The 57,200-nt window shown below is 61.6% G+C and carries 54 protein-coding genes (2 of these 54 only partly in view); 34 read left to right on the top strand and 20 right to left on the bottom strand.

From position 1 onward, the window contains the following. Positions 1 to 65 carry the 3' end of a tryptophan synthase subunit beta like protein gene (locus HNO52_RS11865; protein WP_197565514.1) on the top strand. Its footprint begins 262 nt before the window's first position, so only the last 65 of its 327 coding nucleotides appear in the window; the start codon falls outside the window, past its left edge; it ends in the stop codon at positions 63 to 65. Between the two features lie 57 nt (positions 66 to 122). On the opposite strand, the gene HNO52_RS11860 is transcribed toward HNO52_RS11865, so the two are convergent. Together HNO52_RS11860 and HNO52_RS11855 are read right to left on the bottom strand one after the other, a co-directional pair. Next, the gene (locus HNO52_RS11860) at positions 123 to 2,039 is read right to left on the bottom strand and encodes an EAL domain-containing protein (RefSeq protein ID WP_197565513.1); all 1,917 of its coding nucleotides are present in this window, start codon (positions 2,037 to 2,039) and stop codon (positions 123 to 125) included. A 76-nt stretch (positions 2,040 to 2,115) separates the two neighbouring features. Next, positions 2,116 to 2,823: a transglutaminase-like cysteine peptidase gene (locus HNO52_RS11855; RefSeq protein ID WP_197565512.1), complete on the bottom strand. Its 708-nt coding sequence runs from the start codon at positions 2,821 to 2,823 to the stop codon at positions 2,116 to 2,118. A 275-nt stretch (positions 2,824 to 3,098) separates the two neighbouring features. Here HNO52_RS11855 and HNO52_RS11850 point away from each other — a divergent pair, with 275 nt between their 5' ends. The 4 genes from HNO52_RS11850 to HNO52_RS11835 are packed head-to-tail and all read left to right on the top strand — an operon-like array spanning position 3,099 to position 6,706. Next, on the top strand, positions 3,099 to 5,249 hold the full coding sequence (locus tag HNO52_RS11850; protein ID WP_197565511.1) for a type VI secretion system Vgr family protein: 2,151 nt from the start codon (positions 3,099 to 3,101) through the stop codon (positions 5,247 to 5,249). Then, a complete protein-coding gene (locus HNO52_RS11845; protein ID WP_197565510.1) occupies positions 5,246 to 6,106 on the top strand; it encodes a DUF4123 domain-containing protein in 861 nt (286 codons plus the stop codon). The genes HNO52_RS11850 and HNO52_RS11845 overlap by 4 nt, the downstream gene beginning before the upstream one ends. Beyond that, the gene (locus HNO52_RS11840) at positions 6,096 to 6,548 is read left to right on the top strand and encodes a DUF3304 domain-containing protein (protein ID WP_232090255.1); all 453 of its coding nucleotides are present in this window, start codon (positions 6,096 to 6,098) and stop codon (positions 6,546 to 6,548) included. The genes HNO52_RS11845 and HNO52_RS11840 overlap by 11 nt, the downstream gene beginning before the upstream one ends. Next, positions 6,545 to 6,706 (top strand): hypothetical protein, encoded by a 162-nt coding sequence (locus HNO52_RS11835; RefSeq protein WP_197565508.1) that lies wholly within the window; start codon positions 6,545 to 6,547, stop codon positions 6,704 to 6,706. The genes HNO52_RS11840 and HNO52_RS11835 overlap by 4 nt, the downstream gene beginning before the upstream one ends. Here HNO52_RS11835 and HNO52_RS11830 read toward each other — a convergent pair. Then, the gene (locus HNO52_RS11830; RefSeq protein ID WP_197565507.1) at positions 6,700 to 7,719 is read right to left on the bottom strand and encodes an IS30 family transposase; all 1,020 of its coding nucleotides are present in this window, start codon (positions 7,717 to 7,719) and stop codon (positions 6,700 to 6,702) included. The two genes, HNO52_RS11835 and HNO52_RS11830, sit on opposite strands and share 7 nt — an antisense overlap. Here HNO52_RS11830 and HNO52_RS11825 point away from each other — a divergent pair. Continuing rightward, entirely contained in the window at positions 7,718 to 9,508 is a 1,791-nt protein-coding gene (locus HNO52_RS11825) for a T6SS phospholipase effector Tle1-like catalytic domain-containing protein (protein WP_197565506.1), read from the top strand. The genes HNO52_RS11830 and HNO52_RS11825 overlap by 2 nt on opposite strands. Before the next feature lie 30 nt (positions 9,509 to 9,538). Here HNO52_RS11825 and HNO52_RS11820 read toward each other — a convergent pair whose 3' ends face one another. Genes HNO52_RS11820 through HNO52_RS11810 form a run of 3 tightly spaced genes read right to left on the bottom strand, consistent with a single transcriptional unit; the run spans position 9,539 to position 12,857 of the window. Then, entirely contained in the window at positions 9,539 to 10,714 is a 1,176-nt protein-coding gene (locus tag HNO52_RS11820) for a cation diffusion facilitator family transporter (RefSeq protein ID WP_197565505.1), read from the bottom strand. Further along, entirely contained in the window at positions 10,711 to 11,901 is a 1,191-nt protein-coding gene (locus HNO52_RS11815; protein ID WP_197565504.1) for a 1-acyl-sn-glycerol-3-phosphate acyltransferase, read from the bottom strand. Before HNO52_RS11815 ends, HNO52_RS11820 begins: the two co-directional genes overlap by 4 nt. 26 nt (positions 11,902 to 11,927) lie before the next feature. After that, a complete protein-coding gene (locus HNO52_RS11810) occupies positions 11,928 to 12,857 on the bottom strand; it encodes a recombination-associated protein RdgC (protein ID WP_197565503.1) in 930 nt (309 codons plus the stop codon). A gap of 181 nt (positions 12,858 to 13,038) precedes the next feature. Here HNO52_RS11810 and HNO52_RS11805 point away from each other — a divergent pair, with 181 nt between their 5' ends. From HNO52_RS11805 to rpsA, 7 genes are all read left to right on the top strand, one after another. Then, complete coding sequence (locus tag HNO52_RS11805) at positions 13,039 to 13,467, top strand: acyl-CoA thioesterase (protein WP_197565502.1); 429 nt, start codon at positions 13,039 to 13,041, stop codon at positions 13,465 to 13,467. 152 nt (positions 13,468 to 13,619) lie between these two features. Next, positions 13,620 to 16,352, top strand: coding sequence for a DNA gyrase subunit A (gene gyrA / locus HNO52_RS11800; RefSeq protein WP_197565501.1), 2,733 nt, complete (start codon positions 13,620 to 13,622; stop codon positions 16,350 to 16,352). 197 nt (positions 16,353 to 16,549) lie between these two features. Next, on the top strand, positions 16,550 to 17,635 hold the full coding sequence (gene serC / locus HNO52_RS11795; protein ID WP_197565500.1) for a 3-phosphoserine/phosphohydroxythreonine transaminase: 1,086 nt from the start codon (positions 16,550 to 16,552) through the stop codon (positions 17,633 to 17,635). Between the two features lie 3 nt (positions 17,636 to 17,638). Further along, positions 17,639 to 18,733: a prephenate dehydratase gene (pheA, locus tag HNO52_RS11790; protein ID WP_197565499.1), complete on the top strand. Its 1,095-nt coding sequence runs from the start codon at positions 17,639 to 17,641 to the stop codon at positions 18,731 to 18,733. 23 nt (positions 18,734 to 18,756) lie between these two features. Next, positions 18,757 to 21,024, top strand: a complete 2,268-nt coding sequence (locus HNO52_RS11785) for a bifunctional prephenate dehydrogenase/3-phosphoshikimate 1-carboxyvinyltransferase (RefSeq protein ID WP_232090248.1) — start codon at positions 18,757 to 18,759, stop codon at positions 21,022 to 21,024. Then, positions 21,021 to 21,707 carry a (d)CMP kinase gene (gene cmk, locus HNO52_RS11780; RefSeq protein ID WP_197565498.1) on the top strand — a complete coding sequence of 229 codons (687 nt, stop codon included), beginning with the start codon at positions 21,021 to 21,023 and terminating at the stop codon, positions 21,705 to 21,707. The genes HNO52_RS11785 and cmk overlap by 4 nt, the downstream gene beginning before the upstream one ends. 179 nt (positions 21,708 to 21,886) lie before the next feature. Then, positions 21,887 to 23,563, top strand: coding sequence for a 30S ribosomal protein S1 (gene rpsA, locus HNO52_RS11775; protein WP_197565497.1), 1,677 nt, complete (start codon positions 21,887 to 21,889; stop codon positions 23,561 to 23,563). Between the two features lie 223 nt (positions 23,564 to 23,786). On the opposite strand, the gene rimO is transcribed toward rpsA, so the two are convergent. Continuing rightward, on the bottom strand, positions 23,787 to 25,148 hold the full coding sequence (gene rimO, locus HNO52_RS11770; RefSeq protein ID WP_197565496.1) for a 30S ribosomal protein S12 methylthiotransferase RimO: 1,362 nt from the start codon (positions 25,146 to 25,148) through the stop codon (positions 23,787 to 23,789). A 174-nt stretch (positions 25,149 to 25,322) separates the two neighbouring features. Here rimO and HNO52_RS11765 point away from each other — a divergent pair, with 174 nt between their 5' ends. Next, positions 25,323 to 25,733 (top strand): SRPBCC family protein, encoded by a 411-nt coding sequence (locus HNO52_RS11765; RefSeq protein WP_197565495.1) that lies wholly within the window; start codon positions 25,323 to 25,325, stop codon positions 25,731 to 25,733. 121 nt (positions 25,734 to 25,854) lie between these two features. After that, a complete protein-coding gene (locus HNO52_RS11760; protein ID WP_197565494.1) occupies positions 25,855 to 26,043 on the top strand; it encodes a hypothetical protein in 189 nt (62 codons plus the stop codon). Positions 26,044 to 26,090: 47 nt separating this feature from the next. On the opposite strand, the gene HNO52_RS11755 is transcribed toward HNO52_RS11760, so the two are convergent. Then, positions 26,091 to 26,879, bottom strand: a complete 789-nt coding sequence (locus HNO52_RS11755; RefSeq protein ID WP_197565493.1) for a universal stress protein — start codon at positions 26,877 to 26,879, stop codon at positions 26,091 to 26,093. After that, on the bottom strand, positions 26,869 to 29,325 hold the full coding sequence (locus HNO52_RS11750; RefSeq protein ID WP_232090806.1) for a Lon protease family protein: 2,457 nt from the start codon (positions 29,323 to 29,325) through the stop codon (positions 26,869 to 26,871). The genes HNO52_RS11755 and HNO52_RS11750 overlap by 11 nt, the downstream gene beginning before the upstream one ends. 139 nt (positions 29,326 to 29,464) lie before the next feature. Here HNO52_RS11750 and HNO52_RS11745 point away from each other — a divergent pair, with 139 nt between their 5' ends. The 3 genes from HNO52_RS11745 to HNO52_RS11735 all read left to right on the top strand — a co-directional run bounded on the left by HNO52_RS11745 (position 29,465) and on the right by HNO52_RS11735 (position 32,276). Continuing rightward, positions 29,465 to 30,064, top strand: a complete 600-nt coding sequence (locus HNO52_RS11745; RefSeq protein WP_197565492.1) for a 2-hydroxychromene-2-carboxylate isomerase — start codon at positions 29,465 to 29,467, stop codon at positions 30,062 to 30,064. Between the two features lie 76 nt (positions 30,065 to 30,140). Further along, on the top strand, positions 30,141 to 30,899 hold the full coding sequence (locus HNO52_RS11740) for a tellurite resistance TerB family protein (RefSeq protein WP_197565491.1): 759 nt from the start codon (positions 30,141 to 30,143) through the stop codon (positions 30,897 to 30,899). A 6-nt stretch (positions 30,900 to 30,905) separates the two neighbouring features. Continuing rightward, positions 30,906 to 32,276, top strand: coding sequence for an MFS transporter (locus HNO52_RS11735; protein WP_197565490.1), 1,371 nt, complete (start codon positions 30,906 to 30,908; stop codon positions 32,274 to 32,276). A 25-nt stretch (positions 32,277 to 32,301) separates the two neighbouring features. On the opposite strand, the gene HNO52_RS11730 is transcribed toward HNO52_RS11735, so the two are convergent. The 6 genes from HNO52_RS11730 to pilB all read right to left on the bottom strand — a co-directional run bounded on the left by HNO52_RS11730 (position 32,302) and on the right by pilB (position 38,133). Continuing rightward, the gene (locus tag HNO52_RS11730) at positions 32,302 to 33,165 is read right to left on the bottom strand and encodes a DNA replication terminus site-binding protein (RefSeq protein ID WP_442907176.1); all 864 of its coding nucleotides are present in this window, start codon (positions 33,163 to 33,165) and stop codon (positions 32,302 to 32,304) included. 2 nt (positions 33,166 to 33,167) lie between these two features. Then, a complete protein-coding gene (gene yacG, locus HNO52_RS11725) occupies positions 33,168 to 33,395 on the bottom strand; it encodes a DNA gyrase inhibitor YacG (protein ID WP_197565489.1) in 228 nt (75 codons plus the stop codon). 59 nt (positions 33,396 to 33,454) lie between these two features. Further along, the gene (coaE, locus tag HNO52_RS11720; RefSeq protein WP_197565488.1) at positions 33,455 to 34,060 is read right to left on the bottom strand and encodes a dephospho-CoA kinase; all 606 of its coding nucleotides are present in this window, start codon (positions 34,058 to 34,060) and stop codon (positions 33,455 to 33,457) included. A 64-nt stretch (positions 34,061 to 34,124) separates the two neighbouring features. Beyond that, entirely contained in the window at positions 34,125 to 34,976 is an 852-nt protein-coding gene (locus HNO52_RS11715; protein WP_197565487.1) for a prepilin peptidase, read from the bottom strand. Between the two features lie 9 nt (positions 34,977 to 34,985). Beyond that, complete coding sequence (locus tag HNO52_RS11710; protein ID WP_197565486.1) at positions 34,986 to 36,218, bottom strand: type II secretion system F family protein; 1,233 nt, start codon at positions 36,216 to 36,218, stop codon at positions 34,986 to 34,988. Between the two features lie 115 nt (positions 36,219 to 36,333). Further along, on the bottom strand, positions 36,334 to 38,133 hold the full coding sequence (gene pilB, locus HNO52_RS11705; protein ID WP_197565485.1) for a type IV-A pilus assembly ATPase PilB: 1,800 nt from the start codon (positions 38,131 to 38,133) through the stop codon (positions 36,334 to 36,336). Positions 38,134 to 38,555: 422 nt separating this feature from the next. On the opposite strand from pilB, the gene HNO52_RS21475 reads away from it, so the two are divergent. The 3 genes from HNO52_RS21475 to HNO52_RS11690 all read left to right on the top strand — a co-directional run bounded on the left by HNO52_RS21475 (position 38,556) and on the right by HNO52_RS11690 (position 42,446). Next, a complete protein-coding gene (locus HNO52_RS21475; RefSeq protein ID WP_442907049.1) occupies positions 38,556 to 38,933 on the top strand; it encodes a pilin in 378 nt (125 codons plus the stop codon). A 182-nt stretch (positions 38,934 to 39,115) separates the two neighbouring features. Next, on the top strand, positions 39,116 to 40,537 hold the full coding sequence (locus HNO52_RS11695) for an O-antigen ligase family protein (protein WP_197565484.1): 1,422 nt from the start codon (positions 39,116 to 39,118) through the stop codon (positions 40,535 to 40,537). Between the two features lie 118 nt (positions 40,538 to 40,655). Then, entirely contained in the window at positions 40,656 to 42,446 is a 1,791-nt protein-coding gene (locus HNO52_RS11690) for a DUF7305 domain-containing protein (protein WP_197565483.1), read from the top strand. A 225-nt stretch (positions 42,447 to 42,671) separates the two neighbouring features. Here the strand turns inward: HNO52_RS11690 and HNO52_RS11685 are convergent, their stop codons facing one another. The 3 genes from HNO52_RS11685 to HNO52_RS11675 form a co-directional block, all read right to left on the bottom strand. Then, positions 42,672 to 43,541, bottom strand: a complete 870-nt coding sequence (locus tag HNO52_RS11685) for a glycine betaine ABC transporter substrate-binding protein (protein WP_197565482.1) — start codon at positions 43,539 to 43,541, stop codon at positions 42,672 to 42,674. Positions 43,542 to 43,625: 84 nt separating this feature from the next. After that, positions 43,626 to 44,462: an ABC transporter permease gene (locus HNO52_RS11680; RefSeq protein ID WP_197569205.1), complete on the bottom strand. Its 837-nt coding sequence runs from the start codon at positions 44,460 to 44,462 to the stop codon at positions 43,626 to 43,628. 5 nt (positions 44,463 to 44,467) lie between these two features. Continuing rightward, on the bottom strand, positions 44,468 to 45,679 hold the full coding sequence (locus HNO52_RS11675) for a quaternary amine ABC transporter ATP-binding protein (RefSeq protein WP_197565481.1): 1,212 nt from the start codon (positions 45,677 to 45,679) through the stop codon (positions 44,468 to 44,470). Between HNO52_RS11675 and HNO52_RS21470 the strand changes: the two genes are divergently transcribed. From HNO52_RS21470 to HNO52_RS11655, 4 genes are all read left to right on the top strand, one after another. Then, positions 45,581 to 46,189, top strand: coding sequence for an HPP family protein (locus tag HNO52_RS21470; protein ID WP_442907048.1), 609 nt, complete (start codon positions 45,581 to 45,583; stop codon positions 46,187 to 46,189). The two genes, HNO52_RS11675 and HNO52_RS21470, sit on opposite strands and share 99 nt — an antisense overlap. A gap of 192 nt (positions 46,190 to 46,381) precedes the next feature. After that, complete coding sequence (locus HNO52_RS11665) at positions 46,382 to 46,750, top strand: hypothetical protein (protein WP_197565479.1); 369 nt, start codon at positions 46,382 to 46,384, stop codon at positions 46,748 to 46,750. A gap of 18 nt (positions 46,751 to 46,768) precedes the next feature. Continuing rightward, positions 46,769 to 48,103 (top strand): T6SS phospholipase effector Tle1-like catalytic domain-containing protein, encoded by a 1,335-nt coding sequence (locus HNO52_RS11660; protein WP_232090246.1) that lies wholly within the window; start codon positions 46,769 to 46,771, stop codon positions 48,101 to 48,103. Then, a complete protein-coding gene (locus HNO52_RS11655) occupies positions 48,096 to 48,701 on the top strand; it encodes a DUF2931 family protein (RefSeq protein WP_197565478.1) in 606 nt (201 codons plus the stop codon). Before HNO52_RS11660 ends, HNO52_RS11655 begins: the two co-directional genes overlap by 8 nt. A 60-nt stretch (positions 48,702 to 48,761) precedes the next feature. Here HNO52_RS11655 and HNO52_RS11650 read toward each other — a convergent pair whose 3' ends face one another. Further along, positions 48,762 to 49,466: a Crp/Fnr family transcriptional regulator gene (locus HNO52_RS11650; RefSeq protein ID WP_197565477.1), complete on the bottom strand. Its 705-nt coding sequence runs from the start codon at positions 49,464 to 49,466 to the stop codon at positions 48,762 to 48,764. A 493-nt stretch (positions 49,467 to 49,959) separates the two neighbouring features. Here HNO52_RS11650 and HNO52_RS11645 point away from each other — a divergent pair, with 493 nt between their 5' ends. Further along, a complete protein-coding gene (locus HNO52_RS11645) occupies positions 49,960 to 50,340 on the top strand; it encodes a histone-like nucleoid-structuring protein, MvaT/MvaU family (RefSeq protein ID WP_197565476.1) in 381 nt (126 codons plus the stop codon). Between the two features lie 95 nt (positions 50,341 to 50,435). Here HNO52_RS11645 and HNO52_RS11640 read toward each other — a convergent pair whose 3' ends face one another. After that, on the bottom strand, positions 50,436 to 51,302 hold the full coding sequence (locus tag HNO52_RS11640; protein ID WP_232090244.1) for a helix-turn-helix transcriptional regulator: 867 nt from the start codon (positions 51,300 to 51,302) through the stop codon (positions 50,436 to 50,438). A 294-nt stretch (positions 51,303 to 51,596) separates the two neighbouring features. On the opposite strand from HNO52_RS11640, the gene HNO52_RS11635 reads away from it, so the two are divergent. The 8 genes from HNO52_RS11635 to HNO52_RS11600 form a co-directional block, all read left to right on the top strand. Then, on the top strand, positions 51,597 to 51,893 hold the full coding sequence (locus tag HNO52_RS11635; protein WP_232090242.1) for a hypothetical protein: 297 nt from the start codon (positions 51,597 to 51,599) through the stop codon (positions 51,891 to 51,893). A 7-nt stretch (positions 51,894 to 51,900) separates the two neighbouring features. Then, complete coding sequence (locus tag HNO52_RS11630; protein WP_197565475.1) at positions 51,901 to 52,401, top strand: hypothetical protein; 501 nt, start codon at positions 51,901 to 51,903, stop codon at positions 52,399 to 52,401. 510 nt (positions 52,402 to 52,911) lie between these two features. Further along, positions 52,912 to 53,919, top strand: a complete 1,008-nt coding sequence (locus HNO52_RS11625; RefSeq protein WP_197565474.1) for an NAD-dependent epimerase — start codon at positions 52,912 to 52,914, stop codon at positions 53,917 to 53,919. Positions 53,920 to 53,948: 29 nt separating this feature from the next. Next, positions 53,949 to 54,173 (top strand): DUF433 domain-containing protein, encoded by a 225-nt coding sequence (locus tag HNO52_RS11620; RefSeq protein WP_197565473.1) that lies wholly within the window; start codon positions 53,949 to 53,951, stop codon positions 54,171 to 54,173. A gap of 48 nt (positions 54,174 to 54,221) precedes the next feature. Continuing rightward, positions 54,222 to 54,521: a DUF5615 family PIN-like protein gene (locus HNO52_RS21465; RefSeq protein ID WP_197569201.1), complete on the top strand. Its 300-nt coding sequence runs from the start codon at positions 54,222 to 54,224 to the stop codon at positions 54,519 to 54,521. Between the two features lie 16 nt (positions 54,522 to 54,537). Next, positions 54,538 to 55,992, top strand: coding sequence for an MBL fold metallo-hydrolase (locus tag HNO52_RS11610; RefSeq protein WP_232090239.1), 1,455 nt, complete (start codon positions 54,538 to 54,540; stop codon positions 55,990 to 55,992). Positions 55,993 to 56,054: 62 nt separating this feature from the next. Beyond that, positions 56,055 to 56,861, top strand: a complete 807-nt coding sequence (locus HNO52_RS11605) for a Wzz/FepE/Etk N-terminal domain-containing protein (RefSeq protein ID WP_197565472.1) — start codon at positions 56,055 to 56,057, stop codon at positions 56,859 to 56,861. Positions 56,862 to 56,893: 32 nt separating this feature from the next. Continuing rightward, positions 56,894 to 57,200 carry the start of a UDP-glucose dehydrogenase family protein gene (locus HNO52_RS11600; RefSeq protein WP_197565471.1) on the top strand. The gene runs 1,016 nt beyond the window's last position, so only the first 307 of its 1,323 coding nucleotides appear in the window; it begins with the start codon at positions 56,894 to 56,896; its stop codon lies off the right edge, out of view.

Raw genomic sequence — 57,200 nt, 5'->3', positions numbered from 1 at the left:
AGTCGTTGCGCAAGCGCAGGAACAGCGTGGGCCTGATGTCGGAGGAGGATAACGACACTATCTGATGCCATGAACGAAAACGGCCAACGCAATGCTGGCCGTTTTTGTAACAAGGGATATTTTCAACCGCCGTTAACGCTCTGTTCACGGATCCCTGGGCCCGTCACCCCATCCAGCCCCAGCTCGAAGAGAGTATCAGCGGCTCCCTGGTTTTCCACGCCTTCCGCAATAGCCATGATGCCGAGAGAGTGGGCCAGCGTGGCCATACCTCGCAGCAAGCTCTGCTGATCGCTACGGCTCTCGATTTCCTGGCTCAAGGCGCCATCGATCTTCATGAAGCTCAGGCCCAGGTCCTGCAACCCTTCGATCTTGCCGAATTGGGTGCCGACATGTTCCAGGCCAACCCGACAGCCTAACCCCAGCAGGGCATGGCATAGCGTCTTCAGCGGTTGCGGTTGCTGCAAGGCTACGGACTGCGGCAGCTCGAACCACAGCTTGTCTGCAATGCTCTGGCGCGCCCGTACACGAGAGAGCAGCTCGCCGACGAAGTGGCCATCATTGAGCGAATCGGGCGAGAGGTTGATCGCCACCGCTTTGCCGCTAGTCTCCACGTCCGAAATTGCAGCCGAAATCGCAGCCAGATCGAGCGAGGGTGCCATGGCCAGGCGCGATACCCAGGGCAGGAACACGCCCGCTGGGCGCCATTCCCCCTTCAGCCGCAGGCGCGAGGGCACCTCGTGGTGGATCAGTTGGCCCTGTGCATCGAGTACAGGATAGTGGGCCAGGAATACACCTTGATCGAGGGCTTCCGTCAGTGCCTCGCGCCACTCGTCATGGTTCGTGAAGAGCACGCTGCTGGCAGGCTGGTCGACGATCTCTTGACTGTTTCCGCCGCGGGCCTCGGCGGCGGCCAGCGCACCGTCGAGGCTGGCCAATAGTTGGGTGCGGCTCTCGCCCTGATGGTATTGGCACAGGGCGGAGGGCAGCGACACGGTAGCACCGAACTCCTCGCCCAGGCTGCGCAGGCGCTCCGCCAGGTCGTTGCCGAGTGCTTCAAGATCGTGATGACGTGGTAAGGTCAGGGCGAAATCGCTGCCGTTGAGGCGTCCCACCGTGCCGTATCCGTATAGGTTAGCCAACTGATCCAGGCGTCGAGCGACCCGAATCAGTAGCGTATCGGTTGCCCCATGCCCCAGCTGCTGGTTGAGTTCGGCAAGGCGCGCGACACGTACCATGGCCAAGGTGCCGCTGGCGTCGTCCTTCTCGCTCTTTAAATGCGCCTGCAACTGATCCAGGAAAGGCGCTCGGGTGAGCGTATCCGTTACCGGGTCGTGTTGCATGCGCCGCCGTAGCTGGTCGAGCTTGTCGCTCTCTTCACCCAGCATGCGGCGTACAGCTTCCGAGAGTTGGTTCATGGCCTGCACCACTTCCCGCAGTTCACGCGTACGCGGCTCGTTGGCCACCATGAAGCGGCGCTGGCCGATGGCCTGGGCCTGGCTGACCACGTTGCGCAGCGGGCGGCGAATGGTGCTCACGATCCAGCCCGCCAGCAGCAAGCTAACGACGCCGGCAAGGGCGAACCAGCCGGCCAGCTCCAGGCTACTGCGCCACAGTGAGCGGTAGGCAAAGCTGCGCTGGCTTTCCAGTTCCAGGGTACCGTACTGCTGCCAGCCATTCTGTACCACCGCATGGCCCGCTGGGACATCGAAACGTACCAGCTCGACGAACCAGGCAGGTACGTCGTCGACATATTCGCCGGCGGTGCGCTGCTCGATTATCTCTCCCTCGGCGTCGCGCAACTCGATGCGCTGGTAGTGGCCGGTATCGAACTGGGCGGCCAGCAGCAGCTCCAGAATGACGGGGTCCTTCTCCATCTGGCTCATCGACAAGGCCAAGGCATTAGCGTTGTCATTGTTCTTGATCTCTATCTCCTGCTCGATGTAATGACGGCTGCTCGTCACGCCGATGAGCAGGCTGCCAACGAAAGCCAGCAGCAGCAGTGTCGTGATGGTAAGCCAGAGCTGCTTGATCAATGACATGTCTTCGTTCCCCCCGGGAATGAACGCCCTGATTTGTTCCGTTGCGTCGATCGGTTCTTGTCGTGTGGCCTTGTCATCACATGAATCCCTGCTGCTGCATACGTTCGATCACATTTCGCCAGCGTGACAGGCGTGCCACCGGATCGGCCCGCGACTGGCTGGAACCGCCGGCCCACAGGCCCTGGCTGTTGAAGCTGAATACCGGGTCGAGATCGGTACGCTGGGTGGCAGGAGTGATCGAAGGAACGAGGTTGTCGAGTATCTGAGGCACCGCCGTTGGCGTCTCGTAGTAACCCAGCACCATATGGGCTTGCACGATCTGGCTGCGGCCGATGCGGGCACGAACGTAGATCATGCGCAGGCGAGAACCGGGCACGCCGAGTTCCTTGAGCGTCACGTACTTGGCGATCGAGTAGTCCTCGCAGTCGCCCTGGCGCTTGCCCATGGTCTCCAGCGGGGTGGCCCAGTAGTCCTCGTCGCCCCAGATCTGAACGTCCTCGAGCCAGCGCACCCGGCGATTGAAGAAGTCATTGACCTCGCGCAGCTGCAAGTCGAGGTCGACACCTTGCAGCCGGTCGAGCAGCGTGAACCACTCCTCGAGAATGGTGAGGCCCGAACTGCCATACAGGCGCTGCATTCTGTCACGCAGGCGGGCGCGATCGATCCGGGCCTCGAGTGCCGTTGGGGTGATGCCCAACCCGGCGGCCAGCAATAGCCCCCCCAGGCCGGCCAGAAATCGGCGGCGACCGGGCTTGAAGCCATGTGGGGGAGGGCGATGCGTCATCGTGCGCGCCAAAGCATGTTAGCGAATGTAAGCTGTTAGGCGAGTATAGAGGAGTGATAACGCCAACACGATAGGCATGGCTTTCTTACAGCGCCTCAAGTGGCCTGTCTCAGCAAGAAGTATGTGTCGCTACAGTCGAGTTTTGTAAGATATTGCCGACATCTTGCGTCAGCCAAAAACGCTTTGTGCCCTGTTCGTCTTGTTCCAGCGCTTCGCTTGCGTAACCTTGCGTATTTCTCCAGCGCATTCAGCAGGTGACTTGAAGGAACATGCCCATGGCCGACGCAACTGGATTGCAATTCACCCTCGAGCTCGCCGGAGCCGGAGCGGCCGACTTGGCGGTGGTCGACTTCTCCCTGGAGGAGGCGCTCTCCGCGCCCTTCACCCTCACGGTGCGTTTCGCCAGCCGCGACGGCAGTCTCTCCGCCAGCACGCTGCTCGACCGCCCGGTGACCCTGACCGTCTGGCAGGACGGCGAGGTGCTGCGCCGGGTCAACGCCATCGTCAGCGAGTTCGGTCGCGGCGACCGCGGCCACCGGCGCACCATGTACTCGCTGGTCGCCCGCCCGGCGCTCTGGCGTCTCGGCCTGCGCCACAACTCGCGCATCTTCCAGCAGGTCTCGCCGCTCACCGTGCTCAACACCCTATGCGACGAACGCAGCCTCACCGACGTCGCCTTCGCCGCCACCCGCGAACCGGCCGAGCGGGAGTACCTGACCCAGTACCGTGAGAGTGACCTCGACTTCATCCAGCGCCTGGCCGCCGAAGAGGGACTGTTCTACTTTCACGAGTTTTTCGAGATAGGCTTCGAGACGGGCGGCGAGACACCCAGCGCCGCCCACCGCCTGGTGTTCGCCGACGCGCCCCAGGCGCTGGCCCACCTGGGCGAGCGTACCTACCACGGCCGGGCCGGCGGCACCCCGCCCAAGCGCCACGTGCGCAAGCTCCAGCAGCTCGCCCGGGTCGCCCCGGCCTCGGTCACGCTCAAGGACTACTCGTTCAAGAACCCCGCCTATGCGCAGCTTCACGAACACGCCGCGGAGGGCCTGGAAGCGCATGCGCAAAGAGACGACTACGAACATTACGACTACCCCGGCCGCTACAAGGCCGACGCCTCCGGCGAGGCCTTCACCCGCATTCGCCTCGAGCACCTGCGCAACGACGCCCTGACCTGTAGCGCCGAAAGCGACCTGCCCGAGCTCGCCCCGGGCACGCGCTTCACCCTCACCGACCACGATCTCGACGAGCTCAACCGCGACTGGCAAGTCATCAAGGTCACCCACAACGGCAGCCAGCCCCAGGCCCTTGAGGAAGATGGTGTCACCCAGGGTGACGCGGCGGGGTTGGGGCAAATGACCAAGTTCGACAACACCCTGGTCCTCACCCCCGCCGACCGCGCCTGGCGCCCCGAGCCCAACCCCAAGCCCCGTGTCGACGGCCCGCAGATCGCCTTCGTCGTCGGCCCCGAAGGCGAAGAGATCTACTGCGACGAACACGGCCGGGTCAAGGTGCAGTTCCCCTGGGACCGCTACGCCGAGCCCAATACCGCCGGGGCTGAAGGCGAAGCCGCTGGAAGAGCGCCCAGTGCCTGGGTGCGCGTCAGCCAGGGCTGGGCCGGCGGTGGCTACGGCAGTATCGCCATCCCGCGGATCGGGCATGAGGTGGTGGTCAGCTACCTGGAGGGCGACCCCGATCAGCCGCTGATCACCGGGCGCACCTACCACGCCGTCAACACCTCGCCCTACGAACTGCCGGCGCACAAGACCCGCACCGTCATCCGCACCCAGAGTCACCAGGGCGAAGGGTTCAATGAACTTCGCTTCGAAGACCAGGCCGACGAAGAGCAAATCTGGCTCCACGCCCAGAAGGACCTGGAACTGCTCACCAACAACGACCGCACCGAAGAGATCGGCAACGACAGCTTCCTCAGCGTGCATCACGACCGCATCGGCGAGATCGACGGCGACGAACACCACACCGTGCGCGGCAACCGGCACGAGCAGACCGACGGCAACCAGCACCTCACGGTGCAGGGTACGCTGCACGTCAAGGCCGGCCAGGCCTGGCTCAGCGAGAGTGGCCGCGAACTGCACATCAAGGCCGGCCACAAGGTCGTTCTCGAAGCCGGCAGCGAGCTGACGCTGAACGCCGGTGGCAGCTTCCTCAAGCTCGACGCCAGCGGCGTGACCCTCGTCGGGCCCACGGTGAAGGTCAACGCCGGCGGCAGTCCCGGCTCGGGCACCGGACAGGCGACTGAGGTGCCATTGCTGCCGGGGAGGGCGGTGCCGGAGGGGCACGACCAGATTGAAGCCATTACGCACGACCCATTGCGTACCACTCGCCTGAGAGTACCGGAGGTGTGCGAAGAGTGCTGGCAAAAGGCCATCGCGGAGGGCCAATACGCCGTGCCGGAGAACAGTCCATGAACGGTGACCTGATACCCGATGCATGGCGGGAGGCCGCTCTGCCCAGCGGGATAAGGCGCTACGCTGTGATCGAAATGGCCACTCTCGTTCCGGCGGCACGTACCGAGTTGTTCGATAGTTTCGGTAGCGATAGCCCCTTCTGGGCGTTGATCGATGACGACACCCAACCCCATCTCAAGCGAGAAGGACCCTGGTTACTCGAAGTCAGCGATGCGTGCCTCAGTTCGTGGCAGCACCTCGACTCGCTCTCTTGTGCACTTCATGCCTGGATCGAGAGCAGACTCGAAGGGCAGCTTCTGGCAGCTCAACTGGCTCATGCCATGGTGGTCGAGAATCAGTCAGGTAACCGTTCCCTGCTGCGTTTCTATATGGCGGAGCTGATCGAGCGGCTGCACGCCGAGGCGCCGGAAGAGTGCCGTGAGGCGCTGTTCGGTGGCATCGAGCGCTGGTGGTATCGAGCCAATGGAAACGAATGGGTAGCTTTGCCGGGTTTAGAACAACGCAAGCCTTCAGGAAACTGGCATTTGAAAGTCGACGACGACCTATGGGCAGCGTTGCATGGTGATACGGAAGTCATGGGGCTTACGGCTGTGCTGGTCGAAAGCGCTCCTGACCTGTTCCTGCATGTTTGCAACTGCGAGCGTCCCCGCCTGGTAGCAAGGGCTCTGGAGGGTGCCGATAGGCGGGGGCTGTTGCGTGGCTCGGATCGGCGCACCTACGTCTACCTTCAATTGAGCCAGGGGGAAGAAGCCTGGCAATCGGAAGAAATGCAGGTCTTGTTGCAGCAAGCTTCCTTGGGTGAAAAGACGCTGTTGGAACTGCTCGAAGCCAAGTATGGAGAAGCCGATGCTCGCTAATTGGGCCATGAATCGATTTTTTCGCCTGATTCCGATATGGATGCAGGTCGTTATGGTTGGTTTGGTAGTGCTTGCCTTGGCCTGGCAAGCACTTTTTCAGAAATCAGCCAGTGGAAGGCTGGCTGGGTATAACCATACGGACCGGCCCATTTTTAGCTACTGGGTGAACGGTAACTGGGGAGGTAATGGCGGTACTACCTGTTGTTGGTCATTCAAAGGCGATAGTGCTGAGGTGAGTTGGATACTCAGCATGACCGGAGAGCAGCAACGTCAAGGCATAGTAGAAGAACGTCATAGTATTAATTTGCCCATGCCAGAGCATACCCGAGGTGACCAGTATCTGCATGTACATTTCCTGCCGGGTAACAAGGTTGATCTCGTCTGGAGTTCAGAGATCAGATCTCCAAAGCTTGATCAGTATCGTGAGGAGTTTGGTAAGTGATCAATCAACACGACCTCTCATGCATCCAGGCTATTAATTTGCGGGTTAGTGATGGAGCAGCTTTGGTTCAAGGGGTAGATTGCCGAAAGAAACTAGAGATTGGTTTTTTCTTCGATGGAATAGAGGGCGGTCTCAAGTTCCAAGCGCAACACTATTGAAGGGTGCCCGGTCCAGCGACCGATTTCTTGAGCACCTCGGAATAGACTTCCAGAGGCGTTCGCCAGTCCAATGTCTTGCGCGGTCGTGTGTTCAAGGAATCCGCAATGGCATCGAGCTCTTCCTGGCTATAGACCGACAGGTCCGTGCCCTTCGGCAGGTACTGCCGCAACAAACCGTTGGTATTTTCGTTAGAGCCTCGTTGCCACGGGCTATGGGGATCGGCGAAATAGATGGCCGTCCCGGTCCGTTGTGTGATCTCGGCATGCTGCATCATCTCCCTGCCCTGGTCGTAGGTCATGGAGAGCCGCAAGGCGCGTGGGACCTCGTTCAGCTTGTCGCTGAACCCGATGGCAGCGGCGGTGGCCGTCGTGCCGTCCAGTTTGGCCAGTATCACCAGGCGCGTGGTGCGCTCCACCAGCGTGCCGACAGCGGATCGGTTGTTGGCTCCCATGATCAGGTCACCTTCCCAGTGGCCGGGCATCAGGCGGTCTTCGATCTCGGGCGGCCGCATATGAATGCTAACCAGGTCCGGGATCTGGCCACGCCGGTCTTTACCCCGGCTGCGCGGCCGACGCTTGCCGTTGCCCTGCCGCAAGCAGGCGATGAGCTCTTTCTTGAGAGAGCCTCGGGGCATCACATAGAGCGCGTTGTAGATGGTCTCGTGGGAGACCTGGCGGCGATTATCATCAGGAAACATGAGTGACAGTGTGCTGGCGATCTGCTGCGGTGACCAGTACTGGCGCAGCAGATAGGCGACTAAATCGAATAGCTCGCTGCCGGGATGCAGCTTTGGTTGCTGACGTGGCCGGTGACGCGCCAACCGAGCTCTATAGCCTGCCAGGCTGGCATCGTAGCCTCTGCTGGCATCGACCGTATGGCGAGCAAGCTCCCGTGACACGGTACTTGGCGCGCGCCCCAAGTGAGCGGCGATGGCCCGGATCGAGTGGGTGGTTCGCATCATCATGATGGCGGCTCGGTCTTCAGCAGTGAGGTGGCGATAGCAATGAGGCATGGCAACACGATACCTGATGGGTCAGGTGTTGCACTTCGTCATTGAGACCGCCGAGCGAAACCTTGAACAGGATATAATAAAAAGCAGAACCAGCAACATCGGAAGAATGTTTTTGGCTCACTTCTGGCGTGAAGATGACGAGCTGAGCATTGCTTTCAGGAAACACTACTATTCGGGTCTCGGTACCCCTTTCGAAGCCAGTCTCTCGGAGAGCCTAGTAGGCGCGGCCCACCGCATTCCCAGCGAAGGGGAAGCAACTCGGGATGGCCAGTTGCGTAGTAGTGTGACCGAGGCAGCCAAGGATGCCGCATCGGGAAACCATAACGGTCGCTGGTGGGAAGTGTTCGGCAATTCATTCAAGAAAGACATCACCCAACCTTGGAACTGGCTCAAGCAGGCACGCAATTCCGTTGTGCGCACCGGGGCGGAGGCCTTCGCACCCATTCGTGACAGTTCCCTGGCCGCCAATCTGCTGATGAGCGGATCCCATACCCGTCAATCCGCAGCGATACAAGACTTTAAAAGCAGCGTGAGTGATGTGCAGCGAAGCAGTCAGCTACCGCTTTCACGGATTCGGGTATCCGTCTTTGGCTTCGACTTCGGTGCCGCCTTGGCCAAGGCCTTTGTGCGCGAATTGCTGGACGACGTATGCGAGCGCGATGGAGAGGCCTATCGCTATGAGGGCGCCGAAGTCACGGTAGGCTTCGTTGGGCTTCTCGACTGTGTGGACCGTACCCACGCAGAGATGGGGCCGCTCGACTGGTTTCATCCGCTCATGCCGGTGCTCGACGATGGCGGCGCCCTGCATTCGGGTTGCCAGTGTGCCCTGCATTTGATTGCCGCTCATGAGCGACGTTTCTATCGTCGCTGCCGCCCCTTGGGTGGACATAACGCCAACTGGCGCGAAGAGCTCTGCCCAGGCATCAGCGAAGACATCGGCGGCGGTCTGGTTTCCGATGAGCAGAAGAACAGTGCCGAGCTATCTCGGGCTACATTACACCGCATGTATCGCCAGGCAACGCGAGCAGGAGTTCCCTTTCCCTCGTTAGAAAGACTGCGTGAAAAGGATGCCATGACAGCGCAGCTTTTCGAGCTGAACGACCGGATAGAAGGCTACTCGTTGATGGCGATGGCCCTCCATTACCGGCGGGAGACATCGGGCCACCGAAGCCCGACAGTGGAGAGCTTTCGCTTCCATACGCTGATTTACCTGGCCTGGTTGGCTCTGCGCTATCGCGATTATCGCGAAGCCTTGGCCATACTTGAGAATCGAGAGGATGCGCTACCCAACCGTTATTACAACCACACGCTGGGGGCGGTGACTTCTTCTCTCACCATGGATTCAGACCAATGGGAACGGGAAGAAGCAGAGCGGGCCGACATCGATGCGGGGCTCGCCGACTTGAAGGCAAAATGGGGATGGCTGGAGCAGGTCGACAGCGAAGCTCAGCACATACGCAGTCGTTTCAACTCGCCCGACAGCAACACGCGGCGGCATGCCCGAGCCGTGCTGCGCGAAAACCTCGTCCTGGCAGAAAACTGGCATCGATGGACTCGTGAAGAGTCCCCTCCTGAACTCCTCGAGCCCATCGATTTGTTATTCGCCTACGGGTTGCATGACAAGCAGCCGGAAGAAATGGCCTATCGCAACCGCCAACCCAACCAGAGCAGCGGCGGGTATCGGTTCATGACTTATCGGGACATCGACCGACCGGAAGAAGGGGACTCAGCCAATGAAATAGCTGAAATGCATCCTCGCGAAAGAGTCCCCGCCTGGACTGCGCGTTAAGAGCTCATAGGTCATGACAACGCCACTGACCTACCCCTTACCCGGCCCTTGCCATACTCGCAGTCTGCCCACCCAGGCCAGCTCCTGGGCGGCCTCGCGCAATTCACGGGCGGCGTCTTCCAGGCTCTGCTGGGGTGGTAACTCGTGTACGTAGACCGAGATATCGATCTGTTCCGCGAGATAGTGCAGGTCGAGGGCAACACGGTCCTGCCACACGGGGCAATCCTGCCAGGCCTCGTCGAGCATGTTCTCCACGTCCTGACGCAGGGGCAGGCCGGGGCGCAGGCTGTGTTCGATCTGCTCGGAGTCGTCTTCCGGGTCGATATGGAAGGTCACGTCGGCCAGTTCAGGGTAGGCGTTGCGTAGCTGCCGGCTCACCGCATTGCCGATCTCGTGGGCCTCGGAAACGGTCAGGCGCGGCGGCACCACGATATGCAGGTCGAGCACCACATGGCTGCCCACCGAGCGGGTACGCAGGTCGTGAACGCTGTCCACGCCGGGTACCGCTTCCGCGATGACCTTCATCTGCTCCTGGTCGCTTTCCGGCAGGGCGGTATCGATCAATTCCCGGCCAGATTCCCACAACAGCCGCCAGCCCACTTGGCCGACCATGACGCCGACGATGATGGCTGCCACGGCATCGACCCAGCCTGCGCCGAACTGGGCGGCCACCAGGCCGACCAGCACCACGCCGGTAGAGAGCGCATCCGAGCGTGAATGCCAGGCATTGGCTTCGAGCAGGCGCGAGCGAACGCGCTTCGCCACGGCGAGGGTGAAGCGGAAGATCCACTCCTTGGCGATCAAGGAAATGACGGCCACCCCGATGGCCCAAAGCCCCGGTTCGGGAATCGGCTCGCCTGCCATCAGCCGGGTGAGGCTGGCCCAGGCAATGCCACCGGCGACGAAGATCAACACGCTGCCCAGCCACAGGGTGGCCAACGTCTCGATCCGGCCGTGGCCATAGGGATGGTCGCTGTCCGGCGCCTGGCGGCCGAAGTGGGTTGCCGCCAGCACGAAGGCATCCGTCACCAGGTCGGAGAAGGAGTGAATGCCGTCCGCGATCAGGGCGGCGGAGCCAACCAGCATGCCGGTGACGAGCTTGAGCAGGCCGACCGCAAGGTCGATCACCGCACCAACCAGAGTGACCCGGTGTGCCTCACGCGCCTGGGCGCCGCGGTCGGGTGGCTGGTGAGTGAGCGTATTCACGGCGCTGTCAGGTCACGGCCAGCGAGCCGTGCCGCCTTGTTGCGAACGGGGTTGGCATACTGGGTCAGCCACCAGTCGCGCAGCTCTGCAGGCACATCGTTCAGGCGCGCCTGGAAGCGTGCCCGGTCGACGTCGCTGACCTCGCTCATGTCCAGCAGCTCGGGGGCATCGCCCAACGCTTCCAAAGCCAGGTAGTGACTGGGGAAGAGGTGGTATCCACCGACCACCTGGCGGTCGATCTCGGCGGCCACCGCTTCCGGGGTGTCGAAGCCGGTACCGAGTGGCTCGCCAAAGCGCAGTTCCACGCGCCCCTTGTGGCCGGTGATGCCTGCCACGATGGAGCTAATGTCCTCGAATTCGCTCTTCTCGTAGCTGCCCTGGCTGTGAATGGCGTGTAGTTCGCGCGCTTTCTGCAGGTCGCAGGGGTCGTACTCGTAGCTGATCGACACCGGAACCATGCGCAGCTCGGCGATGGCATCGCCGATGGGGGCGCTACGATCCTCCTGGCGCCTGGCCATGGTCAGCATCTTGATGATGGCCGTATCGGTACGGTCGATGCCGTCCTTGGCGCGTCCCTCGCGCTGAGCCATCCAGATCGAGTGATTGTCCTCGGTGATCGAATGGCGAATATAGCTCGAGAGGTTCTGATAGGCTGCCAGCATGGCGCGCTTGCCGCGCAGGGCACGCGGCACGATGAAGCTCTTGTTGAGCCGCATCAGGTCGGTCACGTAGGGCTTCTTGAGCAGGTTGTCGCCGATGGCGATGCGCACCGTATCGCGCCCGGCCTGGTGCAGGGCGTAATTGACGAAGGCCGGATCCAGCGAGATGTCACGATGGTTGCCGATGAACAGGTAGGCAGTATCCGGGTTCAGGTGCTCGAGTCCCTCGACGCGAAAATCGTCGGTGGAGGTGCGGATCATGCGCTCCATGTAATACGCCACGCGCATCTGAAAATCGCGCACGCTGTTTACGTCGCGGGTCTCGCGGCGAATCGCGTAGGAGGCCAGGGCGCGCGCCAACCAAGGCAGCGTGCGGCTCAGGCGCGGCAGCCGGTAGCGGGTCAGGGCATCGAGCAGCTCACGGTTTGCGGCCAGTTTAGCCAGTACCGCTGCTGCCTCGTCGTCCCGGTAGGGGCGGATATCGGCCCAGGGATCCGTTGAAGTCGTGCCTGTCGCGGTGTCGGTCATCTGTGTGTCTTGGTTGCCAGGTTGAATCATTCACTTTCCTGCGGGGCGGCATTGGCCTCGCCGCCCAGCCAAGTGATCAGTTGTTCCACCTCTTCGGCCAGGGCCTGGGCCATCAGCATGAAGTCGGCTTCGAGACGCACGATGGCATCGCCATCGTCCTCGATCTCACCCGCTTCGTCGATCAGGGCGTCACTGAACCGCAGGGATTTGAGCGTCAGGTCATCGTGCAGCACATAGGCGAGCCGTCCCTCGACCTCGACCCCCAGGCGGCTGGCCTGCCTACCGGCAGAGAGCAGCTGTTGGATCTCGTCGCTGTCCAGATCCACCTGGCGCGCGCGCAGTACGCCGTCGTCGCCCTTGGCCTTGAGCTCAACCTGATCGCCGAGCTGCAGCGAGGCAGGGCGAGAGTCTTCTTCGGCAAGCCACTGCGTCATGGCACGCATCGGCAGGGTCTGGGTCGCCAGCGGCGTGACTTTCAAGCTGCCAAGCGTCTCACGCAGCAGATCCAGCGCCTCTTCGGCGCGCTTGCGCGAGCTGGTGTTGACCGCGATCAGGTTGCGCCGCGTATCCCACCACAGGTCGACCTTCTGGCTGCGGATGAAGGCGCGCGGCAACAACTCCTCGTAGATCTGTTCCTTGAGTTCCTGCTTCTCCTGGCGGCGCAGCTTGCGGCCCTCGCGGGCCTCGATGTCAGCGCCGCGCTCTTCCAGCTCTTCGCGCACTACGCCGGCGGGCAGCAGCCGCTCATGGCGCAGCATGGTCATCAAGCGTTGCCCCTGCAGCTCGTGCAGCAGGGCGGTACCGGCGCGCCCGGCGGGAGGGCACCAGCCAACGCGCCTGGCTTCCTGACTGCCGGGCGTACGTGCCGCCTGCTCGGCCAGGGCGGCTTCCAGGTCGGCTGCGGGAATCCCCGCCGACCCGTGCAGGCGGTAAAGGTGCAAGTGCTTGAACCACATGGCGCATTTCCTGAGCGTAAAGGACGCATATTATGGCGAAGGGGGAACGTGGGTTCCAGTGGCACTTGTGGCTTTCTCGCCGGAACCAGAGAGAGAATTCAAACTCTTGTTTGAATTCGGAGTGAAGGCGAGCCTAGAATCGAGCGGGATCGTCACTAGTAAAGGAAGGAGAGTATCGCCCGTGGACAAGCGAATTTCCCGCGTCACCCTGCGCGTACGTGGTTATCACCTGGATGGTTATGGCCACGTCAACAATGCCCGCTACCTGGAGTTCCTGGAAGAAGGGCGCTGGGGTTACTTCGACGACCGTCCCGAGCTTGCCCGGCATTTCGCTTCAGGCAACCCGGCGCTTGTGGCGGTCAATCTCAACATCAACTATCGCCAGGCGGCGGTAGCCGGCGATGACCTCGAGGTGCTCACCCGTGTGGCAGAGCTGGGTAGCCGCAGCGCACGCATGTACCAGGAGATCCGTCGCATCGGCGACGGCCAGCAGATAACCGATGCCGACCTCACCTTCGTGCTGCTCGACGTACGCGCCAAGCAGTCCATGGCCATCGAAGGGGAGATTCGCCAGGCACTGGAGCCGCTGGTGTTGCCCAAAGAAAGCTAAGCCACGCCAATATCTCGCGGGCCCTGTCCAGCCTTCCTGTGCCCTGTGCCTCACGCTGCCTTTGTGTTGCCTGCGGTGGTATGATGGCAGGCTGTAATGGCGCATAGCTCTCATGTGCCAATCTGCTTGAAGCGCAAAGGATTCGACGACCCATGGGTGACATCGCCAGAGAGATTCTGCCAGTCAACATCGAGGACGAACTGAAGCAGTCGTACCTCGACTACGCGATGAGCGTGATCATCGGCCGAGCGTTGCCGGACGTGCGCGACGGCCTCAAGCCGGTGCACCGGCGTGTGCTGTTTGCCATGCACGAGCTCGGCAACGACTGGAACAAGGCTTACAAGAAGTCGGCCCGCGTCGTGGGCGACGTCATCGGTAAGTACCACCCCCATGGTGACAGCGCGGTCTACGACACCATCGTGCGTATGGCGCAGCATTTCTCCATGCGTCACGTGCTGGTCGACGGCCAAGGCAACTTCGGTTCCATCGATGGCGACAGCGCCGCGGCGATGCGTTACACCGAAGTGCGCATGGCCAAGCTCGCTCATGAGCTGCTGGCCGACCTCGAGAAAGACACCGTCGATTGGGTCGACAACTACGACGGCACCGAACGCATTCCCGACGTGCTGCCGACCAAGGTGCCCAACCTGCTGATCAACGGCTCCTCGGGTATCGCCGTCGGCATGGCCACCAACATCCCGCCCCACAACATGGGCGAGGTGATCGACGGCTGCCTGGCGCTGATTGATGACTATACACTGACCGTCGACGACCTGATGGAGTACATCTCGGGCCCCGACTTCCCCACGGCCGGCATCATCAACGGCCGCGCCGGCATCCTCGAGGCCTACCGTACCGGCCGCGGCCGCATCTACGTGCGCGCTCGCCACACTATCGAGCATGACGACAAGACCGGCCGCGACCACATCATCATCACCGAGCTTCCCTATCAGGTGAACAAGGCGCGGCTGATCGAAAAGATCGCCGAGCTGGTGAAGGACAAGAAGATCGAAGGTATCGCCGAGCTGCGCGACGAGTCCGACAAGGACGGCCTGCGCGTGGTAATCGAGATCAAGCGCGGCGAATCCGGCGAAGTGGTGGTCAACAATCTCTTCGCCCAGACCCAGCTGCAGAATGTCTTCGGTATCAACATGGTCGCCATCGAGAACGGCCAGCCGAAGATACTCAACCTCAAGGAAATCCTCGAGGCCTTCATTCGTCACCGCCGGGAAGTCGTCACCCGGCGTACCCTGTTCGAACTGAAGAAGGCGCGTGAACGCGGCCATATCCTCGAAGGCCTGGCCGTCGCCATCTCCAACATCGACGAGGTGATCGAGCTGATCAAGGCCTCGCCGAGCGCCGCCGAGGCCAAGGAGAAGCTGCTCGACAAGGTATGGCCGCCCGGCCAGGTCACCGCCATGCTCGAGCGTGCCGGGGCCACCTCGTGCAAGCCCGAGGAACTGGAAGAGGGCTTCGGCCTTAATACCACCGGCACCGAATACCGCCTCTCGCCGGCCCAGGCCCAGGCCATCCTCGAATTGCGTCTGCATCGCCTGACCGGGCTAGAGACGGAAAAGCTGCTCGACGAGTACCTGGGCATCCTCGAGAAGATCGCCGAGCTTACGGCCATTCTCGCTTCCAGCGAGCGCCTGCTCGAGGTGATCCGCGAGGAGCTCACCGCGGTGCGCGACCAATTCAGCGATGCGCGGCGCACCGAGATCCAGGCCAGCCATCTCGACCTCTCCATCGAAGACCTGATCGCCGAAGAAGACATGGTGGTCACGGTTTCGCGTACCGGCTACGCCAAGACCCAGCCGCTCTCCGACTACCAGGCCCAGCGCCGCGGCGGGCGTGGCAAATCGGCCACCTCGATGAAGGACGAGGACGTCATCGAGCACCTGCTGGTGGCTTCCACCCACGACACGGTGCTGTTGTTCTCCAACAAGGGCAAGGTCTACTGGCTCAAGGTCTACGAGATGCCGGCCGCCAGCCGTGGTTCCCGCGGCAAGCCGCTGGTCAACCTGCTGCCGCTGGATGAGGGCGAGGCGATCAACGCCATCCTGCCGGTGAAGGACTACAGTCCCGACTGCTACATCTTCTTCGCCACCGCCAAGGGCACCGTCAAGCGCACCAGCCTCGACCAGTTCTCGCGTCCGCGCAGCGTCGGCCTGATTGCCATCGACATCGAGGAAGACGACCGCCTGGTGGGCGCCGCGATTACCTCGGGCAACGACCATGTGATGCTGCTGTCGTCCAACGGCAAGGCGATCCGCTTCGAGGAAACTAACGTACGCGCCATGGGGCGTACCGCCCGCGGCGTACGCGGCATGCGGCTGCTCGGCGGTGCCGAGGTGATCAGCCTGATCATCCCGCAGAGCCAGCAGATCGATGCCGATGCCGACAGCGAGACGGAAGCCGAAGAGGCCGCTGCGCTGGAGAACGGCAATGGCGGCCAGATCTACATCCTCACCGCTTCAGAGAACGGCTACGGCAAGCGCACCCGGCTCGAGGAATTCCCGCTGCGCGGGCGCGGCGGCCAGGGCGTGATCGCCATGCAGACCAGCGAGCGCAACGGCTCCCTGGTGGCGGCCATGCAGGTCTACTCGGCCGACGAGATGATGCTGATCACCGATCGCGGCACCCTGGTGCGTACCCGTGTCGATGAAGTCTCGATCACCTCGCGCAACACCCAAGGCGTGATGTTGATCCGCCTGGGCAACGACGAGAAGCTGGTCAAGACCGTGCGTATCGACGAGCCCGAGGAGGTCGAGAGCGAAGTCATCGAGGGTGAGTCCGAAGAGACAGCACCGTCCGATGGAACGGATTCGCCGGAGCAGGGCGCGGAGGAGAATGGCAACATGGGCGAGACCAAAAACGACGAGTAAAGGCCTGCCGCGCCATGCCGAGCGATGAGCGCCGGGGACCAGTCGAAGCGAGGGTCTTTTGCCATGGATGGCAAAAGTAGCTCCCAGGGAGGGGTTTACAGCGCCCTCGCGCAGGCTGGTCGCCGGGTTAGCTCATCGTCTGCTAGGGCGCTCATCTCGCCTCGACACGAAATGAGCAGAACGGAACCACGACGCTGATGACACGCCACTATAACTTCTGCGCCGGTCCTGCGGCGCTGCCCACCGCGGTGCTGGAGCGCGCGCGGGAAGAAATGCTCGACTACCACGGCCGCGGGCTCTCGGTGATGGAAATGAGCCACCGCTCGCCCGAGTTCGTGGCCATCGCCGAGCAGGCCGAGGCCGACCTGCGCGAGCTGCTCGCCATACCCGAGAACTACAAGGTGCTGTTCCTGCAGGGCGGCGCCAGCCTGCAGTTCTCGATGGTGCCGATGAACCTGCTGGGGCAGGGCGGCACGGCCAACTTCCTCTACACCGGCATCTGGGGCAAGAAGGCGCTGGCGGAAGCCAAGCATCTTGGCTTTGGCGTGCACTTGGCGGGTTCCAGTGAGGCCAGCGGCCACACCGAAGTGCCGACCCAGGCGGAGCTGGCGCTGTCGAGTGACGCCGCCTACCTGCACTACACCGCCAACGAAACCATCGGCGGGCTCGAGTTCGACTATATTCCCGACGTCAGCGTACCGCTGGTGTGCGACTACTCCTCGAGCATTCTGGCCGAGCCGCTCGACGTTTCGCGCTTCGGGTTGATCTATGCCGGGGCGCAGAAGAACATCGGCCCCGCCGGTCTGACCCTGGTGCTGGTGCGTGACGACCTACTCGACCAGCGCTGCGAGCGCATTCCCAGCCTGTTCGACTACCAGGCCGTGGCCGAGGCGGGCTCCATGGTCAACACGCCGCCCACCTACGCCTGGTACCTGGCGGGGCTGGTGTTCCAGTGGCTCAAGCATGACATCGGCGGGCTCGAGGCCATGGCGAACATCAACGCGCGCAAGGCAGCCAAGCTGTATGCAGCGATCGATGAAAGCGGCCTTTATTCCAACCCCATCGCCCTGCGCAATCGTTCGCGCACGAACGTACCCTTCGTGCTGGCCGACGAGCGCCTCGACAAGCCGTTCCTGGCCGAAGCCGAGGAAGCCGGGCTGCTCAACCTCAAGGGCCACCGCAGCGTCGGCGGCATGCGGGCGAGCCTCTACAACGCCGTACCCGAAGCGGCCGTCGATACGCTGATCGACTTCATGGCCGACTTCGAGCAACGCAGGGGATAAGCCATGACCGACGAAACCCCCACCAATCTCGACTCGCTGCGTGAGCGTATCGATTCGCTCGACAACGAGATCCTGCGCCTGATCAGCGCCCGCGCCGATTGCGCCAAGCAGGTCGCCGAAGTCAAGACGAAGCACGATCCCAGCGCCGTCTTCTATCGCCCCGAGCGCGAAGCCCAGGTGCTGCGACGCATCATGGAGCTCAACCCCGGGCCGCTCAACAGCGAAGAGATGGCGCGGCTGTTCCGCGAGATCATGTCCGCCTGCCTGGCGCTGGAGCAGCCCACCAAGGTGGCCTACCTCGGCCCCGAAGGCACCTTCACCCAGCAGGCGGCGCTCAAGCACTTCGGCGAGAGCGCGGTGAGCATGCCCATGGCGGCCATCGACGAAGTCTTCCGCGAAGTGGAGGCGGGGGCGGTCAACTATGGCGTGGTGCCGGTGGAGAACTCCACCGAGGGGGTGGTCAGCCACACCCTGGATTCGTTCATGGATTCTTCGATCCATATCTGTGGCGAGGTGGTGCTGCGCATCCATCACCATTTGCTGGTGTCCGACACCACGCTGCGCGACAAGGTCTCGCGGGTCTACTCGCACCCGCAGTCGCTGGCGCAGTGTCGCAAGTGGCTCGATGCTCACTACCCCCGCGCCGAGCGGGTGCCGGTCTCGTCCAACGCCGAGGCGGCGCGCATGATCAAGAGCGAATGGCACAGTGCCGCCATCGCCGGTGACATGGCGGCCAAGCTCTATGGCCTGGAGAAGGTGGCGGAGAAGATCGAGGACCGCCCCGACAACTCCACGCGGTTCCTGATCATCGGCAGCCAGCACGTGCCGATGTCCGGCGAGGACAAGACCTCGATCGTGGTCGCCATGCGCAACCAGCCCGGCGCCCTGCACGACCTGCTCGAACCGTTCCACCGGCACAGTATCGACCTGACCCGCCTGGAGACGCGTCCCTCGCGCACCGGGGTGTGGAACTACGTGTTCTTCATCGACTTCAAGGGGCATGTCGACGAGCCCCGGGTCGCCGCGGTACTTGAGGAAGTTCGCCTGCGCGCCTCCGAAGTGAAGGTGCTCGGCTCCTACCCCGTGGGTGTGCTGTAAGCGTGGTGGGCGGTACGACACCCGTGAATGAATCGCGCATCCTCATCGTCGGCCTTGGGCTGATCGGCGGCTCGCTTGCCGCCGCGTTGCGTGCTGCCGGCTTCAGTGGAACCATCCACTCCTGCGACCCGGACCCCGGCGAGATCGAGCGCGGCATCCAGATGGGCCTGATCGATCACGGCGATACCCGGCTCGCGCCGCTGGTGGAAGGCGCCACGCTGATCGTGCTGGCGGTGCCGGTGCTGGCCATGCAGGGCGTGATGGCCGAGCTCGCCGCGGCGTTGCCGCCAGAGGCGCTGGAGGGAGAGTCCCCGCGCGTGGTCATCACCGACGTCGGCAGCACCAAGGCCGCGGTGCGCGACTGCGCCCTGGCGGCCTTCGGCCGGCTGCCCGCCGGCCTGGTGCTGGGCCACCCCATCGCGGGCTCCGAGAAGAGCGGAGTGGCGGCCTCCAACCCGCGGCTCTACATCGGCCACAAGGTGATCCTCACCCCGGCCCCCGCAACCGCACCGGCCGCTGTGGCCCGGGTGTTAGCGCTGTGGCAGGCCTGTGGTGCCGAGGTGCTGGAAATGGGTGTCGACCGGCACGACCAGGTGCTGGCTCGTACCAGCCACCTGCCGCACCTGCTCGCCTTCTCGCTGGTGGACACCCTGGCGCGCCAGGACGAGCGGCTGGAGATCTTCCGCTACGCCGCCGGTGGCTTTCGCGACTTCACCCGTATCGCCGGCAGCGACCCGGTGATGTGGCGCGACATCTTTACCGCCAACCGCGATGCGGTGCTGGCCTCCCTCGACGACTTCGAGGTGGGGCTCGGCCGGCTGCGCCGGGCAGTGGAAGCGGGCGACGGCGATGCTATGCTTGCCATCTTCGACCGTGCCAGCCACGCACGGCACTATTTCGACTCTCTCCTGAACCAGACCAGTTATCAGGCGGAATACCAAATGCAAGAACAAGGCAAACTCACCTTCCGGGCCGCGCCCGGTGGCCGTGTAGCCGGCCGCATCCGCGTACCGGGCGATAAGTCGATCTCCCACCGTTCGATCATGCTCGGTGCGCTGGCCGAAGGCGTCACGGAAGTGAAAGGCTTTCTGGAAGGGGAGGACAGCCTGGCCACCTTGCAGGCGTTTCGCGAAATGGGCGTGGCCATCGAAGGCCCGCACCAAGGGCGCGTGACCATTCACGGCGTCGGCATGCATGGCCTCAAGGGGCCTTCCGGCCCGCTCTACGTGGGCAATGCCGGCACCGCCATGCGCCTGTTCGCCGGCCTGCTGGCGGGGCAGGCCTTCAGCACCGAGCTGATCGGTGACGCTTCGCTGACCAAGCGCCCCATGGGGCGCGTGGCCGACCCGTTGCGGCTGATGGGGGCCAAGATCGACACCGCCGAGGGCGGGCGCCCGCCGCTGAAGATTCACGGCGGTCAGAAGCTTCGCGGAATCAACTACGACATGCCCATGGCCAGTGCCCAGGTGAAATCCTGCCTGCTGCTCGCCGGGCTCTATGCCGAAGGCGAGACCCGCGTGCGCGAGCCGGCGCCCACCCGCGATCATACCGAGCGCATGCTGACCGGCTTCGGCTATCGGGTCGACCGCGAAGGCGATACCTGCTGGCTGCAGGGCGGCGGCAAGCTGACCGCCGCACCCATCGACGTGCCCTCGGATATTTCCTCCGCTACCTTCTTCCTCGTGGCAGCGGCGATCACGCCGGGCTCCAACCTGGTGCTCGAGCACGTTGGCATCAACCCCACGCGTATCGGCGTGATCAACATCCTCAAGCTGATGGGCGCCGACCTGCGCCTGACCAACGAACATGAAGTGGGCGGCGAGCCGGTAGCCGACCTGCACATCCGCTATGCGCCGCTCAAGGGCATCGACATTCCCCTCGACCAGGTGCCACTGGCCATCGACGAGTTTCCGGCACTGTTCATCGCCGCCGCCAGCGCCACCGGCACCACCCGCCTGCGCGGTGCCGAGGAGTTGCGGGTCAAGGAGTCCGACCGCATCCAGGCCATGGCCGACGGGATGGCGACCCTGGGCATCGAACACACCGTGCGGGAAGACGGCATCGACATCGTCGGCGCCGGTGGAAGTGACATCGCCTACGGCGGCGGGCGCATCGACAGCCTGGGCGACCATCGCATCGCCATGGCCTTCGTCATCGCTTCCCTGCGGGCCGGCGAGGAAATCCTCATCGATGACTGCGCCAACGTTGCCACCTCCTTCCCCGGTTTCACGGAACTTGCCCGTGTGGTTGGCCTCAGAGTGGGCGAGGAAGCGCAAGAGGTGAAGGCATGAGCGAGGCCAAGGTGTTGACCCTCGACGGGCCCGGCGGTGCCGGCAAGGGCACCATCAGCCGCCTGGTCGCCGAGCGGCTGGGCTGGCACCTGCTGGATAGCGGTGCGCTCTATCGTTTGACGGCGCTGGCCGCCGTGCGCCACGGCGTGGCCCTGAATGACGAAGCCGAGCTGGAGCGACTCGCGGCCGAACTCGACGTAGTCTTCCTCGCCGAGGATGACAAGACCCGCGTGCTGCTAGAAGGCGACGACGTCAGCCACGAGATCCGCACCGAACAGGTGGGCGATGCCGCCTCGCAGGTCGCTGCGCTGAACGGCGTGCGCCAGGCGCTGCTGCAGCGTCAGCGCGACTTCAGGAAGCCCCCGGGGCTGGTCGCCGACGGTCGCGACATGGGAACCGTGGTATTCCCCGATGCCGAGCTCAAGGTATTCCTCACGGCAAGCCCCGAGGAGCGGGCGCACAGGCGCCACCTTCAGTTGCAGGAGGCGGGGGTGGATGCTAGTCTATCGAGTCTTTTGAAGGAAATTCAGGCACGCGATGCACGCGACATGCAGCGCAGCGTGGCTCCACTCAAGCCGGCAGATGATGCCATAACGCTTGATACCACGAGCCTGAAGATACCGGAAGTGGTGGAACGGTTGACGGAGTGGCTCGCAGAGCGCGGCCTCGTCCCCGAGACTTGATCTCCCTTGCGGCGCCCTCGAGCGGATGTCATGGCATGGTCGGGCAATAACACTCTTGCAAGCCCGGTCAGGTCCAACCAGCGTTAACGTCCCCGGGGGTTTGGTAAATAAGGCCCGCACTCGCTGGTGGTGCGGAGAAGGCGGCAACGCCTCAACACCGTTGATCACGTAGGAAAATCATGAGCGAAAGCTTTGCTGAACTGTTTGAACAGTCACTGCAGGACATCAACATGGAGCCGGGCGCGATCGTCACGGCTACCGTCGTCGACATCGAAGGTGACTGGGTCACCGTCAATGCCGGCCTGAAGTCTGAAGGGCAGATTCCCGCGGCGCAGTTCCGCGACGATAACGGCGAGCTCACCATCGCCGTCGGCGACGAAGTCAGTGTCGCCCTGGAAGCCGTCGAAGACGGTTTCGGCGAGACCCGTCTGTCTCGCGAGAAGGCCAAGCGCGCCGAAGCCTGGAAGGTTCTGGAAGCGGCCTTCGAGAAAGAAGAAATCGTCAAGGGCGTGATCAACGGCAAGGTCAAGGGCGGCTTCACCGTCGACATCGACTCCATCCGTGCATTCCTGCCGGGTTCCCTGGTCGACGTGCGTCCGGTGCGCGACACCACGCACCTCGAGCACAAGGAACTCGACTTCAAGGTCATCAAGCTCGACCCCAAGCGCAACAACGTGGTCGTATCGCGCCGCGCCGTGCTCGAAGCCGAGAACAGCGCCGAGCGTGAAGCTCTGCTCGCCACCCTGCAGGAAGGCCAGCAGATCCTCGGTATCGTCAAGAACCTGACCGACTACGGCGCCTTCGTCGACCTGGGCGGCGTCGATGGCCTGCTGCACATCACCGACATGGCTTGGAAGCGTATCAAGCATCCGAGCGAGATCGTTGCCGTGGGCGACGAGATCAACGTCAAGGTGCTCAAGTTCGACCGCGAGCGCAACCGCGTCTCGCTGGGCCTGAAGCAGCTGGGCGAAGATCCGTGGGTCAACATCAAGGACCGTTACCCCGAGGGTACCGTGGTTCCGGCCCGCGTCACCAACCTCACCGACTACGGCTGCTTCGCCGAGCTGGAAGAGGGTGTCGAAGGCCTGGTTCACGTCTCTGAAATGGACTGGACCAACAAGAACATCCACCCGTCGAAGGTCGTCAACATCGGCGACGAAGTGGAAGTCATGATCCTCGACATCGACGAGGAGCGTCGTCGTATCTCCCTGGGTATCAAGCAGTGCACTCCGAACCCGTGGGAAACCTTCAGCGCCCAGTACAACAAGGGCGACCGTGTGGCCGGTTCCATCAAGTCGATCACCGACTTTGGGATCTTCATCGGTCTGGAAGGCGGCATCGACGGCCTGGTTCACCTCTCCGACCTGTCCTGGTCCGAGACTGGCGAAGAAGCTGTACGTCGCTTCAAGAAGGGCGACGAAGCCGAAGCCGTCATTCTCTCCATCGACCCGGAGCGTGAGCGCATTTCGCTTGGCATCAAGCAGCTCGATTCCGACCCGGTGGCCGAGTACCTGGCTGTCAACGACAAGGGCTCCATCGTCTCCGGCCGTGTGGTCGAGGTCGATGCCAAGGAAGCTCACGTCGAGCTGGCGACTGACGTCGTTGCCGTGCTCAAGGCTTCCGAGATCAGCGCCGACCGCGTCGAAGACGCGCGCAACGTGCTGACCGAGGGCGACACCGTCGAAGCCCGCATCGTCAGCGTCGATCGCAAGAACCGTGCGATCAACCTTTCGATCAAGGCCAAGGATCAGGACGACACACGTCAGAACCTGAAGAAGCTGCGCGACCAGGAAGTCGAGACCGGTGGCCCGACCACCATCGGCGACCTCATCAAGCAGCAGATGGGTCAGGACTGATCGTCCTTCGGGCTCCGCTTGCGGAGCCCGGTGAGCCAAGGCTCAATCAAGAACGCCGCCCTTCGGGGCGGCGTTCTTGTTTTCAACGTATACCAACCAAGCCAGAGGGAGGCCCTGGCAAGGGCCAGGCTAGGCAAAAATTGGCGCAGAAACGGAGTTTACAAGTTGTAAATGAGTATTCTAAGCCAATTTTTAACGACGCATGGCTGAAGATAGGGGCTTTCTATGCACCATAAAAATCCATGAACTTGACGGGCTGCGATTCCTCGATCACTTCAGCCCACAGGTCGTATTCATCGGCATTGGTTACGCGCGCTCTAACCACGTCGCCGGGGCGCAGGGTACGCTTGGCGTCCAGGAAAACCATGCCGTCGATCTCTGGGGCGTCGGCTTCGCTGCGGCCGATCGGGCCATCTTCGTCGACTTCGTCCACCAGCACTTCGATCTCGCGGCCGATCTTGCGCTCGAGGCGGGCAGCTGAAATCTGTTGCTGGTGCGCCATGAAGCGCTCCCAGCGATCCTGCTTCACTTCATCCGCTACCGGCTCCAGGCCTAATTCGTTGGCCGGCGCTCCATCCACCGGGGAGTACTGGAAGCAACCCACCCGATCTAGCTGGGCCTCGCTCAACCAGTCGAGAAGGTACTGGAAATCTTCCTCAGTCTCGCCGGGGAAGCCGACGATGAAAGTCGAGCGGATGGTCAGCTCGGGGCACAGCTCACGCCAGCGCTTGATGCGCGCCAGGGTCTTGTCCTCGAAGGCGGGGCGCTTCATCGCCTTGAGCACCTTGGGACTGGCGTGCTGGAAGGGGATGTCCAGGTAGGGCAGGATCTTGCCCTCTGCCATCAGCGGAATCAGCTCGTCCACGTGGGGGTAGGGGTAGACGTAATGCAAGCGCACACGAATACCCAGCTCGGACAGCGCCTCGCACAGCTCGGTGAGGCGCGTCTTGAACTCGCGGCCGCGCCACTCGCTAGTGGCATAGCGCAGGTCCACGCCATAGGCGCTGGTGTCCTGGGAGATCACCAGGAGCTCCTTGACGCCGGCCTTGGCCAAGCCCTCGGCTTCCTTGAGTACCTCGCCTACCGGGCGGCTCACCAGCTTGCCGCGCATGGAGGGAATGATGCAGAAGCTGCAGCTGTGGTTGCAGCCCTCCGAGATCTTCAGGTAGGCATAGTGGCGCGGGGTGAGCTTCACGCCCTGGGCCGGCACCAGGTCGAGGTGCGGATCGTGCCGGTGGTCGTGCGGAGCCGCCTCGTGCACGGCGCCGACCACGCGCTCGTACTGCTGCGGACCCGTCACTGCCAGCACGCTGGGGTGTACCTGGCGAATCGCGCTTTCGTCCACGCCCATGCAGCCGGTGACGATTACCTTGCCGTTCTCGGCGATGGCCTCGCCAATGGCATCCAGTGACTCGGCCTTGGCGCTGTCTATGAAGCCGCAGGTATTGACCACCACCACGTCGGCGTCGTCATAGCTGGGCACGATCTCGTAGCCCTCGGTGCGCAACTGGGTCAGGATACGCTCGGAATCCACCAGCGCTTTGGGGCAACCCAGTGAGACGAAACCGACCTTGGGTGTGGACATGTACTACCTCAGATGAAAAATGGGGCGCTCCATCTCGCTCGGCGATTTGCCCAGCGTTGATGATTGTGTATGGGGCGAGCGAAGATTAGCTATTCTCGTTAGCTATCGTTCAGCAGGATGGTACCCTGCAGAAAGTGGAGCATTTTAGCGTCGTACAGCAGCATAGGGAACCGCATGGCCACGATCGAACACAGCGCAATTCTCAAGGCCCCGCCGGAGCGGGTCTTTGCCCTGCTGGAGCGGGTCGAGGACTTCGTCGACTACTCCGATCTGATCAAGGCGATCGAGCCGCTCGGCGGCGAGCGCTATCGCTGGCACGTGCACGCCGTGGGCATGGACTGGACCTTCGACGTGGCCATCACCGAGAACCGGCCGCCCGAAGTACTGGCCTGGGAATCGGTGGATGGCGTTCACAACCAGGGCTGCTACCGGCTTCGTCCGGTGGCGACAGGCACTGAAGTCTCCTTCACGCTGACCTACACCATACGCAACCGGCTGGTCGAAAAGGCGGTGACCAGGGCTGCCAAACCGCTGGTGAACAAGGTGAGCCGCCAGATCCTGGAGCGGGTGGAGGCGCGGCTCTAGCCAGTATTCGGGCAAAGCCTAAGCCACCAAAAAAAGCCACGCTCCCCCTCTATTGCTTTTCTCTGGCCAGGACTAAACTCGATTCGACGAGGCCGCGTCGGCCTCTGAGAGGAAAGCTGCCGTGAGCGTTGTATCAGGCCTTGTGTGGTGTCTGGTAATTCTGTTTGCCCAACTCTGGCTGCTGCGTTACATCGATAAACGTGTGGCCGCCATGCCGCGGCTGCAGGAACCGCCCCTGGAAAAGCCGGATGGCCCGGCTGCACCGCCAACCTTGGCGTCGTCTCGGCAAGAAGGGCAGCTCGACGCGTGATCGGCATCAGGCGTGAAGTCCCAGCGTAGCCAGTTTTAGGACAGAGCTTAAGGGATGACCAGGATCGGCAGCGATACCCTGGCGATCAACGACTCATCCTCTTTCAGCAGGTTTTCCAGTTCGCTACGGTGCAGCAGCAACCCGCCGGCATCGGCGCTGGCCAGCTTGTTTTCCAGCTCCCCGGCATGGCGGGCAGGCAGGGGGGCAGCACCATCGAACAGCGATGCCAACCATGCCGGTATCGAGGGTGCAGCCGCCTCCTGCATCTGGTCGTCTTCGCTTGCTATCAGCCAGCGTAGCGGGCCACGCCGGAATGGGTGTGTCTCGTCCCACAGCAGCACGCTGCATGGAGCTTCCAGTATCAAGCGGCGGCTGGTGGAGCCAAGCCGTTTTCCCCAACGCTCGCTGGTACCGACCTTGCCGAGTACCAGCACGTCGCCCGGGCCGGCTTTGCCCAAGGCTTCGGCGGCAATTCTCCCGCGGCTGACTTCGAGCCGATGGCACAGGTCGTGCCCGGCCACCGCCGCCGCCAGGGCCTGCTGAACGCGCTGCAACTGATGAGCGATGCTGCTTTCCAGCGAATCATGGGTGAGCGGGCGTGTCAGCCCGGACTGGGCGCCGATCTCGCAGGAAAAGGGGAAGGCGGCGCAGCTCAGCAGGTCCAGATCCTCGACGTAAAGGGCCACCAGTTCGACATGACGCTGGCTGGCCAGGTTTACCGCTGCGGCAAGAGCCGCCAGGCTGTGGCGGGAGGCGTCGAGCAGGGCCAGCACCCGCACAAGCTCCGATAACGGTGCTTGTGGGCCGCCGCCCTGCGGGGCATCGTCATTCGTCATCGCGGGGCTCCTCGTCGTTACCGCTATCATCGCTATCCTGGCTTACCTCCTTGCCGTTCTCCTTACCATTCTCCTTGCCGGCCTTGCTCCTCCTCACTGCGCGATGAAAGGCCTCGAGCCGTTCGAGGACCTTGGCATTCAGGCTATCGGCGGGGTATTCGCCATCATCGTTGCGCTCGCCGGGGGGCATTCCCGTAAGTAGCTCGAGCGCCTGGTCCAACCGCTCGATGGCATAGACGCGAAAATCGCCGGCGGCGATGGCGTCGCGCACCTCGCGCTTGAGCATCAGATGCTCCACGTTGGCGGCGGGCAGCAGTACGGCATGCCCCTTCACGCCGCCGCGTGCTTGGCAGATATCGAAAAAGCCCTCGATCTTCTCATTGACCCCGCCCACCGCCTGGACGCGGCCATGCTGGTCGATGGAGCCGGTCACCGCCAGGCGCTGGTCGATACCCACCCGGGCGATGGCGGAAATCAACACGCTGGCCTCGGCCACCGAGGCGCTGTCGCCCTCGATACCGCCGTAGGATTGTTCGAAGGCCAGGCTGGCGGAAAGCGACAGCGGGGCATCCGGGGCATAGCGGCTGGCCAGGCAGCGCGACAGGATCATCACAGCCTTGGAATGGATGCGGCCACCCAGTCGCGCCTCGCGCTCGATATCGACCACATGGCCGGGCCCGGGCCGGGCGGTGGCTGTGATACGGGTGGGTTGGCCGAAGGCGTAGTCGCCCAGGCTCATCACCGAAAGGCCGTTCACCTGGCCGACCTCGAAGCCCTCGAGCTGGATCGCCACGGTGCCGCGAGCGATGGACTCGTGGCTGCGTTCGTGGATGCGGCTGGCGCGCCACAGCTGTTGTGCGACCGCTTTCTCGACGTGGGCACGCGAGATCACCTTGGCGGCGTCGCGGTCTGCCCAATGGTTGGCTTCCTCCAGCAGGTCGCTCAGGGCACGGTGGCGGGCGGTGAGCTTGCTTTGGTCGTCGGCCAGGCGGCTGGCACGCTCGATCACCGCCGCCACGCCGCTGCGGTCCAACGGGCGCAGCGCTGAATCCCGTGCCAGGGTAGCCACCATGCGGGCATAGAGCGGCTGATTGCCATGATTGCGTTCGAGCTCATCCTCCAGGTCGGCCTGCACCTTGAACAGTTCGAGGAAGTCGGGGTCGTGCTCGCACAGGAGATAGTAGAACAGGCGCTCGCCGAGCAGCACTACCTTGAGATCCAGCGGCACCGGTTCGGGCTCCAGTGTAGTGGTACTGATCAGGCCATAGGCCTGCTCCAGCGACTCGGTGCGGATCTCTCCGGCGCGCAGCACTCGCTTGAGCGTTTCCCAGGCGCCGGCTTGCATCAGAATGGCGCGCACGTCCACCACCAGGTATCCCCCATTGGCCCGGTGCAGGCCGCCGGCACGAATCAGCGAGAAATCGGTCAGTAGGGTGCCGTTGTGAACGTGATGCTCGATGCGCCCCACCAGGTGCTGATGGGTCGGCAGGTCGAGGTAGATCACCGGGGCGCCTTCGCAGCTGGTGTTGTCGACGATCAGGTTGATCAGGAAGCGGTTGAAGATCGCCTCCGGCGGCATCTCGGGGTCGTCAGTAATAAACGAGTCGACGTGCAGCAGCATGGCGTCGCGCAGCGAACTCAGGTGATCAAGAACTCCGGGATGATCGGCGTAGCGCTCCTCCAGCTCGGCCAGTGGCGCGTCGATGGCCGTTTGCAGCATCTCGCCGTTCAGCGTGGAGACCTGCTCGCGCAGTTGTTTCGCCAGCCGGGGCATGTGACGAATGGCCTGGGCCAGTTTCTTCTGCAGTACCTGGACCGTCACCTCGATACGCTCACGCTCGTCCTTGTCGAGCTTTTCGTACTCCTCGGGTGGCATCATCTTGTCGTCATCGCCGCCGGCAGGGGCGAAGGTGAAACCATTGGGCGTTGAGAGCAGCAGGATATCGTGTTCGCGCGCCTCGCGGCGTACCGCCTCGATGGCATCGCGCTGTCGTTCGCCCATGGCATGCTTCAGCTCGTGCAGGCGGTTCTGGTACTCATCGCCCTCGAACACGGCGGGAATGGCCGAGCGCAGTTCCTCGGCCAGTTGCTCCAGGTCGGCTCGCAACACCCGGCCCATGCCGGTTGGCAGCAGCAGGCACAGCGGCTGCGTGTGGTCCTCGAAGTTGTAACGGTAGGCAATGTCCGGTGGCGTAGGTTCGTCGCGGGAGCGCTCGGCGAGAAAGCGGCCTACCAACTGGTGCTTGCCATGCCCGGGGTGCCCCAGCACATAGAGGTTGAAACCATCACTGCGCATGGAAGTGCCGAAATCCAGCGCATCGCGCGCGCGATCATGGCCGCTCAGCATGTCCAGCGACTCGAGCTCGCTGGTCACCTCGAAGTCGAAAGCGTCCTCGGGGCAGGCACGATAGACCTGCGTGGCGGTCAAGGGCTCCAGGGATTTCACCAAGCGTTCTCCTTATTCGCTAATACAGCCTAGTATGGCGAATAGCGACCCATAGTGCATGATGCAGGTCAAAGGGGAAGCTAGGCCCCAGGGAGTAACGGCACTGCAGTTCACCACCGGCTTACCAAAAGGAGCCATCATGACCTTTACTTTCTGGTTCGATTTCGCCAGCACTTACTCCTATCCAGCCGCGATGCGGCTCGAGCATGAGGCCGCCGAGCGTGACATTGAGGTACGTTGGCAGCCTTTCCTGCTGGGGCCGATCTTCCAGGCCCAAGGCTTGACCGACACACCCTTCAATTTATACCCGGCCAAGGGGCGCTACATGTGGCGGGATGTCGAGCGCCTGTGCGACCGCGATGGCATCCGTTTCCGCCGCCCCTCGCAGTTTCCCCGCAGCGGCCTGCTGGCGGCACGTATCGCCAACTGGCACGCCGAGGAAGAGTGGATTCCGGCATTCGTGCGCAGCGTCTACCGCGCCAACTTCGAGCACGACGAGGGCATCGCCGATCCTCAGGTCATTGCCAGCTGCCTGGCGGAACTCAAGCTCGACGCCGCCTTCCTGCTGGAAGAGGGCCAGCGGCCCGAAGCCAAGGAGGCGCTACGCGATGCCACGGCCCGAGCCCAGGCGCTGGGCATCTTCGGTGCGCCGTTCTTCATGGCTGGCGACGAGCCGTTCTGGGGCTACGACCGCATGGAGCAGGCGCTGGAATGGCATGAGTCTTCAAGCCCAGCCTGATATCGTTGCCTGGCCAGGCCCGTTCGCGTAAAGAGCCGGTGTGGCCATGCACGTTGATTCCCAAGGAGAGAAATCGATGAACGCCAGCAAGATATTGCAGCAATTGATGCAGCAGGCCGGTGGCCAGAGCGGTAACCGGAATAGCGGGAGCGTCGATGTAAAAGGCATGCTCGATGGCCTGACCCGCCAACTGGGAGGCGGCTCGTCGGGCCAGGCATCGGCCGGCGGCGGTGGCCTGGATATGAAGAGCCTGCTGGGCGGAGGCGCCATGGGGCTGCTGGTGGGCTCCAAGCGCGGTCGCAAGCTCGGCGGCAAGGCGCTCAAGTACGGCGCGATTGCTGCGGTCGGCATGCTGGCCTGGAAAGCCTGGCAGAACTCTCAAAGCTCTTCCCAGAATTCACAAGGCTCGCAGGACAAGAGCGTCCAGACGGTCGCCAGTGGGGCCGAGGGGACGCGGGTCGAAGAGTTGGAAGGCGAGTATCAGGAGCGCCGCAGCCTCGAGTTGCTGCAAGCCATGATCATGGCCGCCCGCGCCGATGGGCATATCGACGCGCAGGAGCGCGAGCTGATTACCCAGCAGATCGACGCCCTGGGCGCCGACGACGAGCTACACCGCTGGGTCGAGCAGCAGCTCAGCGCCCCGCTGGATGCCGAAGCGCTGGCGCGGCAGGCCGATTCACCCCAGGCGGCGCGCGAGATGTACCTGATCAGCGTTGCGGTGATTGACGAGCAGAACCCTATGGAGCGGGCCTGGCTCGACCAGTTGGCCAAGGCACTGAAGCTCCCGGCCGAACTTGCCGGTGAACTGGAGCATCAGGCACAGCAGGCCGGCTAGCATCCCATGTTCGACGTACTCGCTCATCGGGCTTACCGCCACCTGTTCCTGGCCCAGGTCATTGCGCTGCTCGGCACCGGGCTCACCACGGTCGCCCTGGCATTACTGGCACACGACCTGGCGGCGGGGCAGGCAGGGGTCGTGTTGGGCACGGCACTGGCGATCAAGATGGTGGCCTATGTGGGCATCGCCCCGCTGGTAGGAGCTTACGCGGCGCACCTGCCGCGGCGCTGGCTGCTGGTCAGCCTCGATCTGCTGCGTGCAGCCGTAGTCTGCGCGCTGCCCTTCGTCACCGAGGTATGGCAGATCTATTTTCTGATTTTTTTGCTCAATGCCTGCTCGGCGGGTTTCACGCCGGTTTTTCAGGCGACGATCCCCGACCTCTTGGAGAACGAAGGGCAGTATACGCGGGCGTTGTCGCTATCGCGGCTCGCCTATGACCTGGAGAACCTGCTCAGCCCGGTGGCTGCGGCGGCGCTGCTGGTCGTGATGGGCTTCGATGTGTTGTTCGTGCTCAATGGCCTGGCGTTCCTGCTCTCGGCGGCGCTGGTCGTATCGGTGGCGCTGCCCTCGCCGCGCCCCGTGGAAGAGGCACCTGGCGTATGGCAACGCGTCTCTCGGGGCGTGCGTATCTACCTCAAGACCCCCCGGCTGCGTGGGCTGCTAGCATTGAACCTTGCCGTGTCATCGGCCGGTGCCATGCAGATCGTCAATACCGTGGTATACGTGCGATCCAGCTTGGCGTTGGGTGAGCGCGAGGTGGCCTTGGCCTTCGCCGCGGCTGGTGGCGGCTCCATGCTGGTAGCGCTGCTCCTGCCCAAGGTATTGGATCGGTTGCCCGAACGACCCGTCATGCTGCTGGGTGGCGGCCTGATGACTCTGAGCCTCTACTTGGGGCTTAGCGCACCCGGGTTCGGCGGGCTGCTCGGGCTATGGCTGTTGCTGGGAGCCGGCGCCTCACTGGTCATGACCCCGACCGGGCGTCTACTCAAGCGCTCATGCCAACCCGAGGACCGGCCGGCGCTGTTCGCCGCACAGTTTTCGCTGTCGCACGGTTGCTGGTTGCTCACCTATCCGTTAGCGGGTTGGATGGGCGCAAATCTCGGCCTAATCGGGACGTTCGCATTATTGGGAACGTTAGCGCTGCTGGCGACGGCGCTGGCGGCCTACGCCTGGCCGCGCCATGACCCCATGGAGATTGAGCACGAACATGCGCCGATGACACACACGCATCTGCATTATCACGATGATCACCATCAGCACGAGCATGAAGGATGGGAAGGGCCGGAGCCCCATAGTCATCCACACCATCACCCGGGAGGCCGGCATCGGCACGCCTTCGTGATTGATGGCCACCATACGGGATGGCCATGGTAACGGCTTCGTAGGCGGTCAGGGCCTGTCAGCGGTAGCGGAAGATCCGCAGCGAGGGCAGGTAGGGATGTTCCTCCAGCTTTTCATCGCTGCGCCGGGCGCGAGTGCGGCTCTGCGGTGGGGTAGCCGGAGGCAGGTTGTGGTCGGGCAGATGGCCGCGCGGCGCGGGCAGGAATAGCGGCAGTGCCACGTTCATGGCGCGCCGGGTGCGGCCATCTTCCAGCGGCTCGCAATAGAACAGGTTGGCGCGCATCAACGGCGCCTGGCTCTGTACCTGGGCCAGCGGCTCGCTCGAAGGCAGGGCGGCCAGCTTGCGTAGCTGAATGCGCACGTGGGGCGCATCGCTATCCAGCGCCAGCAGTTTCTTTTCCACTTCGCGTACCGTCAGTCGCTTGATGGAGCGGCCGCTCGAGTACCAGGCCAGGCGGACCCGGGCCACCGGCGCCTCGGCCACGGGAATGGCCCGCCAGCACTGCTTGAGGTGCAGCCGCGCCAAACCGCTGCCGCGCAGGTGGTCGTGCAGCTGTGGATGACGAAACGGCAGCACCGCCTTGGCCTCGGCCAGCAGTGGAGGGTCCTCGGCCTTGATGCGAGCCAGCTGCTCGGCAAATGCGGCCTTGGCCGAATTCACCTCGATCACTCTGGCCATCAGAGCTTCATCTGCAGCCACCAGGCCAACATGGCTACGCGTGGCGCGGCCATCCTGGCCATCGGTGTACCAGAAATCGAGCAGGGCACGGCGCAGCCACTCGGTGCTGGCGTCGGCCTGGAAGGCCCAGGCCTCGGCAGGCGAAGCGGCATAGGCTTCGAGCAAGCTCTCGGTGCGCTCGATCAGCATATCGAAGGCGACCTCCAGTTCAGCCAGTAGCCGATAGGTCGGTGCCGGCGCCAGGTTCACCGATCGTCGCCCCGGTCGGCGCGGGCCAGCCACTCGTCGATGTTGCTCTCGTCGAGTGCCGGCTCACCGGCAATACGGTGCGATTCGTCGGCCCAGGCGCCCAAGTCGATCAGCTTGCAGCGCTCGCTGCAGAAGGGACGGTAGGGATTCTTCTCGCTCCACTCCACCTTCTTCTGGCATTGCGGGCAGGCGACGGTCAGGGGGCGTTGGTTGTGTTGGCTCATGAATCCGCAGCGGTTGGTGGCTTTCCGCCCATTCTAGCGTTTATGGGCGATCATGTGGGCTATCGGCTGGCCGCCATTTCACGGTAGCGCCGATCCAGTTCGGCGACCTGAGCGGCAAGATCTTCCTCGCTGCCGCTGTTGTCGATCACGTCGTCGGCGCGGGCCAGGCGTTCGCTGCGCGGCATCTGGGCAGCCACGATGGCGCGGGCCTGTTTATCGTCCACGTCATCGCGGGCGGCGGTACGGGCGAACTGCAGGCTTTCCGGCACGTCGACCACCAGGCAACGGTCGACCATCTCGCTCTGGCCCGACTCGAACAGCAGCGGAGAGACCAGCAACACGTAGGGTGCCCCCTCGGCTTGCAGGCGCTCCAGGTGCGCGACGATGCGCTGACGAATGCGCGGGTGAGTGACCGACTCCAGCCAGAGGCGCTCGCTCGGGTCGGCGAAGACGATCTCGCGCAGCGCGCGCCGGTTCAGGCTGCCGTCGGCCTGCACTACCTGCCCGCCGAAGCGCCCGACAATCTCGGCCAGCGCCGGCTCACCCGGCTCCACCACTTCGCGGGCTACGTCATCGGCATCCACCCATGGCACACCTAGCGCCGCGAAGGCCCGCGCCACGGTGCTCTTGCCGGAAGCGATGCCGCCAGTTAATCCAACGATCAAAGCAGATGCTCTCTTACCAAGTTCTTCCTCACAGGGCGTCCCTCACAAGGTTCTTCCCAAACGATTAAAACGCCATGTCGACATAGGCGGCCATCAGCGGCTCGCCTACCAGCAGCGCCACCCAGCCGGCGCTGGCCAGGTAGGGTCCGAAGGGCATCGGTGCGCCGCGAAGGCGGGGCAGGGCGAGCTGAATGGCGATGCCCACGACGGCACCCACGCCGGCGGAAAGGATCAACACCATCGGCAGGTACTGCCAGCCCAGCCAGGCGCCCAGGGCCGCCAGCAGCTTGAAGTCACCGTAGCCCATGCCTTCCTTGCCGGTCACCAGCTTGAACAGCCAGTAGACGCTCCACAGGGCGAGATAACCCGCCATGGCGCCGATCACGGCGTCAGTCAACATCAGCGGCTGGAATAGCAACTGGTAAAGCAGCCCGGCCCACAGCAGCGGCAGGGTCATCATGTCCGGCAGCAACTGGGTACGCAGGTCGATCACGGCCAGGGCCAGCAGCGCCAGGCAGGCGCCGAAGACGAACAGGCCTTGCCAGGTGGCCCCGTAAAGCGCCAGTACAGCCAGTGCCAGGCCGGCACCGGCCAGCTCCACTAGAGGATACTGCGGGCTGATGCGCGCTTCACAGGCAGCACAGCGGCCGCGTCGCTTGAACCAGCCGACGACCGGCAAGTTGTCATGCCAGGTAATAGGCGTCTCGCACTGGGGGCATATCGAGCGCGGCACCAGCAGATTGAAGCGGTGCGACTCCTCTTCGGGCAGCTCAAGCGCCTCGCGGGCCTCGGCGCGCCAGCCCAGCATCAGCATGACCGGCAGACGTACGATAACCACGTTGAGGAAACTGCCCAGGCAAAGACCCAGCACGGCCACAAGTGGCCAAAGAATGGCGGGGGGAACGTCAACCAGCAAGTGAGTACCTCACAGCACAGTGCCCAACTCGAAGATCGGTAAGTACATCGAGACCACCAGGCCGCCGACCAGTATCCCCAGCACCACGATGATCAGCGGCTCCAGCAGCGAGGTGAGGGCATCGACCTTGTTGTCGACTTCCTCCTCGTAATAGTCGGCCACCCGGTTGAGCATGGCATCCAGCGCGCCGGACTCCTCGCCGATGCCCACCATCTGCACCGCCAGCGCGGGGAAGCGTTCGGTCAGGCGCATGGCGAAGTGGAGCTGCTGGCCGGTGGAGACGTCCTCGCGGATCTGCCGCGTGGCGCGCTCGTAGACCAGATTGCCGGTGGCCCCGGCGGCGATGTCCAACGCTTCCACCATGGGCACGCCGGCGCCGTAGGTGGTTGCCAGGGTACGGGAATAGCGTGCCACGGCGGATTTGTCGAAGATATCGCCGAGCACCGGTACCTTGAGCAGGAACGCATGTACGCGGTAGGCGAAAGCCGGCGAGCGCTTGATGCCCTGGCGCAACAGGTAGACGAAGGCGATCAACCCGCCCAGGCCCCACAGCCAGTACTGTTGGGCGAATTCGGAAAGGGCGATGGTCATGCGGGTCATGGCCGGCAGTTCGGCGCCGAAACCGTGGAACAGGCTTTCGAACTGCGGTACCACCTTGATCAGCAGCAGCGCCGTGACGCCGACCCCCACCAGGATTACCGCAATGGGGTACCACAGCGCCTTCTTCACCCGGCCCTTGAGCGACTCCACCTTTTCCTTGTAGATGGCGATACGATCGAGCATGCGGTCCAGCGAGCCGGAACTCTCGCCCGCTTCCACTAGGTTGCAGAACAGGCTATCGAAATGGTCGGGGTGATTGCGCAGCGCCTGGGAGAAGCTCGAGCCGGCTGCCACCTCGTTCATCATCTGCTGAACCACGGCACTCATGGCCGGCTTGCGGATGCTCTCGGCCACCACCTGGAACGCCTGGAGCACCGGCACACCGGCACGAATCATGGTGGCCATCTGGCGAGCGAAGAGCATGATGTCCCGGGGTTTGACGGTTCCCATACCGCCAGTCAGCCCGCCTTTGCGGCGCACGTTCCTGACGATGATGTTCTGGTTGGCCAGCTCGCGTTCCACCTCGAACTTCTCGGCGGCCACTACTTCACCGCTGACCAGGCGCCCGCCAGGGCCCTTGCCCGTCCAGCGCCAGCGGTACAGTCTCAGCTTCTTTGGCGCTCTAGCCGTTCTGGTTGTCATAGTTTCCCTGCTGCAGTTTCGATAGTCGGTTCTACTTTCCTGTTATTATCGGCTCAAGTGTGCCTGATATGAGGGTGCTTCATTACGCAATGCAGCAATAATTTGTATCAGTTGGTTAGTCTTTTGTGATCCTGTTGATTTCAGTCAAACTGGTAATCCCCTGCATCACCTTCAATAGCCCGCTGCGGCGCAGGTCCGGATGCCCCTCCTGGCGAGCCAGGGTGTCGAAGTCCATCGAGTTGCCGTTGCGCATGATCAGCTGGCTCATGGCCGTGCTGATCGGCACCACTTCATAGATCCCCACCCGGCCCTTGTAGCCATGCGTGCAGTGCTTGCAGCCGACTGCTTCATACACCGTGGCGTTATCCACCTCCTGCTCGGTGAAGCCTTCCTGCAGCAACACCTCGCGGGGAAGCTCCGCCTCCTGGCGGCAGTGCTTGCACAGCCGGCGGGCCAGGCGCTGAGCGATGATCAGGCTAACGGAGCTGGCAATGTTGAAAGCCGGCACACCCATGTTAGCCAGGCGGGTGAGGGTCTCTGCGGCTGAATTGGTGTGTACCGTGGAGAGCACCAGGTGGCCAGTCTGTGACGCCTTCACCGCGATCTCGGCCGTCTCCAGGTCGCGGATCTCACCCACCATCACCACGTCCGGGTCCTGGCGCAGGAAGGCGCGGAGGGCGCTGGCGAAATCCAGGCCGATCTTGGGCAGCACGTTGACCTGGTTGACCCCCGGGACCTTGATCTCCACCGGGTCTTCGGCGGTACAGATGTTGCGCTGCACCTCGTTGAGGATGTTCAGCCCGGTATAGAGCGTTACCGTTTTGCCGCTACCGGTAGGGCCGGTAACCAGTATCATGCCCTGGGGTTGGTCAAGCACGCCTTCGTACAGGGCGCGCTGTTCCGGTGTGAAGCCCAGCGCATCGATGCCGATCTGCGCCGAGGCAGGGTCGAGAATACGCAGTACGATCTTCTCGCCGTATACGGTTGGCAGCGAGTTCACGCGGAAATCGATCGAGCGGGTCTTCGATACCTTCAGCTTGATCGCGCCATCCTGCGGTAGGCGGCGTTCGGAAATATCCAGCCGCGCCATTACCTTGAGGCGGGCGGCGATGCGCGAACGCATGGCGAAGGGCGGGCGTGCCGACTCCATCAGCATGCCGTCCACGCGCATGCGCACGCGATAACTGGTCTCGTAGGGCTCGAAGTGTATGTCAGAGGCGCCGCGGCGAATGGCATCCAGCAACACCTTGTTGACGAACTTGACGATCGGCGCATCGTCGGCACCGCTCAGGGCGGCATCGTCGGCGCGCTCGTCGCTGAGGTCGACCCCTTCGCCAAATTCCAGCTCGCTTACCGCGTCATCGACCCCTGCCAGCTCGTCCATCATGCTGGAATCGTGCTGGGCCAGGTAGGCCTCAAGTACCGGCATCAGCTGATCCACCGGGCACAGCACGGCTTCGATGCCCAGGCCGGTGGCGAATTGCAGCTCGTCGAGCAGGGCCAGGGTGGAAGGGTAAGGCACGGCAACGGTTAGCCGGTGGCTGCGGCGGCTGAGCGGTACCACGCACAGCTTGCGCAGCAGCTTCTCGGGATATTCGTTTGCCGGGGGTAGGCTCGCCAGGCGCAGCGCGTCCAGATCGACCAAGGGCAGGCCGTATTCCCAGGCAGCGCACAGCGTACCCTGGCGAGCCGTGACCAGGCCGTTATCGACCACATGCTGCAGCAGGCTGGTCTCCGCCTCGCGCGCCTCGTACTCCGCCCGCTCGGCCGCCGCGCGTGAAAGCAGCCCGTACTCCACCAGCCTGCGCGCGAAACCGCGCAGGCCGTCGAGGTTGGCCACGGGCTGCGTGGGGGCGCTCTCGCCATCTCGGGCGTGGGCACGGGTCTTGTCGGGTGCTGTTCGGTAGTCGTTCATGGCACCTCAGGCGTTGGGCCGCAGGGGCGTAAGCTAAGCGGTACCAGCATTCTAGCCTTTCGGTGTGTGACATTCCCACCCGGCTGGTAAACGCACGTCACGCTGCATTGACGTAGCGTTGCACGAACCTGTGGCTAGGCGGTTGCGCTGTCATCGCTTAACGCTAACATGGAATATAGTGAGATAACCCTCATGCCAACGTAGGTAGCGCTTGCGACGAGGGGTATGTGTAAATTAATGTGATCGACAGGAAGGTCGTAAGGCCACCGAAACGAAGCGGACTCGAGCGCAGGCAGGCTCGAGTTATTGGCAAGGCGACGGGCGTAAGCCCACACGAAGCGGCGGCGATCTCGCCGCAGGTGACACGCCCGCAGGGCTGCCGAGGCAGCCACAGAGGCACGAGAGAGCAGGGGACGACGGCGATGAGCATGAAGGAAATGATGATGAAACGAGCAGCCGCCAAGCAAGGACAGGGCGGTTTCACCTTGATCGAACTGCTGATCGTGGTCGCGATCATCGGTATTCTGGCGGCGATTGCGATTCCGCAGTATCAGAATTATACAAACAGAGCACAGGACGCTGCTTGCCTTGCAGAAGCAAGGTCGTATGCTTCAGGTGTCGCTGCCGAAAGAGCTACTGGTGGAACCGCTACAGATTTGACAGATGTGTTCGGTAGCGGTTATTCAACCGAGTGCGGACTTACCAATGTTGGCGCGTCAGATACTGCTGTAAGCTATAACTCAGGTACCGGTACCGCTAACGCTACCGGAAGCGTTAATATAGGAATAACGGGAAGTTAGTGGGTCGGAGTGAAGGCTGAAGCTGTTTAGTTTTCTTCGGGTTATAAGTTCTAGGGTCGGCATAATCGCCGACCTTTTTTTCATCTTTATTGATATCGCGGATATTTCGCCGTGATGATGCCAAGGCTGCTTTTCTTTGTTATGAAAATGTGTGCTACGTGAAGGTGATTTAGGAGAGTGGCATGCCATTTTTAGTCGTGGTGTCGGCTCTTTTTGGGCTGCTTTCTTCTTGGTGGGCTTCACAAGTTAGCAGTGAGTACGATCTTCAGCGCTTTATTCAATACGGCGTGTTGGTGATGGCATTTTCCTACCTTATAGGGAAGAGGGGGGATATTTATATAGATAGTATTTCGAAGCATGAAAAAATAACTTGGTTGGGGTTATTAATTTGGATGCTTCTGGTAAGCCTTGTGTCGCCATCGCCCTGGCTTGCTCTTTTGGAGGTTGGGGGCTGGCTGGGTCTTTTTGGCTTGGTGTTTTCAATAGGTTTGGCAGTTAGAGGGTGGGTGGCGCTGGGTTGGTTGCTGGTGGGTGGTTCTGTCATGCTATTGATTTTGCTCTACGCTTTAGTAACTATTGATGCACTTATATTGCAGCGAGATTTTTTGCTTCGTCGAGAATTGACTCCTGGGCTAGGAAATATTCGCCATTTCTCTGACTTGGCCGCCGGATTGATGCCCTTGTCGTTACTATATATCGTTAGCCGTCCTCGTCATTCCTTGATCGCTTTCATGCTCTGTTTTTTGCCGCTGTCATTTTGGTGGTATCTTCTTTTTGTCAGCGAAGGTCGATCCGGAATTCTGTCACTTACCTTGGCCATGATCACTGCGCTTGTGCTATTTAGGCGGGCGGCGCGTTGGCCAGTGGCAACACTGTTCGGTTCCGCATTGGCAGGCTTGGCGGGATGGTGGTTCGTCAATCCACTCCGTAAGACTGCGGACGGTACGATTTTTTTGCGAGATATAACGAGTGACAGCAATCGATTCGATCTTTGGCGAACGGCAATTGAGTACGGTATTGAAAATTTTCCTTTTGGTATTGGTCCGATGCAGTTCGCCGGGGATGGTCGTATCAGCTATGCTCATGCTCATAATCTCATCTTTAATACCGCAGCGGAGTGGGGCATCTCTATTGCGTTGCTATTTCTGGGGTTGATCCTGTATGGCTGCTGGAGAATATATAAGCGCTCAAAAACCATTCCCGAACCAGATAAGCCACTCTTTGCTTGCCTAGTCATGGCGTTTGTTGGTGTTATGGTGAATGTGCAGTTCGCCGGGGCACATATTATCCCATTGAGTTCTTTGATTATGGCACTTGCTATCGGTCTGGTATTTGGTTACCGGGATTCGAGCCAACCCCCCGTTGAGCGACTTGCAGGCCCTGTGCCGATCCAGGCCAAGCTGCTATGGGTAGGCATCATGTTGATGATGGCGTATTTGTTTTATGCCGGCATGGAGCTTTACTGGCTTTCGATGGATTCACGGATGCTCTGTTTGCAGGAAGCGGGACATGGCACTCTCTATCCCCGCTTCTGGACTCAAGGCCGCCTAGAGTGTATTCAGATGATCGCTCCGGATCACTGGCTATTCTGGTCTTGGCGCTAAGGGGTTGAGCTTAATTCATGCTTTGCTGCGTGATGCCTCCTACTTGAGTGTGACGCTTGCCTCCTTCTACTGTAAAGTTGTGTATCAGTAACGTAGTCAAAAGCCACTGGAGGTGGCGATGGCGGGTACACAACAGAGTCAGCAGGGAGCTGCGCTCGTCGTAGTGCTGTCCATGCTTAGCGTATCGTTGATGCTTGGCCTGTCGGGCATAACCGGCAGCCAGGTCAACGAGCGGTTGGCGGGTAACTACCGTTCATCGGTCATTGCGCAGAACGAAGCGGAAGCCGGGCTGTACGCCTTCAACGATGAGCTTCGCGGCGCGATCGATGCATTCAACAATGACCAACCGCCAAATCCTCCCGTGTTCAATGCCAATCCCACCACTTTCGTTGCGGATCTGCGTAGCGCCGCCGTAGATGCACGGAATGCAGCCACTCCCGAGCAGGCCCAGGCTGCCCTGAATGGTGCCCTTCCCGGTACTTGGTCGGAAGAAGGCACGATTTCAACCAATGGTCGCCACCGTTGGCGCCTCCTGCCGGCTCTGCCTGAGGATGATGCCCTGCTGGCGGGACAGGCCGGCATACGCATCGTGAGCGAAGGTTTCTTTGGCAATGCCGCCGATGAGGCCATGCGCACGGCGACTGCGCTTGTTGCAGTACCGGTACCGCCGCCGCCGGGCTCACGTGGATTGATGAGCTGCGAGGGCGTGCAGGTGAAAGGCAGCGGTATCATCGATAGCTACGATTCGCGAGAGGGACCCTATGGCGGTAGCAATGCCCAGCGTAGCAATGTCGTGGTCGGTACCCAGACCGAAGGGGCAGAAGTCAAAGTGACCGGTGCCTCGCCGATTCACGGTGAAGTCGCAGCGAGCGGAACGTTCTCGACGACGGGTTCAGGCGCCGTACATGGAAACGTCAAGGCAAACGATACGATAAGCATCAGCGGTGGCGGCTCCAACATATACGGTAATGTGACGGGCCTCGGCGACGTAGCGATTACCAGTAGCGGCACCGTACATGGCGATGTGCAGGCGGCCGGCACGCTCTCACTGGGCAACTGGAGTTCACGCATCGAAGGCGATGCCCTGGTTTCAGCAGTGAGTTCGGTGCGTACCGCTGCCGATCAGGTGGGAGGTGTGCTCGATGCCGATAGTGGTGGCCCGCAGGGGCTGACACCGGTATTCTCGGTGTCGTCGCCGGAAGAGTGTGATGTACCGGTACAGGTTGGTTGGTACGACGAGTATCTGGCTCAGGTTGAAGCCTCTTCGGGGGAGCTCGACATGAAGGGGGCAGGGCGCAATATCGTTCTTGATGCCAGTGGGCTGCATGATCCTGGCGGAAAGGTATCGGATATCGGCACGCCGCAACAGTACCAGGGCAAATCCATCGTTAGGTTCGATTCCCTCAAGCTAGCGGGCAGTGCCAACTTCCATATCGGTAGTGCCGGCAACCCGGTCGATATGGTCATGGTAGTTACCGGCGACATCGATATCGGTGGAGGCGGTTCGTTTCGAGTCGCCGAAGGAAGTAGCCTTACTATCGTAACGGCTGGTGAGTTCAAGTTGGCCAGTGCCATTGAGGTGGGCGATGGTAAGCCCACCCGAGTCGATGTGAATGGCAACGTAAGCCCGATTCTTTCGGTGGTTTCCGTCCACGACGATACTACACATGCTGGATCCGGTGTGTTTCTCGGTGGCGCTTCGAATTTCTATGGGCAGATCATTGCACCCCATTCGCATGTCGAGGTTACCGGAAGCGGGCAGTTCTATGGTGAGGTTGTCGGCAGAAGTATCGAGGTTAAGGGTGCCGGCGGGTTTCACTACGACGAGGCATTCGACGATACCGAAGGTGGTGTTGGCGGCGGAGGGCCAACGGCAATGCCGCGAATAGAAGGAATCTGGGTAGGGTAGGGCTGACGTTTCTAGGTATGCCGCGTCCCGTCACTCAGGGCAGCCAGGCCAGAGATATCGAGATCGCGAAGCAGCTTGAACGATCCCGCACTGATAACCGCCGTTCTGGATGATATCGCTCGCGCTAGCGAGACATTCTGACCGAGCGGCTCCAACAAAGAAAACGTCTTGGCACATGCAGTGCCAAGGCGTCTGTCATTGGTACGTGTGGAATTACATAGCAAATCAGCCGTTAAGCCACTCTTCCACCACGTCCTGGTTCTCTTCGACCCATTGCTTGGCGCTCTCGTATGGGTCGGCGTCTTCCTCCTGATTCATCAGCATGACTTTACCCATTTGCTCGGGCGTCCATTCGAAAGCGTCCAGGATGGCATAGGCCTCGGGCATGTCCTCTTCCAAGCCCTGGCGGACTACCGTGTGGATCTGCTCGGCGCCGCCGTAGACGTTCTCGGGGTCCTCGAGGTACTTGAGATCCCAGCGGGCGAACTTCCAGTGCGGTGTCCAGCCGGTGACGACGACATCCTCCTCGTTGGCAATGGCGTTGCTCAGTGCGGCGGTCATGGTAGCGCCGCTACCGCTGCGCAGGCTCAGGTCGAGGTCATAAGTTTCGATGACTTCTTCGGTCAGGCCCATCAGGCCGGCGCCCGGGTCGATACCGATGATCTCACCATTGAAGGTATCGGCATTCTCGTTGAGTTCGGCGATGCTGTCGACGTCGGTATATTCCGGTACCACCAGGCCGAGCTTGGTGCCATCCAGGTTGGGGCCGAGATCTTCGACATCGTCACCGACACGGTTCAGGTACTCTTCATGGGTGGTCGGCAGCCAGGCCGCCACGATGGCGTCGGCATCGCCGGTGGCCACGGATTGCCACATGGCAGCGGCGGAGAGTGAGGTCATGTCGACCTCGTAGCCCGCCTGCTCGAGTACCGCACGTACGACATTGGTGGAAGCTACCTCGGAAGACCACTCCACATAGGCCAGGTGAACGGTGCCCTTGTCCTGTGCCTGGGCAACACCGGCAGCCAAACCGGCACCGGCCGCCAAGGTCAGTCCTGCCAGGCGCACATGACGTGTTGCAGCTTTACTAGTCATTTGTTCCCCTCTTTTCGCTTTACTTTACCTAGACTTACGTTACTAGCCTGACCCTTCCCGACCCGAGATGCAAGAAGGGCGCTCTCAGCCTTTCCTGCGTGTCTTGCGCAACGACTGCGTCAGACGATCCAGCAGCATCGCCAGAATCACCACGGCGATGCCCGCCTCGAAGCCATCGCCCGGGCGTAGGCGCTGAATGGCCCGCCACACTTCGCTACCCAGACCATCAGCGCCGATCATAGCAGCAATCACCACCATCGAGAGCGCAAGCATGATGGTCTGGTTGATGCCGGCCATCACGGTAGGTAGCGAGAGAGGCAGCTGTACCTTGAGCAGCTTCTGGCCGCGGGTGGCGCCGTAGGCATCGGCCGCCTCGATCAGCTCTACCGGCACCTGGCGAATGCCCAGGGTGGTGAAGCGAATGGCAGGCGGCATTGAGAAGATAACCGTAGCGAAGATTGCCGATACCGAGCCGATGCCGAAGAAGGGTATTGCCGGAATCAGATAGACGAAGGCCGGCATCGTCTGCATGAAGTCCAGCACGGGCATGATGGTGCGATAAAGCCGCTCGGAAAGTGCCGCGGCGATACCCACTGGCAGGGCGATGACGACCGCCACCAAGGTGGCGATGACCACCAGGGTGAGCGTCTCGATCATCGGCTCCCACAGGCCAAGATTCCAGATCAACGCGAGGCCGGCCACGGCACCGATGGCTAGCCGCAGGTTGGCCAGTTTCCCGCACAGCCCGGCGATGATCGCCAGCAGCGCCCATTCAGGCAGCCACATCAGGCTCTCGTTGAGCCACTCGATGCCGGTTTGCGTCACCCGAGAGATGCCGCGAGTTACCACCGAGTACTCACTGGTCAGCCAGTTCAGGCCGCCTTCGATCCAGTCGCCCAGCGGAATGCGGGGAATATCGATAGCCATCAGTTGCCTCCTTCCTCTGCCGCCTGGGCCAGTTCATCAAGCACCGCCCCCTTGACCACTACGCCCAACAGACGCTTCTGCTCATCCACCACCGCGATGGGGAAGCTCTTTTCGCTAAACATGGCGAAGAGGTTATGCATGGGCTCCTCCGGGGCTACGGTGCGGAAGTCCTGGGTCAAGGCATCGGTGATGCTCTCCTTGCCTTCCTTGACCAGCTTTTCGGCAGCTTCGGCTTCGAGCAGGCCCACCAGGCTGCGGTCGCGGCGAGTCACGTAGATGGAGTCGATGGCGTGCTCATGCATCTTGTGTAGGGCGGTACGCGGCCCGTCTGTGTCGCGCACGGTGGCTCGCACCTTACGCATGGCGCTCTCGGCGGTAAGGATGCGCGAACGGTCGACGCCTTCGATGAAACGGCGCACGTAGTCATCGGCGGGCCGGGTGAGAATCTCTTCCGGCGTGCCGATCTGCACGATCTCACCATCCTTGAGCAGCACGATGCGATCGCCGATGGTCAGCGCCTCGTCGAGGTCGTGGGTAATGAACACCGTGGTTTTTTGCATGCGGTGTTGCAGTTCCAGCAGTTCCTGCTGCATGTCGCCGCGAATCAGCGGGTCGAGTGCCGAGAAGGCCTCGTCCATCAACAGCACAGTGGCATCGTTGGCCAGCGCTCGGGCCAGGCCGACACGTTGCTGCATGCCGCCGGAAAGCTGGTTGGGGTAGGCGTATTCCCAGCCATCGAGCCCCACCTGCTTGAGCGCATTGCGGGCAATCTCGGTGCGCTCGGCCTTGTCCACGCCGCGAATCTCGAGGCCGAACTCAGCGTTCTGCTGCACGGTGCGGTGAGGAAAGAGCGCGAAGTTCTGGAACACCATCGAGAAGTGGCGGCGACGGCATTCCAGCAACGCCTTGTCGCCAAGTTCGGGAATGTTCTGGCCGTCAATGACGATCTCGCCCTCGGTGGGTTCGATGAGACGATTCAAACAGCGAATAAGTGTGGATTTGCCCGAGCCGGACAGCCCCATGATGACCAGAAGCTCGCCCTCATAGACGTCGAAGCTGATATCGGAGAGCCCCAACGTCTGTCCCGTCTTCTTGAGTATCTCGGAGCGCTTGTGCCCCTTGTCGCGGAGTTCAAGAGCTTTCTTCGGCTGATTGCCAAAAACCTTGCTCAAGCGTCGCACGCGTATCTTGACGTTTCGGTTCTCGTTCATAGTGCTGCCTTCTGTCAGAAGCATGGCCAGCAAGCACCGAATACCGCAGTGGCAGCCTCGGTTTACGCTTTGCTTGTAGCCAGCCAACCGTGCCGGCTTCCCTGTCCGACAAAACCGACAACCCTAACGGTTGTAACAAGGAGTTTCAAATGCGGGACGGTGATCGTGGCCTCCTTCGGCGCCACTTCGGTGCTCATCTTCGCCGCGCCCGATAGCCCATTCGCCCAGCCGCGAAATGTCCTGTTCGGCAGCATGCTCTCTGCCCTGGTGGGCGTGGCCTGCTTCCACCTGCTGGGTAGCACGGCGCTGGCGGTAACGCTTGCCGTGTCGCTATCTGTCCTTGCCATGCAGCTTACCCACACCGTTCATCCGCCCGGTGCCGCGGCGACTGCAACCCTGGGTTGGTGGTATCCCCTTATGCCGATCGGCATTGGCTGCGGCGTAATGCTCGTGGTGGCGATTCTGGTCAATAATCTGGCTCGCCATCGGCGCTACCCACGCTACTGGTAGGGTTGGTGCTTCCTTGGGGCTCGTGTAACAAGCCGACCCTTGATTGCGCTATGTGAGAACGGCAGCGCTCGCCACGCTGAAGTCAGATATTTGCTTAGAAAGCTGTAGGAAATCGGCCATAGCGCGGCTCTTTACAATCCGGATACCCTAATAAACATTGCCAATCTGAACCCAGGGACAGGAGATAAGGCAGTGTTCTGGAAGCTAATGCCTTGCCATGCCGTCAGGGATATCGATCTTCCCTTCATCGAGTCGCCCACACTGGCCTCGAGTAAGGTCAAAGACAAGTTGTCGAGGGAGCCCGGTCGGGAAGGGCTCTCACAGCTCTATGCCAAGGCAGGCGGTTGTGGAGTGCTGCCGGACAGGGAGGTGGCAATCCGGACGATCGTCAAGGCGGTCAAGCAGGGCACGCTGCTATTGGTCCTCAACGACGGTTTCGACCGCCCCTTCCTTCCTCTGGTCGAGTGGAACGGCAAGCAGTGGCGCTCGAACGCCCATTGGGCATTCAGTACCAGTGGTCTGGTCGATTCCTTGCTGCCGCGGCTTAATGCCCGTGGCTAGGGGCCAGGAGCCATGGCCATGCTACAGCGGCACGGTGACTCGGGCGTCACGCGCCCTGTGACGACTCCCGAACCGCGGCCTTCCGCAGCGCCGCCAGTGGCGGAAACGCCTCCCGCTCAGCAGCGTACTCTGCATATTGGCGTGTTTTTCGATGGCACCGGCAACAACATGTACAAAGATCGCCAGCTGACTGATCGCGATATAACCAACGTGGCCAAGCTGCATGACCTGTATCGATTCGATGGTGCCGACGGAGATTACCACCGAATCTACATTCCCGGAGTGGGTACCATAACCGGCAGCGAGAGCGAGGATGGCTTCTTGGCTTCGGAGGATCTCTTCGGGCTGGGCACCGGCGTCGGCCCTGAGGGCGGACATGCGCGTATCGAGCTGGCTTTGGACCTGCTCCGCCCATTTTTGGAAGCCAACCCTGATGCGTTGATTACCTTCGATGTGTTCGGCTTTAGCCGCGGCGCAGCTCTGGCTCGGCACTTCGTCAACCTGATCCACCGCTGGCCGGAACACTTGTTGGTGCCGGACTTCCACCTTTTCAGGCCAGGTTACCAACCACCGATGCGCCTCATCCCAGCCTTTCCACCCACGCCGATTCCTTTCCCGCAGGTGCGCTTCGTAGGGCTATTCGATACCGTGGGTAGCTTTTACTGGCCCGGCAATGCCGAAAACCTCGATTTCGATCTCTACCTTGCTTCAGGCAGCGCCGCGCGCGTGGTGCAGCTCACCTCTCATCACGAAATCCGCCGCAACTTTCCGCTCAGCAGCATTGCCGATGCCCAGGGCAACCATCCCGGCAACTTCACCGAGATCGCCCTGCCGGGGGCGCATTCCGATGTGGGTGGCGGCTACGAGAACCCCCGGCACGAGGCGGACTTCGCCAATTTCGAGGAGCTGGTCGTGCGTCGCCGCGGCGGGCTTGGTGCCAATGGGGAGACGACTCGCCTGGCCCAGGAGGAAGCGCAGGCACGAGGGCTCTCCATCCGCGTGGATGGAATGGACGTACTAGAAGTCGAGCGGCGCGCTACGCGCAAGGAACTGGCCATCCATGCGCTGCATCGAATGCATGATGAGGCTAAGCGAGTTTGGGTACCGTTGCGAGATCTGGACGATGCCGATCCGAATCATGCTATCCCCGCGGAGTTACGAGAAAAGCTTGATGCCTGGCGGGCTGCCGGAGGGCGGCTGGACGATTCACACCGATTCCTTAATGGCTATATTCATACCTCGCACCGCCAGGAGAGCCTGGCCTATGCACCGGAACCTTCCGGCGAGCGCCGGGTATTCCCCAACCACCACGATGCGCCAGTAGCGGCACCTCAGGAGCCTCAGAATGCCTAGGCTATTGATAAAAAGCCTTCGCCCTGCGCTACTGCTGGTATTACTGCTATGGACCACAGGCTGCGAGGCGGAGCTAGAGCCACGACGGTATGACTTTGCGATACAGCTCAATGGTGGCCCTACGAGCTGGCCAGTATGGGTTGAAGAATTGACCTTTGACCATACGTGGTGGTCGCCAGGAGGGAATCTGGGTGGTGGCTTCGACAAGCGGCCTCCCGCAGGAGGGGCAACTGCCGTTTTGTCTCGCCCCATTCCTGCTCCGTCTTCAGTGCAGGCGCGCTGGTTTTCCTATCGGACCCAGTCCTTCTACGAAATCAACCTGGAACTACTGGATACCGATGCACTGCTGCAGCAGTGGTATCGCGATTACCCACCACCTGGTTACCGCCATTATCTTATGGCCGGGTTCTCGGGCGAAGGCGAGGTCTACGTCTGGTGGCGAGCTCGCTGTACTGTCTGCGGCCGCGATCGTGGTCAGGATTTACATGCGCCAATCGTGGAGTCGGCGTGGGCAGAGGAGGCCGAAGGAGATCCGAATCGCTACCGCAACCGTACCCAGGAATACGTTGGTGAGGGTGTAATCCCTTCGCCTTGGTAAGGATGGGGTGGGTGAGTGGTTCGGCTGTTGTGATTGTTCTGCCGTATGAACATCAGGCGATCAAGGGTCGATTCCCAGGTCTACGTGCTTGAAATCGCCCAAGGTGGCCAAGCCGTGCCAGTTCTTGATCTGGATCTGCTTGTTATCGCAGTTCTCTATCAGGCCCTTGCGCTTGATCTTGCCGATCGAGCGGCTGACATGAACACTGGAAAGCCCCAGCACGTCGGAAATTTCCGATTGCGTTAGCGGAAAGAAGTAGCGGCCCTGGTAGGTCAGCCCGGCGGCATGTAAACGGGCATAGCATTCACACAGCAAATTGGCGATACGCCCCTCGGCGCTGCGCGCCGAGACATTGATGATCCAATTCAAGGCCATGCTATGGCTGATATGCCCCGATGCCCGGAACAGGCGAAGTATTCTGGGACGCTCGAACAATCGCTCGGCACTGACGGAATCGATGGTGGTGAAGCGAAGCGATGTAATGGCCCGGATGGAGAATTCCAACCTGTTATATAGGCCTTGGCCGTTGTCGCTGATATCGCCAGGCAGCAGCAACGAGGTGATGGGCTCGCTGCCGTCGCGCAGCATCCTGTAGCTGCAGGCCCAGCCATGCTCGATGAGGTGCAGGCACTCCAGCCTGTCTCCCTCGTGGGCAAGGTGGCTTCCTTTCTTCACCTCCCGAACCGGGCCGACATAGCTACTGAAAATTCGCTTGTCTTCGGGGCATAAGTCGTTGCGAGACTTGAAGTTGTGGAACAAGTACATGACATCCCTTTCGTCGTATCCTCGATCGCATCCGGATCGTACTTGAGTAGAAGTGTAACAAAGGCTCGGTGAGGCACAAATCTCTTAATTAGTGTATACTTATTTATACTGGCTTTGTGGTCGCTGATCCGTACGCTTCGATAAGCGGCCTGCTTTACTTGAGTGGCTCACTTTGGTCCGCAGACGAGTGGCTTTCTGGCTTATCGTCTAAGGGGCTTCAATGCAAGAAGGCGGCCAAGGGTCTTGCGGCGATTCAGCTAGTGAGTTATCTACTCGCAAAAGTTCCATGATTGACAAGGCGTACTCTTTCAGTTCGAGTGTGTTGCGGTAACGTTGAGTGCCGCTTACTCATCGTGTTAACTGACGGGCTTGCCTATTTGACTCTGCCGATGCGGGTCGACTAAAACTAGGCTCAAGTATTGTCATTTGGTTCGGGTTGTTGTATTTATAGGCGGCATCCCAAAATATCCTCCCATTTGCAAGGACCGTGTTTATGTCTCTTCTCAGCGAATTCATGCAGAAAGAGCAGCAGCTCAAGCAGCTTCAGGCTGAAATGGAGCGGCTGCAGAACGACGACCGCCTGAAGGCGGAACTGGAGTTCAAGGACAAGCTCGAAGCCCTGATGCGTGAGTTCAACAAGAGCTCAACCGATGTTATCGGCCTGCTCGAACCGCAGGGTGGCAAATCTGCACCGGCCAAAGCGGCAGCGGCTTCCAGCACCGGGCGTCGCAAGCGCAAACTGAAGATCTACAAGAATCCGAAAACCGGCGAGGTGGTGGAAACCCGTGGCGGTAACCAGAAGACACTCAAGGCATGGAAAGACGAGTTCGGCTCCGACACCGTAGAAGGCTGGCTGGTTCGCGTCGAGTCCTGAGTAGAGTCTTGAGCCGAGAGGCCTGAAGTTGAATGTTGAACTTCAGGCCCGGGTGGCGAGGGCGCGCGCCGATTGCGCGGGCCCTCTGGCAGTTATCAGGCGTGCTGGACAGGAAGCCTGACGAGAACGTTTTTCGCGTCCCATTCTACCTGAACCGCTTCGCCGCTGGCATGTAGGCTCTCTTTTGGAAGGCCTTCGCAAACCAGGTAGAGAATCACGTCGGGTATGTTTTCCAACGATTCCAACTCCACGCAAGCGTGCTGCTGAGCTGGCAAATTCAGAAGGCGAAAGGAGGCGGGGATGGCAAGCCCCGGTGCTTCGTTGCCGTTAATGAGCGGGCCCACATCGATGCGTTCCACGTCGCTGGGCAGTGGAATGTTGTGCATCAAGGCAATGGTCTGCCCGTGTCGCAAGCGATCCGGCAGGCTCTCCACTCCCTTGGCATGATTGGCCCATTTACGCAGCACCCTGAGGGGATGGCTACGCTCCTTTCGGTACAGGCGCGTTACCAGGGCCTGGCGTGAAGGTGCCTTGCGGATTTCATACTTGGGTGGGTCGCCGCCATGCCCCTGGCAGTAGGGGTTATGATGAAGTTTCAATCGCAACGCCTGGCGGTATTGGCGTGGCGTTTGATTGTGGTATCGTTGGAAAGCGCGACTGAAGGCGGAATGATTCCGATAGCCACAGCGAGAGGCGATAGTCTGAATGGAGAAAGGGGTGAACGCCAGCAGGCGTGCCGCCTTTTCCAATCGCAGGGTATCGCGATAAGCGCTAGGGGACAGACCGAAGCACTGCTTGAACCTCCGCCGAACCTGTGAGGTCGAATAACCGAGTCGGCTGGCGAGGTCTTCTATTCCCTGCTGGCTATCCAAGTGATCCTGCAGCCAGATCTCCGCCCGCATCATCTCGTTATACATAACTGTCCCTTGCTTGAACCCGCAGCAAAATGAAGGTTGCTGCATCCATATCAACGCTGGCGCTCTCAGAGGTGCCCAGGCAATGCCAGGTAGGCATACTGCCTGCTGTTTTTATGGTTTTTATGCACCTCTTTATGCGCTTTCGCGATAGGCAAAGGCAAGTTTGGTTAACGGATTTGACCGTTTGTGCATAATTGTGGGTGTGGTCGATATGAACTCCCTGATCGCAGGCTGTGTGTTTTCAGGGTAGCGCAAGGGTCAACCTTCGCTACCACACGGTTTGGCGGTATACTCGGCCGGTCACCCGCGAGTGCCGCCTGGTACAAATTACGGATAGAAATGAGAAACCAGAAACCCAACCGTTCCATGGACGAGCGCGAGAAGCTGCGCAAATTTCGTGAGCTCGATGACGCTTTCGCCCAAGCGCTGCGCGAGCTGGAAAAGCCCAATTCCCGACTCGACATACCCACTGGGCCGCCGGTGCGCAGCCTGGCGGAGCTAGAGGCGGAAGAGCAGCAGCAGCGCCAGCAGGCGTTCGAAACGCGGCTCCAGTCGCTGATGAAGGAATACGCCCAGCCCAGGGAGAGCGTGGCCGTGTTGCTGCGCACCCTGCAAACGCTCGGCCATATCGCCTGAATCGCCAATGATCGATCTTTCTGCGCCGATGACCTATCTGCTGGTGATGGGCAGCGTTGCGCTGTCCGTGCTGTTCACGCTTGGCTGGGCGTTTTCTCGCCTGCTTCGTTGGGTCGCCTCCGGCTTTCCCTTAAGAAGCGGCAAGAGTGCCGGCAAGGCTCGTGGGGCTACCTCCAGGCGTGGCGGTAAAACGCAGAAAACCGCTGCGGCCAAGTGTGCCCCCAGAAGCAGTGCGAAGCCCAAGGCAGCCAAGTCCGTTGCCAAGCCGCCCAGTGAGCCCTGGCGCATTACCCAGCGCCTGGCCACATGGCATTCCAGCACCGCACTGGCGCTGGTGGCGGCACCCACCTATCTGGTGGCACGCTTTGCCGAGCATGGCATCGGCTTTCGCCCGCCGCGTACCCTGCCTAGTGGCTTCAATGCCTTGATAAGCGGCCTTGGCTGGCTTGCCGCCGGGTTGATCCTGCTCGCCCTCATTCATCGGCTGGCCGTTTGGCGCTGTCGTTGAATCAAGGTTGCTGCGAGCCTTTCTCAGTATTTGTGCTACCGGCTGTCTTATTTTCGTAAGGAACGATCAAGCAATTGACGATCCGGCATTATTTCCCCGCACGCCACGGTAGAGCATCGCTGCCGAGTGCCGTAGAATTGCGTCATTCCAACAACGATACCCGGCAGGGGCCTGGAGGCGCGGCTTTCATGTCGTGTTTCAGGAAACGTCGAGTGCCAGCTCGGCAACGGACCGTGATGAGTCGTGGCGCCTTGGGCTGACGCTTGCCTGGGTTCCCCGCACGCAGTTTTCGCCACGCTCCGTTCCCGTTCCGGTATCGCTCAGCAGCAGGGCCAGGGAACCGCCCGGAACAATCCCCGGGCGGTAGCGTGCCTGAAGAGGCGCGCTTGGGCAGAACCATACTCACAGATGAGATGAATCATCTCGCGGCGCCTTCAGCTTCCGTTAGGATGAGTAGCGAAATGCACCATTTGTGTAACGAAACATTGCAAAAAGAAGCGTAGGCTCAATGTGAAACTGCTGATCACCGGCATTGCCGGCTTCATCGGCCACGCCGTGGCCAAGCGCCTGAGCGGGCAGGGCCACGAGATCGTCGGTATCGACAACCTTAATACCTACTACGATGTCTCGCTCAAACAGGCACGCCTGCACGACCTGGCCGACTGCCACGACATTCGCTTCATTCATCTGGACCTGGGCGACCGCGAGGCCATGGCCGCGCTGTTTCGCGAGAACGAGTTCGACCGGGTGATCCACCTGGCCGCCCAGGCCGGGGTGCGCTACTCGCTGGAAAACCCCCACGTCTACGCCGACTCCAACCTGATCGGCCATCTTAACGTGCTGGAGGGATGCCGGCAGCACAAGGTAGGGCACCTGGTATATGCCTCCTCGAGCTCGGTGTACGGCATGAACGCCAAGACCCCGTTCGATACCGGTGACAGCGTGGATCATCCCGTCAGCCTCTACGCGGCCACCAAGAAGGCCAACGAGCTGATGAGCCATACCTACGCCCACCTCTACGGCGTACCGATGACCGGGCTGCGCTTCTTCACCGTGTACGGCCCCTGGGGCCGGCCCGACATGGCCATCTTCAAGTTCGTCAAGGCGATGTTTGAGGGCAAGCCGATCCAGGTCTACAACCACGGCGACATGTCGCGGGACTTCACCTATGTCGACGACATCGCCGAAGGCATCGCGCGAATTCTCGACGTGATCCCGCAGCCGACACCAGATCGCGTCGCTGCCAGCGCCCGGCCCGATAGAAGCACCGCGCCCTATGCGCTCTATAACATCGGCTACGGCGCACCGGTCTCGCTGATGAGCTTTATCCGCGCGCTGGAAGTCGCTACCGGGCGCGAGGCCATCTGCGAATACCTGCCCATGCAACCCGGCGATGTGCCGCGCACCTGGGCCGACACCGAAGCACTGCTACAAGCCACCGGCTACCGGCCGAAGGTAGGCGTGGAAGAGGGCGTGAAGCGTTTCGTCGGGTGGTATCGTGGGTTCTATAATGTTTAAGCTGTGAAGTAGCCCGTCCGGAGGTAACCATGCGCAACCTTCAATCCAGAATTACGATCAATCCCGAACAGTGCGGCGGTCGCCCTTGCATCCGTGGCATGCGCATCAGGGTCGTGGATGTCCTTGATCTTCTGGCGCAGGGGTTAACGACAGAGCAGATACTGGAAGAAATGCCCGACCTCGAGCAGGACGACATATATGCCGTGCTCCAGTTTGCGGCGCGTCGCCTCGATCACCCTGTGTTAGCTGCATGACGATCTGGATCGACGCGCAGCTATCGCCACATCTTGCTCCATGGCTGACTGAAAAACTGTGGGGTCGAAGAGTATTCCGTTCGCTTTCTAGGATATCGGGATGCAACGGATGAGGCGCTTTTCGCAGCAGCTCGCCAAGCCAATGCCATTGTGTTGACCAAAGACAGGGATTTCCCTGAATTGCTTGATCGCCACGGACCTCCACCCAAGATCATTTGGCTGACCATGGGTAATACCACGAACGCGCGTATGCGAGAGGTCTTAGGTCGCTTGCTGCCAGCAGCGCTAAGTCTGCTTGAGCGTGGTGAGTCACTAGTCGAGTTCAGTGAAAAAGGCGAAGAAACATAGTGCTGGGTTACTATATTTGAATATCTTCCACCACGGCGGCGGGGCGGGCGTGACTGGCAGCTGCCACCGCCTGCAGATCGCCGCGGACCGAGCCCTTCTCGTCGACTGCGGCATCTTCCAGAGACAGGACGCCGACAACCTCGACAGCCTCGAGCAGCACAAGGTGCGCTTTTCGGTGGAAGACGTGCTGGCGCTGGTGATCACCCACGTGCATATCGACCACATCGGCCGGCTGCCCTATTTGCTGGCGGCGGGCTACAAGGGGCCGATTCTCTGCTCGGTACCCTCGGCGCGGCTACTACCGCTGGTAATTGAAGACGCGCTGAAGATCGGCTTCACCCGCGACCGGCACTTGATCGAGCGCTTCCTGGCCGAGGTACAGGAGCGGCTGGTGGCGCTGGGATACCAGGGCTGGCACACCGTGCTCGACGACGAGCGCCACCGCGTACGGGTCAAGCTGCAGCGCGCCGGGCACATCCTCGGCTCTGCCTACGTGGAAGTGGATACGTTCGATAAAGCCAGTGGCGAGCGACAGCGCAGCGTGTTCTCCGGCGACCTGGGAGCACCCTACGCACCGCTATTGCCCGCGCCCAAGCCGCCGTATCGTGCCGACGTGCTGGTACTCGAGAGCACCTACGGCGACCGCCAGCATGAAGACCGGCGCCACCGACGCGAAAGGCTCAAGGCCGCCATGGACAGGGCGCTGGAGGACGTCGGCACCGTGGTGATCCCCGCCTTCAGCGTGGGCCGCACCCAGGAGCTGCTCTACGAGCTGGAAGGGCTGATTCACAACGGCAGCAATGAGCGCTGGCGCGAACTCGAGATAATCGTCGACTCGCCGCTAGCCGCGCGCTTCACCGAGGTGTACCGCGAACTCAAGCCGTGGTGGGATGCCGAAGCGCACAAGACACTGCGCAGCGGCCGCCATCCGCTCAGCTTCGAAAATCTCTACACTGTGGACAGCCACGAGGAACACGAGCAGACCGTCGAATACCTGGCCGAGGCCGGCCGGCTTGCCGTGGTCATCGCCGCCAGCGGCATGGTCAGCGGTGGCAGGGTAGTGAACTACCTCAAGCGCATGCTCGGCGACGAACGCCACTGCGTGCTGTTCACCGGCTACCAGGCTCACGGCACACCGGGGCGGGACATCCAGCGCTTTGGACCCAAGGGCGGCTGGGTCATGCTCGACGGCCAGCGCATCGACATTCGTGCACGCATCGAAACCGTCAGCGGCTACTCGGCCCACGCCGACCAGCACGACCTGCTCAACTTCGTGCGCCGCATGCGCCACCCGCCGCGGGAACTGCGCCTGGTGCACGGCGACCCCCACGCCCAGGCCGCGCTCAAGGGCAAGTTGCTGGAGTGGGCCCAAGGGGCAGGGCATGCACTTGAAGTCACGCTGGGTTCAGAATGGCTTGCTATCGATGCCGGAGCGCGAAAACCAGTAACACCTTCGATGGCGATAACCTGACGATATTCTCCCTCGTCCAACATAAAAATCCTAGCTAACTGCTTAACGGAAGCAAATTTTTCATGACGACTGCCAACAGCCCTCAAGAGCCCCGCACCTACCATGACGATGATGAGATCTCTCTCGTCGATCTTGCCAAGATACTGATCAAGCGATGGAAGGCAGTGGTTATCACATTCACGTTGATCGTGCTTGCTGCGCTGGCATATGCCCTGCTGCAGGAACGTACCTATCAGTACGTTTCGATTTACCACGTAGCGGAACGAGCGCCAGTAGGGGAGGATGACCAAGGAGCCTTGGAAACTCCCAACGCGGTCATCGCCAAGATACAGAACCTCTATCTCGGGCCGGTGACGCGTGAGCTTCTCGAATCGTCCGGCCGCGAACGGCTTCCTTTTGAGATTACGCTCAGCAATCCAGAAGATACGCTACTGGTACGGATTACCTCTGAAGCGAGCGAGACCAACCAGGAGCTGGTCAAACAGATGCATGAACAACTATTGGCTCGGGTCGTTGAGAGCCAGAACCAACTATTGGCTCGCAACCGCGAGCGGCTAGAACAACAGCTGGAAAGCGCCCAGGAGACGCTGACTGCTGCCGAAGAGGGCGAAGCAGGTGGCGAGTTGCTGGGAATGCTGATGAATCGTGTCGTTGAGCTGGAAAGTCAACTGATGCAGCTAAACGAAGGCCAAGCAGCCCAAGAGGCAGTGCAGAGCCTGGATCCGACCGGAACCAGCCGCAAATTGATTCTGGCGCTGGGTATCGTATTGGGTGGCGTTTTGGCGTTGATGGCAGCCTTCTTTTCGCACTTCGCCAGTTTAGTGCGAGCTAGCATCAAAGAAGAAAAAAAGACACAACACGGTAGGTAACAACCGGCCTTGGTGATTGAGAGGGAAACTCCATGAACGTAACTGTTTTCGGTACTGGCTACGTGGGCCTGGTGCAAGGGGCCGTGCTGGCAGACGTGGGTCACCACGTGGTGTGCGTCGACGTGGATGCCGCTAAGGTAGAGCGCCTTAAGAACGGCGACATACCCATCTACGAGCCCGGCCTGGAACCGCTGGTGAGGGAGAGCTACGCCGCAGGGCGCTTGCAGTTCACCACGGATGCCGCCGAGGGCGTCAAGTACGGCCAGGTGCAGTTCATTGCCGTGGGCACCCCGCCGGACGAAGACGGCAGCGCTGATCTCAAGTACGTGCTGGCCGTGG

Source organism: Halomonas sp. MCCC 1A13316 (genome assembly GCF_014931605.1).
Classification (GTDB): Bacteria; Pseudomonadota; Gammaproteobacteria; order Pseudomonadales; family Halomonadaceae; genus Halomonas.
Note: the sequence above shows the minus strand (reverse complement) of the source record. Positions and strands in the feature narration are given on the sequence as shown.

Coding starts and splice junctions, on each gene's coding strand:
- HNO52_RS11860 (WP_197565513.1), bottom strand. CDS start 2,039: ATGTCATTGATCAAGCAGCTCTGGCTTACCATCACGACACTGCTGCTG.
- HNO52_RS11855 (WP_197565512.1), bottom strand. CDS start 2,823: ATGACGCATCGCCCTCCCCCACATGGCTTCAAGCCCGGTCGCCGCCGA.
- HNO52_RS11850 (WP_197565511.1), top strand. CDS start 3,099: ATGGCCGACGCAACTGGATTGCAATTCACCCTCGAGCTCGCCGGAGCC.
- HNO52_RS11845 (WP_197565510.1), top strand. CDS start 5,246: ATGAACGGTGACCTGATACCCGATGCATGGCGGGAGGCCGCTCTGCCC.
- HNO52_RS11840 (WP_232090255.1), top strand. CDS start 6,096: ATGCTCGCTAATTGGGCCATGAATCGATTTTTTCGCCTGATTCCGATA.
- HNO52_RS11825 (WP_197565506.1), top strand. CDS start 7,718: ATGGCAACACGATACCTGATGGGTCAGGTGTTGCACTTCGTCATTGAG.
- HNO52_RS11830 (WP_197565507.1), bottom strand. CDS start 7,719: ATGCCTCATTGCTATCGCCACCTCACTGCTGAAGACCGAGCCGCCATC.
- HNO52_RS11815 (WP_197565504.1), bottom strand. CDS start 11,901: ATGACCGACACCGCGACAGGCACGACTTCAACGGATCCCTGGGCCGAT.
- HNO52_RS11810 (WP_197565503.1), bottom strand. CDS start 12,857: ATGTGGTTCAAGCACTTGCACCTTTACCGCCTGCACGGGTCGGCGGGG.
- gyrA (WP_197565501.1), top strand. CDS start 13,620: ATGGGTGACATCGCCAGAGAGATTCTGCCAGTCAACATCGAGGACGAA.
- serC (WP_197565500.1), top strand. CDS start 16,550: ATGACACGCCACTATAACTTCTGCGCCGGTCCTGCGGCGCTGCCCACC.
- pheA (WP_197565499.1), top strand. CDS start 17,639: ATGACCGACGAAACCCCCACCAATCTCGACTCGCTGCGTGAGCGTATC.
- cmk (WP_197565498.1), top strand. CDS start 21,021: ATGAGCGAGGCCAAGGTGTTGACCCTCGACGGGCCCGGCGGTGCCGGC.
- rpsA (WP_197565497.1), top strand. CDS start 21,887: ATGAGCGAAAGCTTTGCTGAACTGTTTGAACAGTCACTGCAGGACATC.
- rimO (WP_197565496.1), bottom strand. CDS start 25,148: ATGTCCACACCCAAGGTCGGTTTCGTCTCACTGGGTTGCCCCAAAGCG.
- HNO52_RS11765 (WP_197565495.1), top strand. CDS start 25,323: ATGGCCACGATCGAACACAGCGCAATTCTCAAGGCCCCGCCGGAGCGG.
- HNO52_RS11755 (WP_197565493.1), bottom strand. CDS start 26,879: ATGACGAATGACGATGCCCCGCAGGGCGGCGGCCCACAAGCACCGTTA.
- HNO52_RS11745 (WP_197565492.1), top strand. CDS start 29,465: ATGACCTTTACTTTCTGGTTCGATTTCGCCAGCACTTACTCCTATCCA.
- HNO52_RS11740 (WP_197565491.1), top strand. CDS start 30,141: ATGAACGCCAGCAAGATATTGCAGCAATTGATGCAGCAGGCCGGTGGC.
- HNO52_RS11735 (WP_197565490.1), top strand. CDS start 30,906: ATGTTCGACGTACTCGCTCATCGGGCTTACCGCCACCTGTTCCTGGCC.
- yacG (WP_197565489.1), bottom strand. CDS start 33,395: ATGAGCCAACACAACCAACGCCCCCTGACCGTCGCCTGCCCGCAATGC.
- HNO52_RS11710 (WP_197565486.1), bottom strand. CDS start 36,218: ATGACAACCAGAACGGCTAGAGCGCCAAAGAAGCTGAGACTGTACCGC.
- pilB (WP_197565485.1), bottom strand. CDS start 38,133: ATGAACGACTACCGAACAGCACCCGACAAGACCCGTGCCCACGCCCGA.
- HNO52_RS21475 (WP_442907049.1), top strand. CDS start 38,556: ATGAGCATGAAGGAAATGATGATGAAACGAGCAGCCGCCAAGCAAGGA.
- HNO52_RS11695 (WP_197565484.1), top strand. CDS start 39,116: ATGCCATTTTTAGTCGTGGTGTCGGCTCTTTTTGGGCTGCTTTCTTCT.
- HNO52_RS11690 (WP_197565483.1), top strand. CDS start 40,656: ATGGCGGGTACACAACAGAGTCAGCAGGGAGCTGCGCTCGTCGTAGTG.
- HNO52_RS11685 (WP_197565482.1), bottom strand. CDS start 43,541: ATGACTAGTAAAGCTGCAACACGTCATGTGCGCCTGGCAGGACTGACC.
- HNO52_RS11675 (WP_197565481.1), bottom strand. CDS start 45,679: ATGAACGAGAACCGAAACGTCAAGATACGCGTGCGACGCTTGAGCAAG.
- HNO52_RS11660 (WP_232090246.1), top strand. CDS start 46,769: ATGCTACAGCGGCACGGTGACTCGGGCGTCACGCGCCCTGTGACGACT.
- HNO52_RS11655 (WP_197565478.1), top strand. CDS start 48,096: ATGCCTAGGCTATTGATAAAAAGCCTTCGCCCTGCGCTACTGCTGGTA.
- HNO52_RS11650 (WP_197565477.1), bottom strand. CDS start 49,466: ATGTACTTGTTCCACAACTTCAAGTCTCGCAACGACTTATGCCCCGAA.
- HNO52_RS11645 (WP_197565476.1), top strand. CDS start 49,960: ATGTCTCTTCTCAGCGAATTCATGCAGAAAGAGCAGCAGCTCAAGCAG.
- HNO52_RS11640 (WP_232090244.1), bottom strand. CDS start 51,302: ATGCAGCAACCTTCATTTTGCTGCGGGTTCAAGCAAGGGACAGTTATG.
- HNO52_RS11635 (WP_232090242.1), top strand. CDS start 51,597: ATGAGAAACCAGAAACCCAACCGTTCCATGGACGAGCGCGAGAAGCTG.
- HNO52_RS11630 (WP_197565475.1), top strand. CDS start 51,901: ATGATCGATCTTTCTGCGCCGATGACCTATCTGCTGGTGATGGGCAGC.
- HNO52_RS11620 (WP_197565473.1), top strand. CDS start 53,949: ATGCGCAACCTTCAATCCAGAATTACGATCAATCCCGAACAGTGCGGC.
- HNO52_RS11605 (WP_197565472.1), top strand. CDS start 56,055: ATGACGACTGCCAACAGCCCTCAAGAGCCCCGCACCTACCATGACGAT.